This window comes from Chitinophaga sp. CCNWYY40, from assembly GCF_037483205.1.
Lineage (GTDB): Bacteria > Bacteroidota > Bacteroidia > Chitinophagales > Chitinophagaceae > Chitinophaga > Chitinophaga ginsengisegetis.
Map to the genome: position 1 here is coordinate 1 of NZ_JBBHLF010000005.1, position 57,671 is coordinate 57,671.

Consider the following 57,671-nt stretch of genomic DNA (forward strand, 5'->3'; position numbering starts at 1 on the left):
TGTAGAATTCTTTCTTTACAGATTAACTAAACTCTATGCCTAAATTTACACAATCCCCCAACTTTTCAACTTGATCCAAGATTTACTATTCGCAGAGAGTGCGGGAGTTATCTAAAAAGATAAAACCCGCTATTAAAGCGGGTTTTATAATCAGTCGGGGCGGCAGGATTCGAACCTGCGACCTCCTGCTCCCAAAGCAGGCGCGATACCGGGCTACGCTACGCCCCGTCTCCGATGCTGTGTAGCGGGATGCAAATGTAGGAAATAAATATCCACAAAAACAAATCCTTCTGAAAAAAAACAGCAGGAATCTTTATTTATTGACCGGTGTGCCGGAAAGTATATCCCTTACCGTTAGTCCGGGTAACAAACGGAAAACGGGGATACTGATGCCGTATTTATCGCACAGTTGTTTAATGCTCCGGTCGATGAGTTCTGCACTGTACCTTGAGGAGAAATGCCCCAGGATCAGCTGTTTAACGCGGATACGGCTTACCATATCCATTACCTCTTCCAGCTTACTGTGCTTATTTTTGTGGGCTACTATCTTCATATCTCCCTCGCTGGCTAAAAAAGTGGCTTCATGGATCAGGATATCAGATCCGTCCCAGCGTTCCAGGTCCTGCACAGGCGTATCGCCGGAATAACCCACCAGGTTGGTTCTTACCTCTATGGTGGTACTTTCTTTTCCCTGATCCATAATGATTTGCCGGATCGTTTCCGGTGGTAGCGCGGCGAGTTCAGGCTTCACTTTCTGTTTCACCTGCATTACCTTATAGCTCAGGCTCCGGATGATATGCTCACCGGTAGTCACATGTTCATTACGCACAGGAATAACCACTATATCGTCTTTCACCCATATTTCATCACCCGGCGCCACTGCCCGCCATTGGGTACCTGCAATATGAGGATCAAATCTTTTTGAAAATTCTTCCATCGCCGGAAAAGAACTGCTGTCCCTGGGATAACAGATCACCGGCAATCCTGCGCGCGCATTCAGCTGGTTCAGTTGCAACAGGCCGGTTAAATGATCCCTGTCTGCATGAGAAATGAATACATAATTAATCTTCCTGCTTTTTTGCAAAAGCGCTGCCGTTAATCCATCTCCTGCATCCATTAAAATACCCAGTTCTTCGAGGAAGTACCAGGTAGAAAACAAGGCAGTAGAGTAGCCTGATATTGTTAGCTTCATCAGCGGTTCTTAGTTATTCTATAAAGATAGATATATTTCACAGACTCACCACTGCTAAGCACAATAACAAATCTGATATGGTTAAAATAAACAAAACTGAATCTGTTTTATTTACATTTTATAGCTGAATTTTACGGTCTCAATATTTGTTCTATGATGCAGATAATTAACAGCACACCGGAAGATATCGATGTTATTTTTAATCTTTACGAAGCCGGCACGCAACTTCAAAAGAAAATAGCACAGAAACACTGGAAGGGGTTTGACCGGGCATTGATTGAAACAGATATCCGCGAAAAAAGATTGTGGAAAATACTGGAAGATGACCGGATTGCCTGCATCTTTTCTATTACGTTCCAGGATCCGTTTATCTGGAAAGAAAAGGATAAAGACCCGGCCATTTATATTCACCGTATCGCCACCCACCCGGATTTCAGAGGCAACGGCTATGTAAAGCATATTGTACAATGGGCCAGGGAATATGCAGTAAGTATCGGGAAAAACTATATCAGGATGGATACCGGCAGCGGCAATGATAAGCTGAATAACTATTATGTAAGCTGTGGCTTTAATTATCTGGGCATCGTAGCGCCGGTGGCAAGTAACGAATTACCTGCGCATTACAAAGAAGGCACCTCCAGCCTGTTTGAAATAATGCTGTAAATACGGTGGTCGGGGAAGGTAATAGCGTTTCAGCGTACGTGATGAGCTATGTGAATAATTTTATTTAATTTTAGGTTAGATAGATTTCCCCAATAGCTACATCAGACTGTCTCTTTCACTTTTAAATCCCCAAATATGAAACAGATAGCATACCACGTATTCGTAGTAATACTTCTTTCTGCGTTGACATTCAATATTGCCTTAGCCCGGCAAACCGATGAAGCAGTCATAAAGAGCCTGGATAACCTTGAGCGGGAAGCTGTATTAAAAGGCGATACCGCTGCGTTGTTCAATAAGTTCTGGTCGCCCAACATAGTGATAAATACACCGGCAAACAGGGTAGGAACTGTTGAGACTGCAAAGACCAGTTTAAGAGCCGGCAAACTCAATTATGCGTCCTTTGAAAGAGTTATTGAAAAAATAACTTTTACTGAAAACATCGCCATTGTAATGGGCTATGAAGTTATTAAACCCCAGGGAGCAAGCGATCATGCTGGTAAAACTGTTACAAGACGCTACACGAACATCTGGATGACAGGGAAAAATGGCTGGCAGATGGTAGCGCGACAGGCAACTATTATTAAAGTAGAGTAGCTGATTTATGATAGGTACAGACAAGAGCCTTACAGTAAACTGTAAGGCTCTTGTCTAAGTCGGGGCGTGCCACCGGCAGGATAATCAGGTTGTACAGAACTTTTTTTGTCTTTCATGTCATATCAAAGTTGATTCAGTGAAATTACTTTGATATCTTTCTACCTTAGTAATCAGGATTGTAAATAGAAATGTAAACTTGTAAATAAATTTCAATCTTATGCCTGACATCCGAAACCTCCTGTCCGGAAAACGCAGATACCTGTTCGGATTTATATTACTCTCGCTTATCACGGTAATTTTCGTGGCTTTCAGTATGAGCGGCGGTGACGACTTTGATATCGCCAGGAGGGAAGTTTTGCTCCGCAGGATCGGACATGAAGTACTCTTACAGTCGGGCGACAGTACATCAAGAGTGCTCCCGGTAAAAAAGATCGCTGAAAATGAATACCAGATCAGGTTTGAGAAGGATTTCACCTTTCGACCAGACTCCCTGGTGAATACTACCCGCCGCTTGTTGGCCAAAGACCCGCTCGCACGTGACTATGTTGTTAACGTTCTGAATTGTAGTAACTCCAGTGTAGCCTATGGCTACGCTATATCCAAAAACACAAAAGATGACATTATAGCATGCAGGGGCAGAGAGCAACCCAAAGCATGTTACATGATCAATGTTAAATTCAAACCGGCGGGTATAAATACTGCGAAGAATGTATATCTTCTGGGCAGCCTGCCATTTTTAGCATTTGCTGGTTTTGTTTTTTTGAGATCTGTTAAGCCTAAGCCACGGAGAGCCTTACCTAAGAGTCAGGATGCCAGGATATTTACTTTGGGCTCGGTGTTGTTCGATGCAGAGAAGCAGCAGCTGATAATAAATGAAAAGACAATAGAGCTAACCGGAACTGAAACCCGTGTACTGCTCATTTTCGCAATGTCTCCTAACGAGACTATAGAAAGAAGCCGGCTGCAAAAAGAGATATGGGAAGATGAAGGTGTTATTGTGGGGCGCAGTCTGGATATGTTCATATCAAAACTTAGAAAAAAACTGGAATTCGATCCGAATACCAAAATTGTTGTTATACGCGGCAAAGGGTATAAGCTTGAGATTAACACTTAAAAAGAATCTTCCCGCCCAAAACTGATCTTATTTAACAAAGTGATACATCTTACAAACAATTGAATACTTCACTGTTTAGAGTTTTCCTTAACCGTGAATTGCAAATAAAAAAGCCCTGCATCGGCGGTAACAGCGCACGGAGCATACATATTATGCAGGTTATGCAGGAGCCCGGGAAGGGATGCAGTTCTTGTATTTTCAGGGAATACTGGCGGGACAATTGTCCTGCCCGGAGCGGGATTTTTTTCCGATTTTGTAGCATTCCTATAAAAATAGAGAACATGAAAGTTTTGGTAACTGGCAGCGCCGGGCATCTTGGAGAGGCGCTGGTACGCACATTAAGACAACATTCTACTGAAGTAATCGGGTTGGATATCCAGCCGTCTGCATTTACTACTAATGTAGGCTCCATTACGGACCGCTCCTTCGTCAGAGATTGTATGAAAGGGGTAACCACCGTTTTACATGCAGCCACGCTGCATAAGCCCCATGTGGCCACGCATACTATGCAGCAATTCGTAGATACCAATATTACCGGCACACTTAACCTCCTGCAGGAAGCAGTGGCTGCTGGCGTGCAGCGTTTTGTTTTCACCAGCACGACCAGTGTTTTTGGGGATGCATTAGTGCCGCCTCCCGGAGCGCCTGCTGCCTGGATTACGGAGGAAGTGCAGCCACAGCCCAAGAATATTTACGGGGTCACCAAAAAAGCAGCGGAAGACCTTTGCCAGCTCTTCTACAGAAATTTCGGCCTGCCCTGCATAGTACTTCGCACTTCCCGTTTCTTTCCTGAAAAAGACGACGACAAACATATGCGGGAAACCTTTCAGGACGAGAACCTGAAGGCCAACGAGTTTCTGTTTCGCAGGGTAGAGTTGGAAGACGCGGTAAACGCACATTTGCTGGCGGCAGAAAAGGCTTCCTCCATCGGATGGGGCGTTTATATCATCAGCGCTACTACACCGTTCCGCCCGGCAGATCTGCATGACCTGCGCCGCAATGCGCCCGGGGTAGTACTGCGCACCGTACCAGCTTATGCAACAGCGTATAGCCATCGCGGATGGAAAATGCACCAAAGCATAGACCGGGTATATGTAAATGAGAAAGCGAGGAAAGACCTGGGTTGGGAACCTGCATATGATTTCGCTTACGTAGTAGCACGTATAAACACAGGAGGAAGTTTACGCAGCCCGCTTGCCCAATTAACCGGCTCAAAAGGATACCATGCAGAGAGCTTTACGGATGGCCCCTATCCTATCAGCTAATCAGTATCTTCTTTTTTTTCGCCAGCAATTTCATGCTCAATTTCTTCCTTTAAATAAAAGAAGTCCTTAACCTGTTCCTGCACAAAATGGAGGCTCATAATCGTATTAGTTATTGTAACAAGAACATTCCTTTTGAAATTGTTTACAAATAGCCAGAATTTCTTCAGGTGTCTTTTCAAAGTGATTTAACACGACTGTATATCTCTGGTTGGTAATTGGATCCAGGTTGTCTATATTATTACCGGTTATGATAAGATACTTATAGTTCGTTGTGATGGCTCCCCTGTCACCGCCATTATCTCGAATGTGGTACGTAAAGGATTCTATATCGAAGTTGGAGATGTTTTCCCATTTAAGTTTTACAATTGTTGGAAAAGTAAAGCTGCCTCCAGAAGCTACATCTTCTAAAATGCTTCTGCCATAGTATATGACCAGCTCATCTTTTGATAGTTCCATTTTTGATGGCACATCCCATAAATATTTCACTATTCCAATTAAAGGAATGATTAATGAGACTAGAAAAAGCATGGGTAGTAGTGGTGGTGAATCTGAAATTAGAGAAACCAACGCTCCTGTCAATAATATGGCAAAAATGATCAAATCTGCTACATATTTTCCCTTGCGTTCTGCGATGATTATTGTTTCCATACGTTGTTTATAGAAAGGGGAGTAGTTTTGGTAGTAAAACTGTTCTTTAGGTTCTAAGCCTTCAATTGTATTGATAAGATAAAATACGAATTATTCTTTGATGCTAAAAAATTTTGCTATCCATAACCCTGTTTATTGTGGCAAAATTTTCATTGCCAGGTACAAAGAAGAGGAACCCCGTGTCTTTGTACTTGTGGTGGATTTTGCATTATGTTTAAGGAGCCGTGCTGCAACGTCCACCGATTCTCCTACATAATATTGCTTTGTTGTTTCGCTTTGAAGTATGTAAACATAGTGGGGCATATACAAACAATTAAAAAGCCTCACAGTATACTGTGAGGCTTTTAGTTTTCTAAGTCGGGGCGGCAGGATTCGAACCTGCGACCTCCTGCTCCCAAAGCAGGCGCGATACCGGGCTACGCTACGCCCCGAAATCCCTTCTTAGTCCGCTTCTTCAGCATCAACGGTTGCCCTTGTGGCCATACCTTTGCTTCAATTGCGGAGTGCAAATGTAGGAAAATGTTTAACATAAAAACAAATTTTTTTTAGCAAAAAAATGAAAATCTCTCAAAACGCCCCACCACACTACATTACACTACGCCTATTGCGATTCCTAAAAGATTATATTCAGCAGGTTAATGGAGATAGATTTCGCCGCAGCGACTTTACTTTCTGGAAAAACATGAGGCTATTCTTTACACAAACCGCATTTGTAACGGTAGGCGGCTCTTATACCGTGCTGCCTTATGTAGCGCAATACAGCGTTACCAAACTGCACTGGCTCAGTAAATTGCAGATGATCGATGGATTTGCACTGGCGGAAACAACACCCGGCCCGCTCATCATCGTATTATCATTTGTGGGTTTTATGGCCGGTTATAACCATTTTGGCGGCTCTTTATGGATGGGTGCAGCCGGACTACTCGCTACCACTTATTTTACCTTTTTGCCCTGTTTCCTGATGATTTTCGCCGGCGCCCCGCTGATTGAGAAAACGCACGGCATCGAAATCATCGAAGGCATTCCTGGGTTAATTACCGCCGCAGAGTGGGAGTGATACTGAACCTTACTTTATATCTCGGGAAAGTCACATCTTTCCCGGGTGGCGTTTTATTCAGCCATCCGGATATCCTGGCGCCGGTATGGATATCCGTTTCGCTGGTGTTCATGTTGAAGTTCAGGATGAATATCTTATACCTGATCGGGTTAAGCGTGTTGTACGGATTGCTTCATTATTTGTTATACCCTTTAGGGTATAATTTGGGGAATGAAGTGATTTTTATACCCTAAAGGGTATAAATTATAAATATTTGAAGTTAGTATACCATGCTTTATTTTGTAAATTCAGGTAATCATCTTCAAACTGCAAAAATGGAAACAGCAAAGAAACCCGTGATCACCTCAGGCGCCCACCAGGGACAAAGCCTTTCTGTGGCTGGCGGCAACTACCGCATACTTATATCCGGGAAAGAAACGGATAGTGAGTTCGCCACCATCGAAATGCTGGTGCCACCGGGCGGTGGCCCTGGTCCTCATGCCCATGCCGGTTTCCAGGAATCTTTTTATGTAGTGGAAGGTGAGGTGGAAGTGCAGTCGGAAGACGGTATCTATACCGCAGGGCAAGGCGCATATATTGTAATCCCCAAGGGTGGTATTGTGCATGGTTTCAAGAACAAGTCCGGCAACATGGCGAAGTTGCTGTGCGTAGTAGTCCCTTCCGGCCTTGAAGAAATGTTCCTGGAACTTGGAGTACCCGTTGCCGAAGGCGAGTTTTTGCCACCACCGGTAATAGACGATGCTATGAAGAAAAAAATGCAAGATCTTGCTGAAAAGTATGGACAAAAGATGTATCCGCCCGATTACTTTACCAAATCTGCGAAGGAGTAATTACCCGCAACTTGATAACTTCGGAGCGCTTTTTCAGGGGGCATAGTGTATAGGGAGTGTATGGGAAGTGTATCATGAGTGTATGGTGAGTGTATGGTGAGTGTATGGGAACAGTATAGGGACTGTATAGGGACTGTATGGGGACTATATAGGGAATACGACACATAGACGAGTCCTAAGTATCTGAGAAGTATCCGGGAAGTATCCAAGAAGTATTATCTCAACACGTAGTATTTCCTATTATATACCAGTTAATTCCAATCTGTTAGCAATGAGCACCGCCTCTATCGCTTGCGTTTCCATAACTCATCCAACACCAATGCCGCTATATCTCCGGTTATTTTCGTTGGAGAATTACAATCGCAGTTACTCATTCCTATCACATAAATATCTTCCCCGGGGATATAGATTGCCATTGTTTTAAATCCAAATATACTACCACCATGCTCTCTGTCTGGCATACCTTTTATCTCTCTGAGGTGCCAGCCATATCCATAGGTAAATTCTTCTCCATTATCTAATTTATACCTGGTAAATGCTTTTTTTGTTTCTTCCGCATTGAGCAGCAGATGTTGGTTTAAAGCATTCTGCCACTTCAGCATATCACCGGTGGTTGACATCAACGAACCCGATGAAAAAGGAACACTAAAACTGATCATCGTTTTATTTACATACCCGTATGCTTTCTTATGGTATCCGTAGGCTCTTTTCGGGATAACTTGTTTGTCGCTGCAATAGTAAGATTGACTCATTCCTACCTTATCAAAAATATATTTTTGGATAAAATCTTTATATGTCTCTCCCGAAACCAATTCTATAATATATCCCAACAACACGTAACCCGAATTATTGTATTCAAACTTCTCGCCCGGTGCAAAATCTGCCGGTTCATTTTTAAAAAAGCCAACCATCATTTCAGGACTCATATCCTTTTGCGCAATCGTTGAAAGAGATTTCATGCTGGTAAAATCTTTGATCCCTGAAGTATGCGTCAGCAAATGATGTATCGTTATTTTATTTCCTGCAGGGTAATCTGTTATGTATTTGGAGATGGGATCCTTTACATTTAATTTACCCTGCTCTTCCAGCATTAGTATAGCTATAGCAGTAAATTGCTTTGTCATGGAGCCTAACTGGAATACATTTTCAGGAGTCAGGTTCACATCCGACTCCAGGTTAGCTTTGCCTACCGCTTTCTGATAAATTGCTTTCCCGTTTTGAGCAACCATGAATACACCACCAGGACCATCTTTATCATTGAACAGGGTTAGGATCAAACTATCCATCTTCGCGTCAAGGCTTTGTGCAGCAACAATACCTGGTGAAGTACAGATTATCAGCGATAGTAACAATAGGGCATACTTTATTCTAATCATCTTATTGAAGGAGTTTTGCTAAGTATTTGCTGGATCGATGTGTCCGGGATTTCCTTAAAATTACGCGAATGAGTCAGATGGTCTATGCAAATGTTACGTAAGCGGAAGTATTTGGGATGAAAAGGCATTAACATCATCCGGACCTTATTAAAAAAAACACACGCATTAGCATAAGTTTCGTTGAGATTTTCCGCGGGCAGGAAAAAAAATTAAGTAAGATAGATAGCGGCCGTCAACTACCCCCGGATCAGAAAAAATAATGGAAAATATAACAGGCATTGCCTGTATTGCAAAGGGGGTTTGACTGGTTACTTTCTTAAATAATTTGCTGAACGACACCGGTGAAATAGACCTTGCCGCATCCCGGCCATAGTCCATAATAATCCGATCTCAAAACAAAAAAGGCCTCCAGATTATCCATCTGAAGACCTTTAATATTTTGCTAAACGTTGCCGCTTTTTTGCGGGCTGCAAGGAACAGTTTTCAAACCTTTTCTGTGGATGATTTAGATAAAAACATTAGTCCAACTGTGACTGAATATCCGTTCAAATCCCGCGACGTAATTTCAATTTTAAGAAAGATACTGATTTTCTATTTCCTGTTCTGAAAAGCCCGTGTGCACTTAAAGCTTAATAAAATTCTGACTGCTTAACGGCCAATTAAACTGCTGTAATCTGCCACCGGCTGCAAGCGTGCCGAGGTCGATGGGCGCAAAGCCGATTTCACTGACAATTCCGCTCACGATGGCCTTCGCATCTTTATCATCGCCGGAAATAAAAAGAACCCTCTTTCCGTTTCCAACAAACGGATCTGCGGCAAGTATTTTGGCAGAGAGGGTATTCATCGCTTTAACGACCTTCGCGCCCGGTAAATAATTTTGCACAACTTCAGTTGATGCCAGGCCGCCATCCTCAATTCCGGCACCGGATTCCAGACGATTGGTGGCGTCGATCACGATCTTTCCGTTCCAGTCCGTGAGTTCAGTAAGATCCTTGACCTTAATCCAGGGTACTGCTACCAGGATAATATCCGCTGCGGCAGCTTCAGCTGCTGTTACAGCTTTTGCGCCGGGTCCCAGTTGTGAGACAATATCGGTAAGGGTTTCAGGTCCCTTACTGTTACTGATCAGGACCTGAAAATCATTGGCCAAAAATCGGGTAGCTGCTGCTTTGCCGATATGCCCTGCTCCAAGGATACCTATTAGTTTCATAGTTTTATTCTTAATAAAAGTATTATATGATATTGAGTTTCATTTTGGGGGATTACGATTTTAAAAACCGTACATACCACCCGACACGGAAATTTGCTCACCGGTGATCCAGGCTGCATCATCTGAAGCCAGAAATACTGCTGCTTTCGCAATATCGGCGGGCTGGCCTCTACGACCAAGCGGTGTTTTTTCAACAAACATCTTTTCATACTCACTGCCGGCAGTGACGCCCGCGCTGGCTGCGCCTTCCGTGTCCGTAGCGCCCGGCAAAATAGAATTGATACGAACGTTTTTAATACCTAACTCCTTAGATAAAGCAATCGTGAAGGCATCCAGTGCCGCTTTAGTTGAAGAGTATAATGAGGCATTTTGAAGAGGGTATTTACTTGCACCCGAACTGATATTGATGATGTTTCCGCCCTTATCGCCGAAAAGTTTCAGCGCTGCCTGAATTGTTAATATAGGCCCTAATACATTTACATTGAAACTTTTACGAAATTCGTCTGCTGAAATTTGTTCAATAGGCGCATACCCCTGATATACCGCGTTATTTACTAAAATATCCAGCGTGCCGAAAGCATGCTCAGTTTCTTTAAACAACCTGATCACATCTGCTTCGTTCGATACATCGGCCTTTACCGCAATGGCGCTGCCACCATTATCGGTTATCGCTTTAACCACTTTGTCCGCTCCTTCTTTACTGGAAGCATAATTTACAACAACCTTTGCGCCTGCCGCAGCAAAATGTTTGGCAATAGCTGCACCTATTCCTTTGGAAGCACCGGTAACTACCGCTACCTTGTTTTCTAATTTACTCATGATTTCTATTATTAATTATATTCAAGTCCTACGGTTTTTCCGTTCTGAATTACACTCCAAAATTGGTGCATCTTAACGAACTGCCAGCTGACACAGATCATTAAATACACACGATAAATGTCAGGTTGAAGTGATGACTTAAATCAAGAAAATATGGTAACTGCTTATAAAACACCCATTTAATGCAGTGATTAGAGATCAAAATGCGCAAATAACGAATTGGACTCTCTGGCAGAAGCAGGAGACAATTACCTTTGCAAATCCAGACATTGATCAGTCGGATGCATTTATATCAGGTGGGAGAGAATATGCCCGGGCGATTCATTTTAGCAGGCCTGTTTGTAATGATAGCGAAGCCTGAAATTGCCAAAGGGTCTACTTTAAAGCGTTTTTCTTTATCCTGCTTAAAGTTTCAGAAGATAAACCAAGATAAGAAGCAATCATATTTTGCGGAAACCGCTGCAGAAAATGAGGATAATTGCTGACCAATTCCTCGTAACGTTCTTCAGCCGAATAGTTAATAGCCTGCATTCTTTTCTGGGCTGCAATGGTGTTGTTTTGACTGATTATGTTCGACATCGCTGAAAAGGCAGGAATCTTCTTAAGAAACTCTTCAATTTCCGCGTTGGTTGATTGCAGTATCTCCAATTCCTCCAGTGCCTCAATATTAAAGCGGCTTGGCGTTAATAGATAAAAGCTTTCAAAATCAGTCAGCCACCAATTTTCCACGGACAATTTCAGTATATGTTCATGTCCTTTTTCATCTACCGTAAAGGTCCTGGCGGACCCTTTTACAATAAACCCAATATACTTGCATACGTCCCCTTCCTGTAAAAAATATTGCCGCTTTCGGAGTTTCCTGGCTTTGAAATGTGTCGTCAATAAATCCTTATCATCTTCTGATAGAAGTTGGCCTGATATTTTTTGAATGTAATCGAAAAACGCTTCAAAATTGGACATCATTTCAAGTCTAAAATTATGCGTAATTTACTCAAGCTTCTGCTAAAAGACTAAAATATATTTTATGCCTTCCCGGCATACCTCCTTAAATGCTTGCGGAACTTGTAGACTGATATTGAGCGCCTTCATTATTATTACCAGCAATAGCCTATGAATTGGAAAATTACTTCCAGGAAGCTAGTAAAGATCGGGGTAAACAATTAAAGCGCCAGAAGGATTGAGAATATTGAAGAGAGGTATTACGTAATGAGCGAAATGACGGGTGAAACCTTCAAAAAATTCCAGTCTCGGTTTCAGGAAGAGAGGCATCAGATAGTTACCAATCTTCATAATTGTTCTCTCAGCATTTCGAACATCAAAGAAAGCATATTTGAAATAGTTCATTTACTACAAAATTCAATACAGTATGGACTTGCAGTAATAGACGAAAATGAAAATGCGACAAGCCATCTTAGTGATAACTTGTCGCATTCTGCGGAGAGTAGGCTACAGATTTCGAACCGATTTGCGGCTGATTTAGGTAAGATTAAGGAGTTTTTGAAGAAATATGACATTGGGATATCTAACAAGGCTTAAATTGTTAGGGTAATTAATGGATTGATAGTCAGCGAATAAGGTTGCTTAATCCTAGTTTGGTATTAATTTGTCGATACGGAGTTTAATGTCGGCAATGTGTGGAATATTAGCTTTACACAAAGTGCTTCAATAAAGAACCTCACAATGAGGAAGTAACAATAGACTCTAAAGCCTATTTTCGTACAATCGATAATATAAACAGAGTTTATATTAAATCGAGGTATATCAATTGGGGTTCTACCAACATTTTTTTGATGGAAAATTCGATAGACAGACTCTAGGTAGGGCTTCCTTTCAGTGTGACTAGAATATGCCCACTAGGTCATTGATATCAAAAGTCGAATAAAATCATTATCTTGAAATCATGTGATAAATCTTTATAACAAAAGGTTAAATTTGTCTATTTATTTTTATTAAATGATGTCTAAATATAGCTAATTCTCATGGAAAAGTATAGTTCCTTTATAGAGTCACTAAAGGAAGTATTGAAATTTGATATCAGCTCTCCTTCTTCCGAATGGAGGGAAACGGCATTTCACTGTGTAGATGGATTAGCTGGTTCAGAGTTAAGAAGGCTGGTTCCCCTTCAAACGAGAAAAGAGAACGGTGCATTTTTTACTGACAGCAAGCTTGCAACTCAAGTATTAAATGCTTTACAGCCTGAATTTGATGCCAATTCCTTCGTTTATGATCCGGCATGCGGAGCTGGGAATTTGCTCATAGCAGCAGCAGAATTTATAATTGAATCGGGAATCTCATTGAAGCTGAAGAAACAATTGCTTGGTACTGATATTCATCAAGAATTTGTTGATGCATCTCGGCTTCGTCTTAAAATAAGGGAAGTGCTGCTAACTTGTGAGCCACAAGTTAATAATAAGAAAGACGTCGAATACAAAATTTCACTTAGAAATGGATTAGAATTTAATAACTACTATAAATTAGCAACACACATTTTTGTAAACCCTCCATTCAATAAAATAGTTTATAATGGAGAGCTTAACTGGGCAGGAGGTAGTGTTTCAAACGCAGCATTATTTATAGATAAAATAATAGAAAATACAAATCCTGGAGTTTGCATAATTGCCATTTTACCCGATGTTCTCCGAAGTGGATCGCGCTATGCGAAATGGAGAAAAATGGTCAATGAAACATGTGAAATACAAAAAATAGAACTACTCGGTAAATTTGATGATTTTGCAGATGTTGATGTTTTCGCTATAAAAATGCTCAAAAGGGGAAAAAGAGCCACAAATGGTTTTGAGGAATTCCTTCCTGGTAATGACGCTCCTCAAAAAACGGTCGCGAGTATGTTTAATATATGTGTTGGACGAGTTGTAGACTATAGAGACCCAAAGAAAGGACCACTTTTAGGTTACGTTGTAAGTAAGGGGTTAAGAGGATGGGGAGAGGAAAATTGCATTACATTCAAGAGAAAACATTTAGGTTTAGCATTCATCAGCCCGTTTGTTGTAATAAAAAGAACTTCAAGACTCGGTGACTCTCATCGAGCAATAGCAACAATTATAAATGACTCAAATCCAGTATTTGTGGACAATCATTTAATAGTTCTACAGCCTAAGTCTGGAAAATTAGCTGATTGTAGGAAAATTCTTAAAACTCTTAAAAGCGATAAGACTGACGAGTGGATTAACAACCAAATTCGATGCAGGCACCTAACTGTTAAGGTTGTTTCGAATATTCCAATAATCCCCTAAATTCTAAAGTTACTTTTCACATAAAAATGCTAAAATGTATGGCTAGAAATATTGCGCCACAAGACGTAACATGGTTTCTTGATTTAAACACGAGAGGTAGGCTAGATTTATCTCCTCCATATCAACGAAGGAGTGTTTGGACAACTAAAGAAAGGAAATATTTCCTAGACACAGTTTTTAATGGATATCCTTGCCCGCCTGTTTTTCTGTATAAATCCATTTCGGATGAAGGAATTTCGACTTTCCATGTGGTTGATGGTAAGCAACGTTTAGAAACTATTATTAATTTTTCCGAAAATAAGCTGATAATCCCAAATGAATACTTTGATACTAATCTGGCGGGGAAAAAATGGAGACAACTCACAACAGAGCAAAAGAAGATTTTCTGGAATTATCAGTTTGCGGTAGAAATGCTTGATGTTGTTGATGCTGCAACGGTAAAAGAAATATTCGGTAGATATAATCGGACTTCGAAGAATTTGGAACCTCAGGAATTAAGACATGCCAAATATGATGGTTGGTTTATAACTAAAGCTGAAGAAGAGGCAAAGAAAAGCGAATGGACAAAATTAGGGATTTCCACTACGGCACGTGCAAGAAGGATGAAGGATGTACAGTTGATGGCCGAATTGATGATCCAAATTTTAAACAATGGAACTCCAATCGGATTTGATCACGACTCAATAGAAGAGTATTTTGCAAAATATGAGTCCCCAAGCGAAGATTTACCAGAATTTTCCGAAGAAGAATTCTCTCAACGATTTGAGTACATTAAAGAGAGCATTTTAGAATTTGAACGTTTGAATCAATCTATTACAAAATTTGCTAAGTCTTCTACTCACTTTTTTACTTTATGGAGTGTTTTAGTTAGCAATAATTCTTTATTGTCTAATATTAACATTCTGGCAAATCGATATAGTGAGTTTATGGGCAGAGTAACAGAAATCTTAAAATCGCCAAATCCAGAAAGCTTACTACAAGGAGAGAATTCAGATTTATACGAGGCCCCTTTTAAATATGCTCAAGACTCAAGAGGAGCAAATACAGAAGAACCACAAAGGAAATCTCGTCATGATATTTTATTGAACTATCTATCACAAGCATGATATGAAAATATCCAGTTCACTTCGAAGTTTATACAAACAGCAATTGGAGGTGAATTCCCAACTTGAAGAAAGGGTTAAGGAATTTATTACCAATAATAAACACGATAATTGGTTTTATAAGGGTAGGATTAAGCAGGAAGAGAGCTTTGCCCAAAAAATGACAACTGGAAGATTTAAACCGGAAGGTTTGGAAGATTTTTTTGCATGTACTTTAGTTGTTGAAAATAAAAAATCGATATCTGCTGCGGTAAGTTTAATTGAAAAACACTGTGATATTGTATATCAAAGACCTGAAAGCTCATCTCAAACTAGCAAATTTCCTGATGCATTTATGTTTGATGATTTAAGATTATATGTGCGGCTCAAGAGCCCTGATTCTAATCCTGAAAAACCATGGAATAAAGTAATTTTTGAAGTGCAAATTAAAACTTTCCTGCAACACGCATGGTCAATAGCTACACATGATTTAATATACAAAGGTGACTCTATCAGCTGGGGAAAGGCTAGACTTGCTTATCAAATTAAGGCAATGCTAGAGCATGCAGAAATATCAATTGAACAAGTAGATGCCATATCTCATTCATCGGATTTGGCAACAATAGATCCGAAAACTCAATCTTGGAAAGACATATTAAATTGGCTCTTGGAAACCTGGCCAAAAGAATTGTTGCCACAAAATATTGTAGGCTTGGTTCAAATTATTTATGATATGATCTATTTTCTTAGAATAAGTATTGAAGACATTAAATCTGCGGTTGAAAAGGATACTTCACTTGGATTGGGTGCTAAAACGATGAATTTATCCCCGTATGAAATCATAGTAAAATCAATTTCTAAACACCACAGTACTCAATTTCTTGCTTTTTTGAATGACACAAATCCAAAAAGGAAAGGAAAAATATTTATAACACCTGAAATGGACTTGCATGAACAGATTAAGAACGCAAATCAACATAGGATAGTATATTCTAGTTTCGGAAACCATGCGCAAGATTCATGAACTATACTAAACTAAATCGAGGTCTACCAATTTGGCAAGATTCTGCTAACATTTTTTGGTAGAAAGCTTAATGGGCAAATTCTGTGGCTGACTTTTTTTTCGATTAATTTTCTAGACTACCCCTCTCATAGTATCAGATTTTGGCTGAGTGATATGCCTTTTTCGTATAAGGATGATCATCATTTTTACCTTACAGTAGGCATTCTTTCAAGAAGAAAGCTAAAGTATAAAGGACTACCGATCCAGAGGAATGCTACCTTCAATTTTCTGGATAGTATGGCTATGAAGAATAGGAACCAACATGTTGATAATGGGTTTAAGCAATTATTTATCATCGCCAGGTTGATTTTTCTTTACTGTCTGTTTTTGCAGATTAACATGTTTAAATAAAATATGGGCGTATCGTCTTAAGGACAATATAGTTTCTTCTGCCTGTTCATCAGGCAAATCCAATCCTGAAAGTTCCCTTAATTTCTCAGGCGTAAGTGGCTCGTGTTTCGGGTCCAAGAGTTTAGCTTTTTTAGGAGTAGGCATGTCCCTGTTTTTAGAAGCACAGATTACATATTAACAAGGGGATTTCGAACCAGGTAACAATTTGATAATTAACCTGTAATAGAGAAAGGGATATAAATGAGCAAAATACTTCGAACTAAAAAGCCTTCAAATCCAAAGACTTGAAGGCTTTTAAATTTCTGCGGAGAGAGAGGGATTCGAACCCTCGATACAGTTTAACCCGTATGACGGTTTAGCAAACCGTTCCTTTCGGCCACTCAGGCATCTCTCCATTATTTCCCTGAAGGGGTTGCAAAAATAGGAAAAGTTTTATATTCTCCAAAAGCAAATTCACTTTTTTACAAAAAAACTTGCCTCCTACTCCAAAAAATCGCCCGAAACCCAATACCCGTAAGGGTGGACATAAAAAAGCCGTGCAGTTGCTGCACGGCTTTTTAAAATAGGTTATCAGGGCTAAGGCGGGCTTACATGGCCGCCAGTTGTACTTTCTGTTGTAATTCAATTACACTGTCACGGAAGTTGTTATCAGTATCCATCAGGTCCTTTACTGTCTGACAGCTGTGGATAACGGTGGTATGATCCCGTCCACCAAAATGTTCACCGATTGTTTTCAGGGAGTTTTTAGTAAATGATTTTGCAAGATACATGGTGATTTGCCGGGCCTGTACAATTTCACGCTTACGTGTTTTTTGCAACAGCTTATCATAAGGCACATCAAAATATTCGCATACCATTTTCTGGATACTCTCGATCGTAATTTCTTTGGAAGATGTTTTTACGAAAGACTTCAATACGCGCTTCGCCAGTTCCAGGTCTATTTCCTTACGGTTCAGCGATGATTGTGCCAGCAGGGAAATTAATGCGCCTTCCAGTTCACGTACGTTTGTCTGGATGTTATAGGCTACATACTTCACTACTTCTTTCGGCATTTCCAATCCATCGTTCCGCATCTTCATCTCCAGGATTTCCATCCGGGTTTCAAAATCGGGAATCTGGATATCAGCGCTTAGTCCCCAGCGGAAGCGGCTCAGTAATCTTTCCTGTACCCCGTCCAGATCTTTAGGCGCCTTATCAGACGTTAAGATCAGCTGCTTGCCGGATTGATGCAGGTGGTTAAAGATAGCGAAGAAGGCGTCCTGTGTTTTCTCTGCGCGGGCAAAGAACTGGATATCATCTACAATCAACACATCTATCAACTGGTAGAAGTGGATAAAGTCGTTGATGATATTGTTTTTGGAATGATCTATAAACTGGTTAATGAATTTCTCTGCACTTACATATAACACCGCTTTGTTAGGATGTATACGTTTTACATCATTGCCTACTGCCTGCGCAAGATGCGTTTTTCCCAAACCTACTCCACCATATATTACCAGCGGGTTAAAAGAGGTGCCACCGGGCTTTTCAGCCACTGTTTTACCTGCACGTCTTGCTACACGGTTACTGTCTCCTTCTACATACGCATCAAACGTATAATTTGGATTTAGCTGCGAGTCAATCTGTACCCTTTTTATACCCGGAATAACAAAGGGATTCTTAACCGGGTTGTGAATCGTTAAAGGAAAATCTACTTCATTGTCTTTCTGAGGTTTGGTAAACTGCGTGGGCATGTTTACTGTTCTGGGATGCTGATGTGGCGTACCGTTCTCTACTACAATGCGATACTCCAACCGGGCTTCTTTACCTAATTCTCTCTTGATGGTTTTTCCTAACAATCCCACATAGTGCTCCTCAAGGTATTCATAAAAGAATTGGCTGGGGACCTGGATGGTTAAAACATTGTTTTCAAGTTTAATGGGTTTAATAGGTTCAAACCATGTCTTAAACGGCTGCCATTCTACTATATCCCTAATTATATTAAGACACTTTTCCCAAACTTGTTCGCAAGTTTTATTCATTGAGATAAAAAAAATTAGTTGTTTCTTAATTAAGGATGCTTAGTTCTCGAATTCGAAATTCCCCAACGCAGGAAGTTGAAAAATTTTCAGACAGGACGACGAATATCTGTAGAAAATGTTGAAAAAAAAAATTTATCTACCCTTGTTTATATTCTCCTGATTACAGAGTACCAAAACTCCTTTTTCCACTACTGCTGTGGCTTTACAGCCCAGACGTGACAAGGTTTTCACTACTATAAACCCCATTGATTAACAGCACCTTTATCTTCTTCATTCTCCTTTTTATCATAAATATGGATATATAATTGATAAAATAATATTGTATCCTTTCTCTCAAAAAAAAACGTTCACTGATAAGTCATGAGATATTCACACTTTTTCGGGAGAGGGTGCAAAACTATGTTAGTATCTCCATTTAAAAAAATGTATTAGGGGATAGTAATTATGAAAGTATTTATTTATATCCGCGCGCACCGGATTAATAAAAAATATTTGTCCGCACTAAGCCGAATACCTTATCTTTGACCCTTCTGAATTTAAAATAATTTTTCTATGAGTTTTGAAATTACCGGAAAGCTGATTGTGAAGTACAACACGGTACAACGTAGCGAAACTTTTAAGACAAGAGAGTTCGTTATTGAGAAGTCCGACGACATCAATGGCCGTGTTATCAACAACTATATAAAGTTTCAGTCGGTGCAAGACCGCACTGGTATTGTTGACCGGTTCAATGAAGGTGAAAACGTTAAAGTTTATTTCAATATCAAAGGCACCAGATGGGAAAAAGATGGTAAAGTAAATTACATCACCAACCTGGATGCATGGCGTATGGAATCTGTTATGGCAGCACCTGCTCCGGGCACAGATCCACAGCCTAACTACAATACTCCTCAGATGCCTGCAGGCGGCGGAGATGGCGGCGACGACCTGCCTTTCTAAGCTGAAAGTATAAAACAAAAGCTATTGAAGCGAAGATAGAAGCGGATAACATCCCCTTGTATCTTCGCTTTACTCGTTTTATACATTACCCCGTATTCACTATCTTTGCAGCAGTTTTAGGATAAACACCTAACCGCTAATATGATACAACAAATATCTCTCAAATTACTGCCGGCCGATGCCGCCTCTCATACACATATCATACAGCACGCCGCTGCCTCACTAAGTGTAAAGCCTGCCGACATTACCGGGTTCAATCTGCTCAAACGCTCTATAGACGCACGTTCCAAACAGGTGTTCTTTGTCCTCACTATACAGGTGTTCATCAATGAACCCTTCGAAGAAAAACAACACACCCATCCGGTATATCCTTCCCTGCCAGCCAATGCACCACGCGTACTCATTGCAGGCGCAGGACCCGCCGGCCTCTTCGCCGCATTGCGACTCATAGAAGCAGGCGTAAAACCAGTTATACTGGAACGCGGTAAAGATGTACGCGCACGACGACGCGACCTCGCCGCCCTCAATAAAACAGGTATCGTAAACCCCGACTCCAACTACTGCTTCGGCGAAGGCGGCGCCGGTACCTACTCCGATGGCAAACTATACACCCGCTCCAATAAACGCGGCGATATTAACCGCATCCTCAACATATTCGTTCACTTCGGCGCAGAAGATAAAATTATGATCGATGCGCACCCGCACATCGGTACCAATAAACTCCCGCATATCATCACCGCTATGCGTGAACAAATTATCAACAGCGGCGGAGAAGTACACTTCGAACAAAAAGTAACCGCCATACAAATCAGCAACGGCGCGGTTACCGGCGTACAAACCGCCACCGGCCAGCTCTTTGAAGGCAAACAACTCATTCTCGCTACAGGCCACTCCGCCCGCGATATATTTATCATGCTCCACCAGCAAAACATTTTGCTGGAAGCCAAACCCTTTGCCCTCGGTGTACGCGTGGAACACCCGCAGGAACTGATCGACAATGCGCAGTACCATTGCCAGGTACGCGGCGAATATCTCCCACCAGCCAGCTACAGCCTTGTAGAACAGGTAGAAGGCCGCGGCGTATTCTCCTTCTGTATGTGCCCCGGTGGCATTATCGCCCCCGCAGCTACTGATCCAGGCGAACTGGTGGTGAATGGCTGGTCGCCTTCCAAACGCAACAACCCCTTCGCTAATTCAGGCATGGTGGTAACGGTAGATGAATCCGACTTCGCACCGTTTGCCCATCACGGCCCGCTCGCAGCCATGTACTTTCAACAGGCTGTTGAAAAACAGGCGTATCACGCCGGCGGCGGCAACTTCGTGGCGCCCGCACAACGCATGACCGACTTTGTCAATAAAAAAGTTTCTGCCTCCCTGCCTGAATGCTCCTATGTGCCGGGCCTCAACAGCACCGATCTGCGCAGCGTATTACCTAAAGTAGTACACCAGCGCCTCGCCGGCGCCTTTAAAGCCTTTGGCCGCAAAATGAAAGGATACTACACTGAAAACGCAGTGCTGGTTGCCACAGAGTCACGCACCTCTTCACCGGTACGCATTCCACGCAACAATGATACACTGGAACATCCGCAGGTAGCTGGTCTTTATCCCTGCGCAGAAGGCGCGGGATATGCCGGAGGAATCGTTTCCGCTGCAATGGACGGGGAGCGCGTGGCCGCCATCATCGCCGCAAAGTTATCATAGAGATATTATGATTATTTATTGGGGATTAATCACTAATTTTTCACCATGAACCTACTCGAAGTTAAACACCTGAAAAAGCATTATGATACCCACAAGGCGGTAGATGATGTTAGCTTTGATATACAGCAGGGCAGCATCTTCGGCTTACTGGGTCCAAACGGCGCCGGTAAAACAACCCTGCTCCGTATGATTACCGGCATCTTCTACCCGGATGAAGGCCAGATCTTTTTCAACGGACAAAAATTTGACCCCGAAAACGATGTGCAGTATATCGGCTATATGCCGGAAGAAAGAGGTCTCTATAAAAAAATGAAGGTAGGTGAACAAACCCTTTATCTTGCCCAGCTCAAAGGTCTCTCCCGGAAAGATGCCGTACAGAAGATCAAATACTGGTTCGATAAATTCGACATCAACTCCTGGTACAATAAACGCGTTGATGAACTCAGTAAAGGCATGCAGCAGAAAGTGCAGTTCATCTCCACCGTGCTGCATCAGCCCCGGCTGCTGATCCTCGATGAACCCTTCTCCGGCCTGGACCCTATCAACTCCAACCTCATCAAACAGGAAATATTCAACCTCAGCCAGCAAGGTACCACCATCATCTTTTCTACCCACCGCATGGAACAGGTAGAAGAAATATGCGATCATATCATGCTGATCAACAAAGGTCATAAAATACTGGATGGCAGCGTAAAACAGATCCAGCAGGACTTTAAACAGGGTCTCTTTAAAGTGGGCCTGGGCACCATGCCCAATCCTGCACAAATGGCTACTTATCACTTTAACATTGTGCAAACACATGATAAGGCGTTTACCGTAAAAATGAATGAAGACAGCAGCACCAACGATATTCTGCTGCATTTCATCCGCCAGGACATTCCTGTTACATATTTTGAAGAAATCCTTCCTTCTATCAACGAGGTATTTATCACCCAGGTACAGCAAACCGAAAACAGCAACGCCCCCGTAGCTGCTTTACCGCTGGCCTGATTAACCTGCTATTTATGGAGAAAATCTGGCTCATTATAAAAAGGGAATTCTTTACCCGCGTACGTAAAAAATCATTCCTCATCACCACACTACTGGTGCCACTGGCCTTTGCCGCCATGATCATTGTGCCTATCCTCTTATCTACTTCTTCCAGCGAACATAAACTCATTGCAGTAGTAGATAAAAGCGGGTTGTTTGAAAATAAGTTCCCCGATTCCAAAGGCGTATATTTCAAATACGTGCAAAACCAGCCTGTCGACAGTCTCAAGCTGCATTACAGTGAACTCGGATATGAAGGAGTCCTGTATATCCCCGATTTCGATATCAACAGACCTTCCGGCTTTGAATTTTATAGCAGCGGCCAGGCAAGCATCACCATAGAAAACAGTATCAACAAGGATATCAACAGCATCATCGAAAAGAAACGCATGGAGCTGCAGGGCATTGAACCTTCCAAAATGGATGAAATCAGGTCTGATGTGGAGGTAACCTTTAAAAACGGGAAGGATGAAAAGAAAGGCAGCTCCTGGGTGTCTTATGGTGTAGGTTATGCCAGTGGATTCATTATCTACTTTGTGCTGTTACTGTTTGGTACCTCTGTTATGAGAGGCGTGATGGAAGAAAAAGTGAGCCGCATTGCAGAAGTGATGATCTCCAGCGTGAAACCTTTCCAGCTCATGATGGGCAAAATTGTAGGTATAGCCGCAGTAGGCCTTCTGCAGTTTTTTATATGGGGCATATTCATTACAGCCATCTATTCCCTGATACCGCTGTTCTTTTCTCCCGAAAGCATGCAGGCAGCTGCTGCACAGGGCAACCCGGCCCAAACAGCCGAAATGGTTCACCGGATGAGAGAAGTAATTGGCAGTATCAACTGGGGTTTACTGGTGCCGTGCTTTGTATTATATTTCCTGGGAGGCTATCTCTTCTACTCCGCCTTGTATGCTGCCATTGGCAGTTTGGTGAATGAAGATGCTTCCGACGTACAACAGCTCACCATTCCTGTAACGGTGCCCATCATCATTGGTATCATGATCATGATGAAAGCGGTACAGGACCCTGGTAGTCCGCTTGCTGTATGGGGCAGTATTATCCCGTTCACATCGCCAATGGTGATGATGGCCCGGCTACCCTATGGAGTTCCCGGCACCGTGCCTTACTGGCAACTGGGATTGTCGTTTGCTTGTTTGATTGGTGGCTTTTTAGGCACTACCTGGTTAGCCGGCAGAATATACCGCACAGGTATCCTGATGTATGGAAAGAAAATTACGCTGAAAGAAGCAATGAAGTGGGTAGTAAGAAAACCATAAAAATTTTGTGAGATGGTTACCGGGGCGGTTGCTCCGGTAACCAATCAGATATCGAGGCTATTTAAATGACGGATGGTTTCCCTGAACTCCGTCCATATTTCTGCTAATACAGTTGCTGCGGGCTTTATATCGTGTATCAGCGCACTTACCTGGCCTATTTCCAGTTCTCCTTCTTCGAGGTTCCCTTCAAACATGCCTGATTTGGCGCGGGCGCGTCCCAGCAAGGTTTTCAGCGCATTCACATCTGCACCGCTATCTTCTGCCTGCTGTACCGCCTGGTAAAAATTATTTTTGATGAGGCGTACCGGCGTCAGCTTCTTTAAACTTAACATGGTATCGCCTTCTCTGGCATTTACCACTGCCTGTTTAAAATTTATATGGGAAGATGCTTCGGGCGTGGCTACAAAACGGCTGCCTACCTGTACGCCGGATGCTCCTAAAGCAAAAGCTGCTGCCATTGCTTTCCCGGAGCCTATGCCTCCGGCTGCAATAACCGGTATTTTCACCTGTTCGCATACCGCCGGGATCAGCACCATTGTGGTGGTTTCTTCGCGGCCGTTATGCCCGCCTGCTTCAAATCCTTCTGCTACCACCGCATCCACGCCGGCGGCTTCGCTTTTTAATGCAAAGGCTGCACTGGATACCACGTGCACTACTTTAATGCCTGCCGCTTTCAGTACCGGTGTCCATGTTTTAGGATTCCCGGCAGAAGTGAATACAATTTGTACCCCTTCTTCCAGGATAATATTTATCAGCTGGTCAATATCCGGGTATAACAACGGTATGTTCACACCAAAAGGCTTATCAGTAGCCTGCTTGCACTTTTGAATATGTTCCCGCAATACGGCAGGATACATGCTTCCTGCGCCAATAAGGCCCAGGCCACCGGCATTACTAACTGCACTGGCTAAACGCCATCCGCTCGCCCAGATCATACCAGCCTGGATAACAGGATATTGAATATTGAATAAGGAAGTGATACGGTTGTTCATAAGCGAATATACTATAGCTTGATGCTGCCGGTATTATCCCAGGTCTATTTCTGTATTGTCGCCTATATTCAGGCTCTGGCTCAATCCGCGGATATTGGCGTCGCTGCCTATCAGGGAAGATTTCAATACTACTTCATACAGGTTACTGAAAGAACCGATAATGGAATCCTTTACAATAGAGTAGTTGATCACCGTATTATCACCAATGGCCACATTAGGGCCGATAATAGCGTTTTTAATATTACAGCCTTCCCCTATGCTTACCGGTGGGATGATGATCGTATTTTCATATGGCAATACGGGATTACTGGCCAGTTTATACTTCTTCAGGAGGATGGCGTTTGTTTCCAGCAACGTGTCTTTCCGGCCACAATCGAACCAGTTGGATACTTTGTAGCCGTTAAACTGCACGCCGTGCTCAATCATACATTCCAATGCATCCGTGAGCTGGAACTCATCATGCGATTTTATCCTGTTGTCGATATTGCTCTGGAGGCAGTCGTACAGCTGCTGCGTTTCCTTGATCTTGTAAAGTCCTACCAGTGCGAGGTTCGACTTAGGGATCTGTGGTTTCTCCACTACGCGGGTAATTTTGCCCTGTTCATCCAGTTCGGCTACACCGAAGTTACGCGGGTCGTCTACTTTCTTCAGGCCCAGCATAGAATAGGGAGAGGCGATCACTTCTTTGAAATCACACTCGCAGATGGTATCGCCCAGTACAATCAGTATTTCATCATTACCTACCACATCGCGGGTAAGGGATAAAGCATGACCGGTACCTTCGCGGCTGTTTTGCTGCACAAAGTGGCAGGTAAGCTGCGGATACTTCTTTTCTACGTAATGCTGGATCTTTTCACCAAGATAACCTACCACAAAAACAAATTCTGTGATACCCGCATCCACCAACTGATCAATAATGATACTGAGAATGGTTCTGCCGGCTAAAGGTATTAATGCTTTAGGCTGTGTATATGTATGTGGACGAAGCTTGGTGCCTGCCCCTGCCACTGGTATTATTGCCTTCATTTAGTGTTGTAGTTAGGATTAGCTATTGCTGCTCGAATGCGGCGAAATTAACATAAAAAGCGGAAAGCATAAAGCAGAAGCCTTTACGCTTGCAATTGATCCGGCTTTAATTTATTTTTGCACCAAATTTAAGGCAACATGCAAAGAGACCAGCAAATATTTGATTTAATCGGCCAGGAGTTGGAGCGTCAGCGCCACGGCATTGAGTTGATCGCATCTGAAAACTTTACCAGCTTACAGGTAATGCAGGCAATGGGACATGTGATGACGAATAAATATGCCGAAGGCTATCCTGGCAGAAGATATTATGCAGGCTGTGAAATTGTGGACCAGAGCGAACAACTGGCTATCGACAGGGCAAAACAAATATTTGGCGCCGCTTATGTGAACGTACAACCTCACTCCGGTGCGCAGGCCAATGCTGCTGTTATGCTGGCGATTCTGCAACCGGGCGATAAAATCCTCGGACTGGACCTGAGCATGGGAGGCCACCTTACCCACGGTTCTTCCGTAAACTACTCCGGAAAGCTCTACCAACCTCATTTCTACGGTGTTAACAAAGAAACAGGACTGGTAGAATATGATAAAATGGAAGAAATTGCCAACCGCGAAAAACCAAAACTGATTGTTTGCGGTGCTTCTGCTTACAGCCGCGACTGGGATTACAAACGTATCCGCGAAATAGCTGACCAGGTAGGCGCTTTTGTACTGGCTGATATTGCACACCCGGCTGGTTTGATTGCCAAAGGCTTACTGAACTCTCCGTTTGCCCATTGCCATTTCGTAACCACTACCACTCATAAAACCCTCCGTGGCCCCCGCGGCGGTATGATTATGATGGGCGCAGATTTCGAAAATCCATTCGGTCTGAAAACACCAAAAGGCGAAACCCGCCTGATGAGCTCTCTCATTGACACTGCTGTATTCCCTGGTATCCAGGGCGGTCCGCTGGAACACGTTATTGCCGCTAAAGCCGTTTCCTTCTTCGAGATCCTGTCTGACGACTACACCGTATACGCCAACCAGATCCTGAAAAATGCGCAGTCTATGGCTAAAAGCTTTGTAGGCAAAGGATATGAAATCATTTCCGGTGGTACGGACAATCACCTGATGCTGATTGACCTCCGCAATAAAAATATCTCCGGTAAAAAAGCCGAACAAACACTGGTAAAAGCCGATATCACCGTAAATAAAAACATGGTACCTTTCGACGATAAATCTGCCTTTGTTACTTCCGGTATCCGTGTGGGCGTTCCGGCTATCACTACCCGTGGTATGAACGAAGGCCACATGGGCCAGATCGTTGACTGGATCGATGCTTTGCTGCTGGATGCTGATAACGAAGGACTGATCCTCAAAGTAAGAGGCGAAGTAAATACCTTTATGCAGCAGTTCCCGCTGTATCCTGAGCTGTAGTTAAAACATACATCTTAATATATAAGAGAGAAAGCCTGAACCAGGGCTTTCTCTTTTTTTTTGCCTTTTATTTTGTAAATCAAAATATACCCTTATCTTTATAGTGTACTAGTTAAGTAGTACACTAAACCACAAGATATGATTAACATCCAATCCCTGACATTCAGCTACCGGAAAAACAAGCCCCTGTTTGAAAACTTACAGCTACGGCTGGAAGCAGGACATATTTATGGTTTGCTTGGAAAAAACGGTGCGGGCAAATCCACGCTCCTGAAACAAATGGCCGGCTTACTATTCCCCGACAGCGGCACCTGTGAGGTACTGGGCTACCCGTCTGCTAAAAGGCAACCCGCCTTCCTCCGGGAGATATTCCTTGTACCGGAAGAGTTCTATCTCCCGAAAGTAAGTGTGAAAAGATATGTAAACACCTACGCCCCTTTTTATCCCAACTTCGATGAAGCCGCGTTTTACAACTATCTCAAAGAATTTGAAATTCCAAAGGATCAGCAGTTAACGGAAATGTCGTACGGACAAAAGAAGAAAGTACTGATCAGTTTTGCCCTGGCCGCCAACACCAAAGCGCTGATCATGGACGAACCTACCAACGGCCTGGACATCCCCTCCAAAAGCCAGTTCCGTAAAGTGATTGCAGCCGCAGTGAGCGACGATAAATGTATTGTGATTTCCACACACCAGGTGCGTGACCTGGATAACCTCATCGACAGTATCGTGATCATTGATGACCACAAAATTATTTTCCGGGAAGATGTACAAACGGTGACGGATAAACTGAGTTTCAAAACCGTGAGCAGGATCGAGGAAACTACCGGTGTTCTCTTCGCCGACAGTAACCTGCGCGGGCACACCGTCATTACCCGCAACGCAGGCCAGGAACAAAGCAAAATAGATATGGAGCTGCTGTTTAATGCCATCCTCACCAATCATAAACCCATCCAGGAAATATTCAACTGATTAACACATGCAACCAAATAATGTATTCAATGTTCGTCGTATGCAGTTATACCTGCAAAAACACTTTACCGATCATTACCGCTTCTACGGAATGGGCATGCTGGTCATATTCGGGCTAATGACCGGCATCGCGGTTTTAATGATACTGGTAGCCCGCGAACCCTTCCGCCGCATGAGTGAGCTGGTTCCTTTCTATTATATCGGGTTGTTCCTGGGTGGTTTGCTCTTCACCAGCAGGGCTTTCAATGAACTGGGTAGTAAAGAAAAAGGAGTGGATTTCCTGATGTTGCCAGCCTCCCAGTTTGAGAAATTCATCACCCTGTTCCTCATCAGCAGTATAGGCTACCTGTTATTTTACCACATCAGCAGCTATCTCAGCTTTAAAATTATTGAAGGCGCACAATTAACAGCCCTCAATCAAAAAATCGAAAGAAACTACGATTTCCTGGACAACCCGAAAGAAAAGGTATACGTCTATTACGGCTACGTCATCCTGCAGGCAGCATTTTTACTTGGCGCCACCTATTTCCATAAGTACAGTTTTATCAAAACAATGTTATCCGTTTTCATATTTGGTTTTGCATTATGGCTTATTAACTGCATTATTGTTACCCTCATCTTCGGGTTCGGACAGGAGTTCTGGAAAAGATCGGTGCCATTCCTGCTGGTCGCCAAACAGGAAGTCGGGCCCTCTTCCTGGCATAGTACGGTATACCTGATCCCGGAATGGTTGCGAAACACTTACCTCTTTACAATAAAATTTGTGATAGCACCTGTACTCTGGACCATTGCCTATTTCCGGTTGAAGGATCAAGAAATTTAAAAACTTAGCGAAATGGAATTCAAAGATACACAGGCAATATATATACAGATCGCGGACTATATCTGCGAACAGATATTGCTTACCAAATGGCAGCCGGAAGAACGTATTCCTTCTGTAAGGGAACTGGCGGTTTCGCTGGAAGTAAATCCCAACACAGTAATGCGCACCTGCGAGCTCCTGCAGCAACAGGAAATTATTCAGAATAAAAGAGGGATCGGCTACTTTATCAGCGGAGACGCCGTGAAGAAAATAAAGCAATTCAAAAAAGATACTTTTATCCGCAATGAATTACCAAGTTTCTTCCGCAGCATGTACCTGCTGGATATGGACCTCGATGAACTGAAACCTCATTTTGAGAAATTCAAAAAATCAAACTTCAATTAACATGACAACCAGCAATAAATTACTATTAGGTTTTTCAGGCGTACTGGTGTTACTCATGCTGTTTTCTGCCATTTTACTAAAAGCCAACTACAATAAAGGCATCACCAATACAGAGAACCACCAACCACAGCAGGACCCGGACTATGCAAAAGTTACCCTGCCTGCCTTCAAAGCGCTGGTGCTGAAAAACACTGCTGCAATTAATGAAAAACACGAGGCCACTATCTATGTCCGTGAATCGCCGGAATATCACCTCGAATTCTATAAGAACGCTACTTACAATATGTCGGGCGACACCCTTATAGTGGAGATCAGCAAGTCACGTGACATCACGCTATACGCTCCGGCCATGAGCTATATCGACAACAGAAGTGATTACGGCATCAGCCTCTCGGATATTAAATCGCCCAGCCTGGAAATTAACGCAGGCAACGATGTACGGACCTTTATGATCAGTACAAAAATTAATTCTTTTGCCTATACGGGTGGGAAAAACAATACGCTTGAAGTAAATGAAGATAATATACTGGACTCTGTGAAAGTAACGATGGATAAACGTGGTTCACTCTACTTTTATGCGCCGTATCAGTCAGGGGAATTCAGGGTAGATAGTTTAGACAACCTGAATATAACCGGCAAGTCGTTACAAAGTTTAAAACGGATTAACTAATGATTAGCAATAAATTCTATCAATGCATAAACCTGTTTTCTAACCGGTTTTAAATTACATAACAAGTTTTTGTGTTAAAAATGAACGTCCCGATTTTCATCGGGACGTTGCTGTTATATCTTTTTAAAACTGCGTAGCCAGGTAGGCCATCGTTCCAATGCCTATCTCTATTGCATGTTCATCTACATCAAAAGTAGGGGTATGCACACCGGAAGTAATTCCACGGGCCACATTGCCGGTACCCAACCGGAAGAAACAGGCAGGTACTACCTGGGAGTAAAACGCAAAATCTTCTGCGCCCATCCTGATTTCTGTATCACCTACTGCTTCCGCGCCCAGGTAATCGGTAGCAAAGCCGCGGGCTTTGGTGGTCACTTCTTCATTATTATATAAAGTAGGATAACCCACTAATATTTCAATATCAATGCCGGCGCCCATCGCTTCGGCAATACCTATTGCCTGTTTGCGGATCAGCTCGTGCGCTTTAAACCGCCAGGTTTCATCCATTGCCCTGAAAGTACCCATCAGCTTCACTTCGCTGGGGATCACGTTGGTAGTGAATCCGCCATTGAAAGCACAGATAGATAATACAGAAGGAGAAAAAGGATTGTTGTTACGGGAGATGATCTGCTGTAAGCTTACCACCAGTTGAGATGCTACCAGGATAGTATCTACTGTAAGATGTGGCTGCGCGGCATGGCCGCCTTTTCCTTTGATGGTAATATAAATTTCATCGGCACTGGCCATATACTTACCGGCATGAAATCCCAGCTTGCCGGCTTCCATAGAGGGATGCACATGCAATCCCAGGATAGCATCCGGGCGGGGATTTTCAAGGGCGCCTTCTTCAATCATGATGCTGGCGCCGCCGGGGTGTTTTTCCTCACCTGGCTGGAACAGCACTTTGATGGTGCCTTCAAACTGATCTTTTAATTCATTTAATATTTTAGTAGCGCCCAGTACCACGGAAGTATGTACATCATGTCCGCAGGCATGCATTACGCCTACGTTGGTAGATTTATAGGGCACGTCGTTGGCTTCAGTGATCGGCAGTGCGTCCATATCTGCACGCAATGCGATGGTTTTGGAGGCCGGGTTCTTTCCTTCTATCAGCGCAATGATGCCGGTGCCGGCAATACCTGCTTTGAAGGGAACGCCGAAGGCGTTTAACTGCTGTTGGATATAAGCAGTGGTTTCAAATTCCTGGAAGGATAGTTCCGGGTGGGAATGGAGATGTCTCCTGATGGCAGTAAATTCAGGAGCATATGCCTTTGCCAGCTCTTTAATACGGTTCTTCATTCGATAGTTCTTTATCCAGTGACACGTTAATAATGGCAGGTACTACAAATACACCACCTGCAAACAGGTCGGATAATTTGTCCCGTAATTCAGCTGCTTCTTCACGGGTTTTAAAATCGCCTACGCGCACTTTAAAATAGGGGGCCTGGTAATCGAGATAAGTGCGGTAGTCGCCAAAAAGCTGCATCACTTTTGCTTTGGCTTCATTGGCATCACCGCGTTTGTTAGTAGAAATTACCTGTACCCGGAAACCGGACTGGTTGCGGATGGCCAGGGTATTAATGTAGATCTGTTTTTTAATCAGCACGTCCAAACGACTATCTTTCACCACTCTCACATTTCCGTTGCCGGCGATTGCATTGTCCTGCGCCATGGCCACACCACTCCCCAACAGACAGCATACCAGGATGAATAACTTTTGCATGAATACGGTATAATTAACTATGAATAATCGTTACTGAGCTTCCTTGCTTTCTTTTACAATGTTCACGCTGGCACTGGCCCCGATCCGGGTAGCGCCGGCATCTATCAGCTCTTTCGCAAAAGCAAAGGTACGAATACCTCCGGAAGCTTTTATTTGTATGTTGGCCGGCAAATTAGCACGCATCAGCTTTACGGCTTCCACGGTAGCGCCTCTTTCTGCATATCCCGTGGATGTTTTCATGAAATCCACGCCATACTTCGCATACAGCTGACAACACTGCACAATTTCTTCTTCCAATAATATGCCACTTTCAATGATAATCTTAATCACCTTCTTCTTCTCCCGCACCAGGTACATGATATTGGCGATCTCTTTTTCGAGATATTCCCAGTCTTTGTTTTTGATAGCGGAGATATTGATCACCACGTCCAGTTCATCGGCGCCGTCTACAATAGCCAGTACCGTTTCCGCTACTTTGGCTTCAATAGCGGAATAGCCGAAAGGAAAGCCGATAACGGTGGCAATTTTGGTATTGGTGGCGCCCAGGAATTGTTTGGCCAGCTTCACATATAACGGGGGCACACAGGCCGCTGCAAAATCGTATTCCACGCACTGCATGCACAACTGTTTAACATCTTCCAGCGTGGTGGTGGGCTTCAATACGGTATGGTCTATATAGCGGTTAATCTCCATTATTCATTTACTTGATTACAGGGCGAAATTAATGCAAAACGGATTACGTTGCCGTAATCCGTTCTGATATCATTTCCAGGTTGGTTCGCTTAAGCGTTCTTACCGTGGCATTGTTTGTATTTTTTACCGCTACCACAGGGGCAAAGATCATTACGACCTATTTGTGGTCCCTGGTGGCGGATTGGCTCTGCTTTTACTTCTTCAGCCATTTGAACTTCCGGGCCGGCGCTCTGGTGACTACCGTTTTCCGCCAGTTCCTCATGAGAAGCACGCATGCGGCTCATATCGGTTTTTTCTTCACGGCCTTCACGGATTTCCGGAGCAGCTTCCTGTTCCTGGTTGCTTACGGGGATACCGCATTTGGTCAGGAAGGAAACGATATCGCGGCTGGTTTCACCGTCCATTGCCTTGAACAGGTTGAATGCCTCAAATTTATAGATCAGTAACGGATCTTTCTGTTCGTATACCGCGCTCTGTACAGACTGTTTCAGATCATCCATTGCACGCAGGTGCTCTTTCCATGATTCATCGATCAAAGCCAGGGTGATGCTGCGTTCCAGGGCATTCATGGTTTCATGACCCTTGGTTTCCACTACCTTCTGCAGGTTAGCCAGTACGTTGATACCTTTTTTACCATCGGTAAATGGTATAGAGATATTTTCGATCTGATGGCCCTGTTCCTGGTAAATACGTTCTATTACCGGTAAGGTGTTGCTGATCAAATCATTTACCTTACGTGTATAGTTATCTTTTCCTTCGAAATACAGCTTGTTGGCCAGGTTAGGAATATCTGTCTTGGCCAGTTCTTCACTGGTAATTTTTGTATCGATGGAGAAGTTCATGATAGCATCCATCTTGAAAGCTTCATAATCTCCGCTGGCTTTATGGGTAGACACCATATTTTCCGCTACATCATAGAAGGCGTTGTCGATATCTATTGCCAGGCGTTCGCCAAACAGGGCGTGATTACGTTTTGCGTAGATCACTGTACGCTGTTTATTCATCACATCATCATACTCCAGCAAACGCTTACGGATACCGAAGTTATTCTCTTCCACTTTCTTCTGCGCCCTTTCAATGGAACGGGTAATCATGCTGTGCTGGATCACTTCTCCTTCCTTATAACCCATACGGTCCATAAGGCCGGCAATACGTTCTGAACCAAACATGCGCATCAGGTCATCTTCCAGGGAAACGAAGAACTGTGAAGTTCCCGGATCACCCTGACGACCGGCACGACCACGCAGCTGGCGGTCAACACGACGGCTTTCATGTCTTTCTGTACCAATGATCGCCAACCCGCCGGCTTCTTTCACGCCGGGTCCGAGTTTGATATCCGTACCACGACCCGCCATGTTGGTAGCGATGGTCACGGCTCCGGGCAAACCTGCTTCCGCAACGATTTGTGCTTCACGGGCGTGCTGTTTCGCATTCAGTACATTATGCGGCACTTTTTCGAAGGTGAGCATTTTGCTCAGCAACTCAGACACTTCCACGGAGGTAGTACCTACCAGTACGGGGCGTCCTTTTGCCTGCAACTGCTTGATTTCTTCGATAACTGCTTTGTATTTGTCTCTCTTTGTTTTGTATACAAGATCTTCCGCATCTACACGGGAAATAGGAACGTTGGTAGGAATAGTTACCACATCCAGTTTGTAGATTTCCCAGAGCTCACCGGCTTCTGTGGAGGCTGTACCGGTCATACCGGCCAGCTTATGATACATACGGAAGAAGTTCTGCAGGGTGATAGTGGCAAATGTTTGGGTGGCAGCTTCCACTTTTACATTTTCCTTTGCTTCAATAGCCTGGTGCAATCCATCTGAGTAACGGCGGCCATCAAGGATACGACCGGTTTGCTCATCCACGATCTTCACTTTACCATCCATTACCACGTACTCTACATCTTTATCAAATAAAGTGTATGCTTTCAGCAACTGCTGTACGGAGTGGATACGGTCTGACTTAGCGGCAAAGTCCTGCAGTAATACATCTTTACGTTGCAGTTTTTCTTCGGGCGTCAGCGACAGCTTTTCAATTTCGGCCAGTTCAGTTCCTACATCCGGGAGGATAAAGAAGTTCGCATCTTCTCCGCCCTGGGTGATCAGGTGAATACCTTTATCGGTGAGATCTACACTGTTTTGTTTTTCTTCAATAGCGAAGAACAGCCCTTCATCTACTTTTGGCATTTCGCGTTGCTGATCTGCCAGGTAGTAGTTTTCCGCTTTCTGCAATAATACCCTGTTACCGGGTTCGCTGAGATATTTGATCAGTGCACTGCTCTTTGGCAAGCCTCTCCAGGCGCGCATCAGGGCCAGTCCACCGGTTTTTGGATCATCTTTACCTTCTGCAATAAGTTTCTTTGCTTCCTGCAGGTATTGGTTGGTTGCTTTCTTCTGCATTTCCACCAGGTATTCGATACGTGGTTTTAATGCGTGGAATTCCTGTTCTTCACCGCGGGGGATAGGGCCGGAAATGATCAACGGGGTACGGGCATCATCCACCAGTACGCTATCCACCTCATCCACCATTGCGTAATGGTGTTTACGTTGTACCATTTCATCCGGGTTGTGTACCATGTTATCACGGAGGTAGTCAAAACCGAATTCATTGTTGGTACCGTAGGTAATGTCCGCCAGGTAAGCGTTACGGCGGTCTGGTGTATTGGGTTGATGTTTATCGATACAGTCTACTGTAATATCGAGGAATTCGAAAAGAGGTCCGTTCCACTCAGAGTCACGACGAGCCAGGTAATCATTCACCGTTACGATGTGTACGCCTTGTCCTGCCAGTGCATTGAGATAAGCGGGAAGGGTAGATACCAGGGTTTTACCTTCACCCGTAGCCATTTCGGCAATTTTACCCTGATGCAGTACGGTACCACCGATCAGCTGAACATCATAGTGTACCATGTTCCAGGTAACCATGCTGCCGGCTGCACTCCAGCTGTTTTTCCAGATGGCCTTATCACCATCAATGGTCACGTAATCCTTTCTCACAGCGAGCTGGCGATCGAGGTTGGTAGCAGTTGCAGTCAGTGTGGTATTATTGGTAAAACGGCGGGCTGTTTCTTTTACTACGGCAAAAGCGGCGGGCAGCAATTCTTTCAGCACTACTTCCAGTTGCTTGTCGCGGTCTTTTTTAAGAATATCTATTTCCTGGTATATCGTGTCTTTTGCGGTTACATCTTCCTCTTCATCTGCGCCGGCCTGTTTTTCCGCTATTTCTTTATCAATAGTGGCGAGATGCTCAGCGATGCGTGCGCGGAATTCCTGCGTTTTGTGGCGCAGCTCATCGATAGGCAGGGATTGCAGTTTTTCGTACTCCTCATTAATCTGCTGCACCACCGGAGAGATGGATTTAATATCCCTTTCTGATTTATTCCCTCCAAATAGCTTTGATAAAAAACCTAACATGTTAAATGTTTAATTACGAATTACGATTTCTATTTATTGTAACCTGATCCCATCCAGGCAGCGTGTATCAGTTGATAGATTCCTGCTTCACCAGCCTGTGGCACAAAGGCTGCGGGCTTCGTCAGTTGGATAGACGGCATCCAGATTACTCAAATATTGTGCTTGTTAAAGACAAACTGTCAAGGTGTCAGTTTTACAGCCCGCCCCGGCAAGGCCTGTAAAAGTAGGAATAAATTCGGTGATTCAAGGGGGATTTTGAAGGGATTTTCCATTTTGCCGCAATCAATTAACATATCCTTGATATTTGCGGTGAAAGTTACTGGTGTAGCCACTCCCGCAAGAAAACCCGGGATCCTTTTTTACTGACCCGTCCCGGTCTTTTTCAGGTATTTGTAAATACTATACCGAGCTAATTCCCGGAAATTATACAGCAAACGCCAGTGGATAATGACAACCCGGAAGGTGGCGCCACGCGGCAAAACACTGCCGCCTGAAAGCAGGGAACCCGCCACCCGCCGGGTTATTTGTTTAGGAGGCATTGCCCAAATTGGCAGTACCACTGCTGCAAGGGTTCCGGTTTCCATCTGCCAAAATACCAGTACCAGTCATGGTGCGGGGGAAGATCCGGCATAAAAAACGGCGGGAGGCGTCTGTCTTTCGTCAACGCCTGTACGTAGTTACTGCCGTTGGTGTGGTGAAATATGCTGTGCATGGAGCATACGAAGGGAAAACATCTGCCCTTACTTTTATAAGTAACACATTAAATCCCTGTAACCTCCACCCCGGAAGCATTCCGGCACTTCTTCCCCGGCAAACCGCTTATCATAAAATACGACCAGATGTAAGCCCGGCTTCCCGCCGGGATTGCTGGCCGGTGCTTGAAAAGAAAATTTTCAAAAAAAATGCCCGTCGTCCATATAAAAAGATGGAAATATGAAAATACTTTTTATAAATTTAAAGGTTTAATAGCCGTTTTAACTTATTTACACAAACATCCACGTTTATGGCAAATGCAATTCAGCCGCAAAAATTGTTCGTAGCAAGCTGTATGGCGCTACTGGTAACATCATTATCTTTTGGCATCCGTGCCGGAATATTAAGCCGCTTAGGCGTTGAGTTCCATCTGGATACCAAACAACTGAGCATCATTGCGGGAACTGCTTTCTGGGGATTCCCGCTGGCAGTAATTATAGGAGGATTCATTGTAGATGCCATAGGCATGAAACGGTTGCTGTTGGCAGCTTTTATCCTGCACCTGCTGGGTATTGTGCTGACGGTATTTGCGAACGGTTTTTGGTCGCTGTTCATTTCCACCCTGTTTATCGGTATGGCCAACGGTACCGTGGAAGCGGCGTGTAATCCACTGGTGGCCACTATTTTCCCGGCCAACAAAACTACCAAGCTGAATCACTTTCACCTGTGGTTCCCCGGCGGTATCGTAGTAGGTACCCTGCTGGTGTTTTTACTTACCAAAATTGGCCTCATCTGGCAGCTGCAGGTAGCCACTATGGTGATCCCTACCCTGATCTATGGTTATCTTTTTATGAAGCTCGACTTCCCCGTTACGGAAAGGGTGGCAGCCGGCGTTTCTTCTGCACAGATGTACAAATCTGTATTAAGCCCCCTGTTCATCGTGATGTTTATCCTGATGTTTGGCACCGCCATCACAGAGCTTTTCACCGGACAGTGGATTGAAGTATTGCTGAAAAATGTAACCGAAAACTCCATTCTTATACTGGCGTTAACAGCGGGTGTACAGGTGCTGGGAAGAGGTATCGCCGGCCCGGTGGTACATAAAATTTCTCCTACCGGCGTTTTACTTATTTCTGCGATTTTATCCGCTTTGGGCTTATATTTACTTTCCCATGTATCAGGCAATATGGTATTTGTGGCAGCCTTTATCTTTGGTATGGGCGTTACTTATTTCTGGCCAACCATGCTGGGTTTTGTATCAGAAAACATTCCCGAATCAGGTGCGCTGGGTATGAACCTGATGGGCGGCGCCGGTATGTTCGCCGTATCTGTATACATGTATTTTATGGGTGGTTTCTACGATAGCATCATCGTAAAACAACTGCCTGCCGGAGCATCCCTGGATGCGTACCGCTCCGCTGCACCCGGCTCTGCTGAAGCTACCGCTTTCAGCCAGGCCACCGCAGTAGCCGGCCCGGAAATTATTAACGCTACCCTGGTAATACCCGTTATCCTGATTGTGGCTTTCACAGGACTTTTCTTTTACATGCGCAGCCGCAAAAAAGTAGAAAAAGCACACGTTCAAATAGTATAAATTATAAAACGATAATTGTAAATATGACACGGAAACTTAGAATGGGAATGATAGGAGGCGGTAAGGATGCCTTCATTGGTGCAATTCACCGTATTGCAGCTAATATGGACGGACTGATTGAGCTGACTGCGGGCGCCCTCAGCATTAATAATGACGTCGCGGTAGAATCAGGTAAAATGTTGTTCCTCGACCCGGAACGTACTTACCTCGATTTTAAAACCATGCTGGAAAATGAAGCAAAAATGCCGGCAGATAAACGGCTGGACTTCGTAACCATCGTTACGCCAAACTTCGCCCATTTTGAACCTGCCATGATGGCGCTGGACCTGGGTTTCAACGTAGTTATCGAAAAACCGATCACGTTTTCCCTCGACGAAGCCAAACAATTAAAAGCAAAAGTAGAAGCCACCGGTTTAACACTTTTACTCACACATACCTACACCGGCTACCCCATGGTGAAACAAGCCAGGCAGATGGTGAAAGACGGCGCACTGGGCAAAATCCGTAAAGTATGGGTGGAATACCCACAGGGATGGCTCAGCAAACTGAGTGAAAGAGAAGGCAATGCGCAGGCAGCCTGGAGAACAGATCCTAAAAAATCAGGCAAAAGCGGCTGTATGGGCGACATCGGTACCCACGCAGCTAACCTGGCAGAATATATCAGCGGCGCCAAAATTGAAAAATTATGCGCTGATCTTAACATCATGGTGCCAGGCCGCGCACTGGACGATGACGGCGCTGTACTGCTCCGCTTCGACAATGGCGCTGCCGGCGTATTAATGGCATCGCAGGTGGCAGCCGGCGAGGAAAACGCCCTGAAGATCCGTGTATACGGCGAAAAAGGCGGCCTCGAATGGGCACAGCATGAACCCAATACCCTCCTCGTAAAATGGCTGGATAAACCCACCGAAATTTACCGCGCGGGTGGTGGATACAACTTCCAGTCGTCCTACATGACCCACAATACCCGCACTCCAGGCGGCCATCCGGAAGGATACCTGGAAGCATTCGGTAACCTGTACCGCAACTTCGCGCAAACTTTATCTGCTAAAATCGATGGTGTTCAGCCATCCCCGGAATCACTGGATTTCCCGGGTACAGAAGAAGGCGTACGTGGTATGGCGTTCATCGATAACGTAGTACGCTCTTCACAAAGCGATGCTAAATGGACTAACTTCGAGATATAGTATTCATCACCAGATTGAGCATATGAAAACGATAAAAGGACCTGGTATTTTTCTGGCGCAGTTCATGGGAGATGAAGCGCCTTTCAATAATCTGAAATCCATCTGCGAATGGGCCGCCTCCATTGGTTTCAAAGGAGTACAGATCCCCACCTGGGAAACACGCCTGATAGACCTGCAAAAGGCTGCCGAAAGCAAAACCTATGCAGATGAAATCAAAGGCATCGTAAATGCAGCCGGACTGGAAATCACTGAACTCAGCACACACCTGCAGGGACAGTTGGTAGCAGTTAACCCGGCTTTTACGGAGATGTTCGACGGCTTCGCACCTGCACAATATCACAATAATATCCAGGCGCGCACAGAGTGGGCGGTAAACCAGCTGAAATATGCTGCGAAAGCCAGCCGTAACCTGGGCCTCACTGCCCACGCTACATTCAGCGGCGCCCTGTTATGGGCCCCGGCTATGTATCCGTGGCCACAGCGTCCAGCCGGACTGGTGGAAACAGGTTTTGCCGAACTGGCGAAACGCTGGCTCCCGATCCTCAATGAATTTGATGCCAACGGCGTAGACGTTTGCTATGAAATTCACCCGGGAGAAGACCTGCACGACGGTATCACCTTTGAACGCTTCCTGGAAGCCACCGGTAACCATACCCGCGCTAACCTCCTGTACGATCCCAGCCACCTGTTGCTGCAATGCCTCGATTATCTTGAGTATATCGATATTTACCACGAAAGGATCAAAGCCTTTCACGTAAAAGATGCCGAATTCAATGCCACCGGCCGCTCCGGCGTTTACGGCGGATACCAGGCATGGATCGACCGCCCGGGCCGTTTCCGCTCTCTGGGCGATGGCCAGGTCGACTTTAAATCCATCTTCAGTAAAATGGCGCAATACGATTTTGCCGGCTGGGCCGTTATGGAATGGGAATGTTGTATTAAACATCCGGAAGATGGCGCTAAAGAAGGCGCCCCCTTCATCAAGGATCATATTATCCGTGTTACTGAAAAGGCATTTGATGACTTTGCAGGAGGCGGTACCGATGATGCTTTCAATAAAAGAATATTAGGCTTGTAATATAATAGCCAACCAATCCACCGATCGTTAGTAAACAATAACCAAATAAAAAAAAATCAACAAATGAGAAAGAGATATCTGGCGCCGCTCGTATTAAGTGTATTATTCTTTGCAGCTTGCGGAGGTGGTGAGAAAAAAGCAGAAAACGCTGACAGCGTTAGCACTCATGAAAGCCCAGCAGCAGATAATTCAATGGTTTCGCCAAGCGCTAACAAACCAGCAAGCAAAGGCGAAACACTGATGGCTGAAAGCGATTGTAAAACATGTCATAAAGAAGAAATGAAAGTGGTAGGACCTGCCCTGAAAGACATTGCAGGCAAATATCCTAACACCCCGGAAAATGTGGAAAAACTGGCGGAGAAAGTCATCAAAGGCGGTTCCGGTAACTGGGGCGAAGTAGCTATGTTACCACATCCACAGATTTCAAAAGAAGATGCCAAAGAAATGGTAAGCTATATCTTATCTATTGGCAAATAATTGATTTATCATAAACTCAATCATCCGGAATGAAAAAATTAATCATGGGTGCACTGATGGTAGCTGCCGTTCTCGGTACCACCGCAGTAAAAGCCCAGAAATTAAATACCCTGTCGGCAAAGGAAAAGAAGCAAGGATGGGTACTCCTGTTCGATGGTACTTCTACCAAAGGCTGGCATACTTACCTGAAATCCACTGCCAGTCCTGCATGGGGCGTAACAGATGGTGCGATCGGTCTGAACCAGGAAGCTAAAAAGAATGGCGCACCCGGCGGAGATCTCGTTACCGATGCGGAATACGAAAACTATGAGCTGAGTTACGAATGGAAAATTTCTCCGGGCGGCAACAGCGGTCTTATCTTCAGCGTTCATGAAGATCCGTCTTTAAGCCAAACTTACCTCTCCGGTCCTGAAATGCAGGTGATTGATGATGCGGGCCATCCCGATGGTAAAAACCCAAAACACAATGCGGGTGAATTATACGATCTCATCAAAGCTTCTACCAGACCAGCCAAACCTGTTGGTGAGTGGAATTCCGCCAAATTAACGAAGAAAGATGGTCACCTGACCCTCTGGCTCAATGGCGTGAAAACTGCAGAAACTACAATGGGCACGCCTGAATGGTATGCCCTGGTAGCAAAAAGCAAATTCCACGACTGGAAAGAGTTCGGCAAGTATGCGAAAGGTCATATCGCCCTGCAGGATCACGGCGATGATGTATGGTACCGCAATATCAAAATAAGAGTTCTTTAATTTCCGGATAGCGTAAAAGCATTAAGCAAAAAGCTACTGAAGCGGAGATGGCGCTCGCTTATCTCAATACTTCAGTAGCTTTTTGCTTTTTACTTTTCCGAATTTTTAATTTCCATTCCCACGTAAAATAAGATGAAAGCACTAACCGCGTTTATTACACTCTTGCTCCTCGCCGGCACTATTTCAGTGCAGGCAAAGCATAAACACAAGGCCAAAAGGGTACTCGTGTTCTCAAAAACAAAAGGCTTCCGCCACGATTGCATTCCCGCTGCCAAAATAGCGATCATGCAACTCGGAAAGGAAAATGGCTTTGAAGTAGATACTACGGAAGATGCCAGCGCCTTTACTACTGATAATCTGAAAAAATATGCAGCCGTAATTTTCAGCTGCACCACCGGCGATGTACTCGACAACGCCCAACAGGAGGCTTTTCAGAACTATATCCACAAAGGCGGTGCATGGATGGGTATCCACGCAGCTACAGATACGGAATACGACTGGCCGTGGTATAACAAACTCGCCGGCGCATGGTTCCTGAGTCATCCGAGTCAGCAAACAGCTACCCTCAAAGTAGTGGACCATAATCATCCGGCTACAAAAGATTTACCGGACGAATGGATCCGCAAAGACGAATGGTACAATTTCAAAGACCTCAATCCCGATGTACATGTGCTCATCAAAATTGATGAATCCAGCTATACCGGCGGCAAAAACGGCGATAACCATCCTATGTGCTGGTATCACGACTTTGAAGGAGGCCGCGCCTTTTATACCGAAATGGGACATGTGAAAGAAGCTTACCAGGATCCTGTATATCTGAAACATTTACTGGGTGGCATTGAATACGCCATCGGTAACTGGAAACCCAAAAAATAATCCGTTATAATGAAACGTACTCTCAGAATTTTTCTGCTGCTGGCACTTGTTGTTGTTGGCCTCGCAGCCTGTAAAAAATCGCGCCCCGGTAAACCCAGAGTGCTGGTATTTACCAAAACCGGCGGGTTCCGCCACAGCTCTATCCCTGTTGGTATTAAAGCCATTCAGAAACTGGGACTGGAAAACGGATTTGATGTAGACACTACAGAAAATGCCGCTAAATTTAATGAAGATACCCTGGCGCAATATGCAGCTGTTATCTTCCTGAACACTACCGGTGATGTACTCGATAACTACCAGGAAGCCGATTTCGAAAGATATATCCAGGCAGGTGGCGGTTATGTGGGTGTACATGCCGCAGCTGACACCGAATACGAATGGGGCTGGTATAACCACCTCGCCGGTGCATGGTTCCAGAGCCATCCTCCGGGCGTTCACAAAGCTATAATTGATGTAATAGAAAAATCTTTTCCCGCTACAGAAGGACTTCCCGAAAAATGGGAACATACCGATGAGTGGTATAATTATAAAGATGTGGATACCACCACTACGGTACTGCTGAAACTGGACGAGAAATCATACCAGGGCGGTACTATGAAAGGCAATCATCCCATCAGCTGGTATCATGATTACGATGGCGGCCGCGCTTTTTATACCGGCCTTGGTCATACAGAAGAATCTTATACCGACAGTCTTTTCCTGAAACACCTCGCCGGCGGTATCAAATATGCTATCGGTAAAAACCAGGTGCTCGACTACAGCGCAGCTAAAACCCTGCGTGTACCGGAAGAAGACCGCTTCACTAAAAATGTGCTCGTATCCGGTGAGTTCTTTGAACCAACGGAAATGGCTATACTCCCTAACCTGGACATCCTGGTGGCGCAACGCCGCGGAGAGCTGATGCTTTACAACGCAGCAGAAAAGAAACTCTCACAGGTAGGTTTCCTCAAAGTATATCATCATACCGATGTACCAAAGGTAAATGCAGAAGAAGGTTTCCTCGGCCTTGCCGCAGACCCCGACTTTAAAAACAATCACTACATCTACGCGATGTATTCACCGGTAGATACTTCCGTAAACCGTTTGTCACGTTTCAAATTTGAAAACAACAAACTGGATATGTCTTCCGAAAAAGTAATTCTGCAATTCTACTCCCAACGCGATATCTGCTGCCATACCGGTGGTTCCATTGCTTTCGGACCAGGCGGATTGCTGTACTTATCCACCGGCGACAACACTACTCCGTTTGATGAACCGGGACAAAAATATGTGAGCAAAGGTTATGGTCCTACTGATGACCGTCCCGGTCACCTGCAGTATGATGACCGCCGCGGATCAGCCAACACCAACGACCTGCGCGGAAAGATCATCCGCATCAAGGTTGAAGCTGATGGCTCCTACACTATTCCGGATGGTAACCTGTTCCCGAAAGGCACCAAAGGCACCCGTCCTGAAATTTATGCAATGGGTACACGTAATCCTTACCGGATGTCGGTAGACCAGAAAACAGGATATGTATATTGGGGAGAAGTAGGGCCGGATGCCAACAACGACGACTCCCTGCGGGGGCCAAGAGGATACGATGAAATAAACCAGGCGAAAAAGCCCGGGTTCTTCGGTTACCCGATGTTTATTGCCAATAATAAACCATACCGTCAATACAATTACGAAACAGGTGAAAGCGGTCCTTATTTCGATCCGCTGAAACCAATCAATGATTCCCGCAACAACACCGGTTTGAAAGAGTTGCCACCGGCTACTCCCGCCTTCATCTGGTATCCGTATGCGAAATCAGACGAGTTCCCGATTGTAGGCAGCGGTGGCCGTAACGCAGAAGCGGGCCCGATTTACCACAGCGAATTTTATCCGAAAGAAACCCGTTTCCCGGATTACTATAACGATAAACTGTTTATCTACGACTGGATCCGTGGATGGGTAATGGCCGTAACAATGGACAAAAACGGTAACTTCTCCAAAATGGAAAAGTTTATACCCAACACCAAACTGAATGCTCCCATCGATATGGAAATGGGTCCTGACGGCCGTTTGTATATCCTCGAATATGGTAACGGATGGTTTAGCAAAAACGCAGATGCAGGGCTTTCCCGCATTGACTTCAATGGCGGCAACCGCGCGCCTGTAGCCAATATCCACGCTACGCGCACTACCGGCGGCTTACCATTTAAAGTGAAATTAACCGCAGAAGGATCTAAAGATCCTGACGGCGATAAACTCACTTATCTCTGGAATTTTGGCAATGGCACAAAGAAAGAAACCACTGAACCTACGGTAGAATATACCTACAGCGCGGCCGGCGAATACCCTGTATTTGTGGAAGTGGCAGATGATAAAGGCGCCAAAACAAAGAGTAAATCCATTGATCTGTACGCCGGTAATGAAACGCCTGATGTAAAGATCAATATCACCGGTAACCAGATGTTCTACTTCCCGGGCAAACCCGTGCAGTATACAGTTAATATCTCCGATAAGGAAGATGGCAACTCTGCAGATGGTAAACTGGATGCCAATAACATTTTTGTGAAAGCAGATTATGTTGAAGGACGTGATAAAGCAGCGCAACCACAGGGCCACCAGATTATTACCGGCGCTATTGCAGGTAAAAATATCATGGAAGTATCTGATTGTAAAACCTGCCACAAGCCGGATGAAAAATCTATCGGACCTTCCTTCAAACAAATAACAGAAAAGTACAAAGACGATCCTGCTGCTCCTGAAATGCTCGCTAAAAAGATCATCAACGGCGGTGGCGGCGTATGGGGTGAAACCGCTATGTCGGCGCATCCGGGCATTTCTCAGGGTGAAGCCAAACAGCTGGTGGAATATATTTATTCTATCGGTGGCAATGCACCTAAAGTGCCTTCACTGCCTGTAAACGGCAGCATCAACCCAACACTGGGTGGTGAAGCAAAAGACAACGGCGTGTTGTACCTCCTGGCCAGCTATACTGATAAAGGTGGTCCTGGTATTAAACCTATCACCGGAACTGCGGCTGCAGAACTGCTCAGCCCAAAACTGGCAGCAGCAGATTTCAGCAAAGCTGATGGCATGGCAGTATTCGCTGTAAATGGTACAAAGTTCCTCATCCCTTCCAACACAGCAGGATGGGCCACTTATAACAACCTGGATCTGACCGGCGTAAGCGGCATAGAACTCGCTTATATGGTACAGGAAACACCACAATCCGGCTATATAGTGGAAGCCTTCCTGGATGATGCCAACGGCACCCGCCTGGGTGAAGTAACCATTGGTCCGGGTGCACAGCCAAAAGCTCCGAACAAGGTAAACTTCAACTTTACCCCGGTAGCAGACGGCAAGAAACACAACCTGTATTTCCGCTACAAAGCAATTGATGCGGCACAAAAAGTACAGTTGGGTATCGTGTCATTTACCCTGCATCCATAATAATTAATTCTTTATAAAAAAGAAAAGGGGAGCTCTGTAAAAAGAGTTCCCCTTTCTTTTTATAAAATAAATTCACTTATGCACAGCATAATTCCTGATGGTAAACTGCTCTTCAAACCCCATGTCCAGGTAAATACCTTTCCCCATTTGCGACGCCTGTAATGTAGCATAGCCCGCATTCAAGGCTATGGATTCATTTAATACAAATGCCATAATTTCATTGGCGAATCCTTTTCTTCTCGCCGCAGGAATCACGCCCACTCCGTGTATACCGGCAATACCATCCTGAAGATGCAGGATAGCAGTGCCGACCGGCTGCCCGTCCAGTAAAGCAAGGTAATAACGGAGACAGCTATACGTAGCCTCCAGGATTTTCTGATCAATACTGTATCCAAATGCCTGTGGATAAATTCCCGCCCATAACGCTGCATCAGCAGGGGTATTCACCGCGCGGAACAACAGCCTGTTCTCAGTGTGGAACGGCCGTTCCAGTTTTAACGACATTCCTGCCTGTTCAGAACCTTTTACCCCTCCATGCGCGATAATAATTTCTTCCCCGGTAGTATTCCAATAAGGAATTACCATTTTGCCGGAAGGAATACTATCCAGTGCAGTTTGTATTACTTCTTCCGTAATATCTCCGTTAAACCATAATTTATTGGGCCATTCCAAACCGGGCACACTGCACCAGCTGAAAGCAGGCCCTTCTACACAGGCGTTGAAAGGCGTGCTGGCTGTACGCCACACATCAACCAGGTTGTTGATATTTGCTTTAACAATATGATCCATTTTGTTGTTTATTACAACCAAGATAGGAATATGCCGGCATAAAAAAAGGCTGCTTCCGTAATCGGAAACAGCCAGTTGTCTGATTGGGCATTCTTGTTATTTCTTTGGTTTGGCGCTCATATAAAAAGTGATGGTGCCGCCATTCATAATATCTGCATGTGTGATATACAACCGGTTCAATGGCGCACCATTGAGCAGTACCTTTTGCACATACACATTTTTATCGCTTTGATTTTTCACATCTACCACAAAGGTTTTACCGTTTTCCAGCTGCAGCGTTGCCTTATCAATAGCCGGACTGCCCAGCGAATACTGGTCGGAACCAGGACAAACCGGGTAAAAGCCCAGCGTGGTGAAAATGTACCAGGCACTCATTTGTCCGCAGTCGTCGTTACCACCAAGACCATCAGGACCGGGGTGGTACATCTTTTTCAGGATCATGCGTACACGTTCCTGCGTTTTCCACGGATAGCCGGTCCAGTTATACAGGTAGGCCACATGATGCGAAGGCTCGTTACCATGCACGTAGTTACCGATAATACCATCGCGGGTGATATCTTCTGTTTCAGCAAAAAATTTATCGGGCAATTCCATAGTAAACAGTGAATCGAGGTGAGTGGTAAATTGTTTCTTACCGCCCATCATGGCAATCATTTCATCAGGATAATGAGGCACGTATAAACTATAGTTCCAGGCATTCCCTTCAATAAAGCCCTGGTCGTGTGTTTGCAGCGCATCAAAGTTAGCTTTGAAGGTACCGTCGTTCAGTTTGGGACGCATGAAACCTGTATTGGAATCGTATACATTCTTATAGTTCAGCGAACGTTTAATAAACTCCTCATAAAGATCTGTTCTTCCCAACTTCTTTGCCACCTGTGCAATACACCAGTCGTCGTATGCATATTCAAGTGTTTTCGAAACAGAGGAACCATTTTTATCTTCCGGTATATAGCCCCTGTCGATGTAGTATTCCAGCCCGTCGTAGGTACGGTGCCGTGCAGTGGTTACGCACGCATCCAGTGCTTTGTTTACATCAAAGGGCGCATTGCCTTTCATGATGGCATCCGCAATAACGGATACGCTGTGATAGCCGATCATGCACCAGTTTTCATTGGCATAGTGCGACCAGATAGGCAACATATGTTGCGCGCTTTGTTCGTAGTGGTTCAGCATCGACTGGATCATATCAGCGTTGCGTTTCGGCTGGATCACATTAAACAGCGGGTGCAATGCGCGGTAAGTATCCCAGAGGGAGAAAGTAGTATAATTCGTATATCCGTTGGCGGTATGAATGTTCATATCCAGTCCGCGGTAGGCGCCATCCACATCCATGTAGGTAGTTGGATTAATGAACGCGTGGTACATGGCGGTGTAGAAGTTTTCCTTCTCTTCGCGGCTTTTTGATTCAATGTGAATTTTGTTCAGCTCTTTAGTCCACAGTGCCTGTCCGTCGCGTTTTACCTGGTCGAAATCCCAACCTGGAATTTCTGCGCGCAGGTTTTTCAGGGCGCCTTCGGTGCTCACCGGCGATAAGGCAAATTTAATTTTGATCTTTTCGCCGGGTGCTGTTTTAAAATCGAAATAAGCACGGATCTGTTTGCCTGCCATTTCGGGGAAGTTCTTCGACTGGTCAAACTTTCTCCAGAAGCCTTTGTACACGTCTTTCGCATAGTTCTGATGCCCGTATTGTACAAATGGTTTGGAGAAGGTCATTGCAAAATATTCTATTCTCGTACGTGCCCAACCGTTAGTTTGGCGAAACCCGGTGATCAGGGTATCATTTTCTACCCGGATGAAGGTCCACACGTTTTTGTTGTCGTAGTTGTAAATGCCGGACATCATATCAAGAATGATGTGCGCCTGGTTTGTACCGGGAAAAGTATACTGGTGAAATCCCACGCGGTTGGAGGCGGTGAGTTCTGCGAGGATGTTATCATCTTCCAGTTTCACTTTATAATAAGCGGGTTCCGCTACTTCAGTGCTATGGGAGAATGTGGATCTGTAGCCACTTTCAGGATGATCTGCCGTACCGGGATTTAATTGCAGGGCGCCTACGGTAGGCATGATTAAAAAATCGCCCAGATCGGAGTGGCCGGTACCGCTGAAGTGGGTATGGCTGAAGCCAACGATCGTTTTATCTTCATACTGGTAACCCGCGCAATACTTATATACATCGGGGTTATACTTCCCGTTCATTTCATAAGGAATAGTATCGGTTTCAGGACTAAGCTGCACCATACCAAAAGGTACGGTGGCGCCAGGATAGGTGTGTCCCATCCGTTGTGTGCCGGTAATCGGCTTCACATATTGTATTACGTTTTCCTGTGCCATTGTGCACAGGGACGGAAAGAAGAGTAAAGGTAAAAGTAGTTTTCTCATGGCGGCTGATTTTATCGGATGTTGTCTTACTCAGGATTAAACTGATTAAACTGATTTCGCTGAAATCTTTTAAATCTTTTTTATAGAATTTTTAAAAATCTTTTAAAATCAAAAGAAAAATATCAGTTTAATCCTGAGTAAGACAACCTCCGCGTAAGAAATTTGATACATCCCGAAGAGTCGGGATGAAATATTTCAGTGAACAATGAAAATCGTTTACAGGTAGTATGTGTTATTTATTCGCTGTTGCTGAAAAGGAATATGGATAAGCCGCAGGCTCGGTTCCTCTTGATTTCTCAGGAGTAGCGCCCATTTTGAATTCCAGGGTACCGCCTTTCTGCAGGTCCTGGTGGCTGATCCAGTTCTTTGAATAAGGCTGTCCGTTTAAGGATGCCTTTTGCACATACAGGTTCGTGTCGCTGTTGCCCGGCGCGTTGATCACCATTTTCTTACCATCTTCGAAAGTCATGGTGAGTTTGGAGAAGAGTGGTGTACCCAGTACATATTGTTGGGTACCCGGACAAACAGGATAGAAGCCCATTGCAGAGAACACGTACCAGGCGCTGGTTTGACCGTTGTCTTCATCGCCACAATATCCATCCGGAGTGGCTTTGTACAAACGGCTCATTACCTGGCGGATCCAGTATTGTGTTTTCCAGGGCTGGCCTGCATAGTTATACAGATAGATCATGTGCTGAATGGGCTGGTTGCCGTGAGCATACTGTCCCATGTTCATGATCTGCATTTCGCGTATTTCGTGGATAACGGTGCCGTAATAGCTTTCATCAAATACCGGTGGCATGTTGAAAACAGAATCCAGCATCTTGGCAAACATGTCGCGGCCACCCATCAGTTTGGCCAACCCTTGCACATCGTGGAATACAGACCAGGTATAGTGCCAGCTGTTTCCTTCTGTAAAGGCGTCGCCCCATTTGAATGGATTGAACGGCGTCTGGAATTTACCATCCTTGTTTTTTCCACGCATCAGTTTTGTTTCCGGATCAAAGAGATTGCGGTAGTTCTGGGAGCGTTTTTCAAAAAGATCGATTTCGCTTTTCGGACGGTTCAGTGCTTTTGCCAGCTGGTAAATGGTGAAGTCGTCGTATGCGTATTCCAGGGTACGCGCGGCGTTTTCATTTACTTCCACATCGTAAGGCACATAGCCGAGGGTGTTGTAATACTTAACACCCAGGCGGCCTACAGAGCTGAGCGGACCTTCGTTTTCCGTATTCTTCAGAATAGCTTTGTAGAGGTTATTGATATCATATCCGCGGATACCTTTTAAATAGGCGTCGGCGATCAGTGATGCGGAGTTGGAACCTACCATACAGTCGCGGTGACCGGGGCTTGCCCACTCAGGTAACCAGCCGCTTTCATTGTAAGCGTTGGATAATCCTTCCATGATATGTGAGCTGAGTGTAGGATACATCAGGGTGAAGAAAGGATGTACCGCGCGGAAGGTATCCCAGAACCCGTTATCGGTGAACATGTAGCCTGGTAATACCTGGCCATTGAACGGGCTGTAGTGTACTATTTCGTTCTTTGCATTAATCTCATAGAACTTGCGCGGGAAGAGCATGGTGCGGTACAGGGAAGAGTAGAAAGTACTTACCTGGTCGCTGGTACCGCCTTCTATGGCCAGTCTGCCGAGTTCTTTATTCCAGCTGTCCTTTGCTTTCTTACACGTAGCGTCAAAGTTGTCCTGGCCAATTTCGCGTTGCAGGTTTAATTCTGCCTGTTCAAAGCTGATAAAAGAGGAGGCGGTTTTAATGCCTACCTTTTCGCCTTTCTTTGTTTTAAAACCAACCACGGCGCCGGTATGATCTGCCTGCAGTTCCAGCTGACCTTTCACCAGTACAGAGTCGTGCCAGATATCGGCTACGGTAAATGGTTTATCAAATTTGATAACAAAGTAGTTTTTGAAGTTGGATGGTACGCCGCCGCTGTTTTTGGTGGTATACCCGATAATCTTCTTTTCGTCCGGTAATATTTTAATATAGGAACCTTTATCGAATGCGTCTACCACGATAAAAGCGCTGTCGGTGGCCGGGTAGGTAAACCGCAGCTGGGCGGCTCTTTCCGTGGGCGTAATTTCTGTGGTAACGTCCGGATCGGCGAGGTATACGCTGTAATAATATGGTTTGGCTACTTCTGATTTATGAGAAAACCAGCTGGCGCGTTTGTTCTGGTCAAACTTCACGGTACCGGTAACGGGCATAATGGCAAACTGGCCATAGTCGTTGATCCACGGTGAAGGTTGGTGCGTTTGCTTGAATCCCCTGATTTTATCAGCGGTGTATTGATACGCCCAGCCATTCCCCATCGTATTGGTTTGTGGCATCCAGAAGTTCATACCCCAGGGCAGGGCAATGGCAGGATAGGTGTTCCCGTTTGATAAGCTCACTTTGGAATCAGTGCCCATCAGGGTATTTACCCATTCCGCCGGCTCAGCAACTTTATTTACCGTTTGGCTGTGTGCACCATGCAGGCATAATAAAGCGGCTGCTAACAGTCCAACTTTTTTCATGAATTAGATATTATATACAACAAAAATGATCCTTTTGGTCAATGTCACACTCCGGGGTGTGAAGATACCGTGAAATTTTTACAAAATCGATTTAGCACAGGCATAGAAAAAAAAGATTCAGCGAATCCTTTCCTCTTAAACTACAATAGCCAATTCTAAAAGTATAAATATTTTTCCAGCATTTGCAAGTATTTAACGCTTTTTTTACAAGTGGTAGCGGCGGTTAAGCCGATCCCCTCAGGATAAACTTTCCGGGTAATTCCACTGCCGTTTTTTTCATGGGCCCGCTGTTTTTATCCAGCTGATGCATAAGCAGGTCTATGGCCGTTTTGGCGATACCTTCTATTGGCTGCTCTATCACAGATATACCGGGAGGATATAAACGGAAGATGTCGTGATCATCGAAACACAGTACGGCGATATCGTCGGGCATCTTCAATCCCATCCTGGCAATCACTTCCAGCCCCAGGATGCCCAGGTAGTTGGTAGAGAAAAAGATGGCATCCAGTTCAGGATTGGCTTCTATGAAAGCCTGCAGCTCATTCAGAGAGTCTTCCCGCTGCCGGTGGTATTGCAGCTGCAGGATGTATTTTTTCTTTACGGGGATCTTATGTTCCTTCAGTGCGGTGGTATAGCCCCGCAGGCGTTCTTCTATCTGTATCAGCTTCACATCTACCATCACAAAACCTATTTTAGTGAAGCCCTTGCTGATCAGGTGTTTCATCCCCTGCTGCACACCGTCGAAGTTATTGATCAGTACATAGGGCGTTTTGATAGACGGGAAATAGCTGTCCATCAGCACTACCGGCTTATGCTGCTGTACCAGTTGCTGGATTTCCTTCTCCATACCCGGCGCCGGTGTAATCAGGTAACCGTCTACCATTTGCCGGCCAAGCATGCGTATTAACTCCCCGCCTTTCTGGGCATTGTTTTCAGTGCTGCAATACACTACATTATATCCTTTGCGCTCTGCTTCCGTTTCAATTGTTTTGGCAAGACTGGCAAAAAAACTTCCGGAAATACTTTCCACGATCAGGCCCAGGGTTTTGGATTGCCCGGTACGGAGATTAACCGCCATACGGTGAGGCTCGTATCCCGATTTTTCCGCCACCTGCATAATCCTGGTGGCCACTTCGTCGCGGATACGCATTTGCTTTCCCTTTCCGTTTAAAACGAAAGAGACCGTGGAAGGCGCTACTCCGGCCATTTTTGCAACATCCTTAAGGGTTAATCGCTTCATGTATAGTGATTGGTTTTGGCATATATGAAAATGGAATTACCTGAACATTTCCACACATCCACATATTTTTATTACATATTACAGGGTATGTTCCCCTCTGACAGATACGCATCGAAACGGAAATTACAAAAATACCTGTAATTACTACCAGAGAAGAAAAAAATGGTTATCTTCAGTTACCCTATACGGCATAATATATCTTCCGGGGGAGCGTTATAATAATTCACCGGCTCCAGGCCAACATTATTACAACTGTAGTAAAATACACTGAGCGTATGAAACAACTTTCTCAACTTACTGACCCAGTTTACGTAAAGCCAACACATGAAACCGCACTTGACCGTCTTTTTAAAAGCTGGATCAGGGATGAGCGTGACCTTCCCTTTGTGTACCTGACACTGAAAATTACTTTCACTCTCTGGCCGCTGGCTATACTCATGTATATTCCCGGATTAAACAACTGGGTTTGGTGGGGCGCTGCTATTGCTTACCAGTTCCTGAATAACATTACCTTCAAAGGGCCTTTTGGTCTGATGCTCCACTGTACCAGTCACCGTGTATTTTTTGAAAAGAAGTACCAGTTCTGGAATAATTACCTGCCCTGGGCGATCGGTCCCTTATTCGGACAAACACCGGAATCATACTATTCCCATCATATCGGTATGCATCATCCGGAAAACAATATGCCGGACGACGACAGCTGCACAATGATATACCAGCGCGATTCCTTCCGCGGATTCCTCGCATACCTCGGAAACTTTGTTACGCTGGGAGTATATGACACCGCCCGCTATCATCTCCGTAAAAAAAGAAATAAGTTAATGGTAAAACTCGTAAGGGGTGAAGTGCTTTTCATTGCCGCCTGCGTAGGATTATCCTTTATTAACTTCCCTGCCACCTTCGTGGTATTTATATTGCCCTTCCTCATTTCCCGCGTAATTATGATGGTAGGCAACTGGGCCCAGCATGCATTTATTGACCCGGAAGAGCCGGAAAATTCTTACAAAAACAGCATCACCTGTATCAATACAAAATATAATCACAAGTGCTGGAACGATGGCTATCATATCAGTCACCACGTAAAACCCAGCATGCACTGGACAGAGCATCCTGTATACTTCACCAAAACACTGGGCGATTATATCAGCAATGACGCCATTGTATTTGATGGCATCCATTTCCTGCACGTATGGGCCTTCCTGATGGGCAAACGTTACGACCTGCTGGCCAAACACTTTGTAAATATCGGCGACCGCTTCCAGACAGATGCTGAAGTCATCTGCTTCCTGAAACAGCGTACCCGGAAAATTACCACCCTGCCGGTACCGGCAGTAGTAGCTGCTGCCTGATAATATATTACCGTTTATTTGCGGAGAGTTTCCTTTTACGAGGTTACAATTTCCTTGCATTCGCACATTTTTAAGATAAAAATGTCCGGAAAAAAGTAAGGAGACTGTCAGATCCTGCGCGCTCATACGTATAAAACCGCATCCACACCGGCTTTCATCGTAAATTCCAAAAAGTTATATTATATTATCTTAATGAATATGCTTAATCATAACAATAAGTAACTAAATTTGCGCTCTAACTTTTTTTATTAAAGTAAAAAATATGCGTACTGTTACACTGAAAAGGGTTGTGGTTACCGGCTTGGGAGCATTAACACCTATCGGGAATGATGTAAATACTTTTTGGAACAATATGAAGGCAGGCGTTAGTGGCGCCGGCCCCATCACTAAATTTGACACCACAGAGTTTAAAACAAAATTCGCCTGTGAAGTCAAAGGTTTTGATGTGGAAAAATATATGGAAAAGAAGGAAGCCCGTAAAATGGATTGCTTCACCCAGTACGCTATGGCGGCTGCACAGGAAGCAGTACAGGATGCCGGTCTCGATAGTGCCAACATCGACAAAACTAAAATTGGTGTAATCTGGGCATCCGGCAATGGCGGAATGCTTACGTTCGAAGAACAGATCGTTGAATTTACACAGGCCAACTTTGTCCCTAAATTCAACCCTTTCTTTATTCCTAAATTGATATGTGATATTGCAGCAGGCCAGATAGCTATGAAATATGGTTTCATGGGCATCAACTTCTGTACAGTTTCTGCATGCGCTTCCTCTACCAGCGCCCTGGTAGATGCTTTCAACTACATCCGTCTCGGTAAAGCCAACGCAATTGTGGCAGGTGGTTCTGAAGCCCCTGTAACCCGCGCCGGTATTGCAGGATTCAATGCCCTCAAAGCATTATCTACCCGCAACGAAGATGCAGCACATGCTTCCCGCCCGTTCGATATAGAACGTGATGGGTTTGTAATGGGTGAAGGCGCAGGCGCTATCATCCTGGAAGAATATGAACACGCTATCGCCAGAGGTGCTACCATCTACGGAGAAATGATTGGCGGCGCCATGACCTGCGATGCCTACCACCTCACGGCTACCCACCCTGAAGGTATGGGCGCACGCTTAGGTATGGAACAGGCCCTGGAAGATGCCGAGATTGCCACTACCGATGTAGACTATATCAACTCACACACCACTTCCACTCCAGTAGGAGATCTCAGCGAATTAAAAGCCATTGTTGCCGCGTTTGGTGACCATGTGCAAAAACTCAATATCAGCGCTACCAAATCCATGACAGGTCACCTGCTCGGAGCTGCCGGCGCTATTGAAGCCATCGCTTGTATCAAAGCTACACAGGAAGATATCGTTCCTCCCACCATCAATACTTCCGTATTGGGTGAAGGAATCCCTACCAACCTGAACCTCACTCTCGGTAAGGCACAGCAGCGTACTGTAAATGTAGCCATGAGCAATACCTTCGGTTTTGGTGGTCATAATGCGATTGTAATATTTAAAAAATATAAAGCCTAAGCGAAAAGAATCGCCTTCGGCGATTGTATTTCCAGGATTAGACATGACTGTTCCGGGGAGATAGAAGCGAATCCGCTTTTATCTCCCCGGATTATTTATATCAAATGGTGGATAAATCAGCGTAATCACGATTAATCCCAAAATCCTGCTCCAGGACAATTTACCAGCGCCGAAGGCGCTTCTTCCCTCACTTCGCTAAAATTCTTAGCAATACAAAACCGAAAATTCGCAATTATGCCGTAGCTTAGTAGTTTAATATTATGGCAAAGAAAAAAGAGAATGTACCCGATACTACCGTGGCGCAAGCCCCGGCAGATGAACAAATAGCCATTTTTGGCGCCCGGGAGCATAACCTGAAAAACCTGGATCTGCAGTTGCCCAAAAATAAACTGGTAGTGATCACCGGCATCAGCGGCAGTGGTAAATCATCACTGGCATTTGATACCATCTATGCAGAAGGACAACGCCGTTACATGGAAAGCTTTTCCGCTTATGCCCGCCAGTTTATCGGCGATATGGAAAGGCCCGATGTGGATAAAATCACCGGACTTTCTCCCGTTATTTCTATAGAACAGAAAACGACCAATAAAAATCCACGGTCTACTGTTGGTACCATCACGGAGATCTACGATTTCCTCCGCCTGCTCTACGCACGCGCCGGAACCGCCTACTCCTACAATACCAACAAACCCATGACCCGCTTCTCAGAAGAGGAAATACTGGCGCATCTTTTCAAACATTATAAGAACAAAAAGCTGGCTATCCTCGCCCCGCTCGTACGCGGACGAAAAGGCCACTACCGGGAACTGTTTGAACAGGTACGCAAACAAGGCTACCTCAAAGTGCGGATCGACGGGGAAATAGAAGACCTGAAAGAAAGAATGCAGGTGGACCGCTACAAGATCCACGACATCGAACTTGTGATAGACCGTATCCAGGTGCAGGAAGATGCCCGCACCCGGATCAGCCAGAGCGTACAAAAAGCGCTCACGATGGGAAAAGGATTACTGTTTATTATGGACCACGACACCAATAAAGTGAGCCAGTACAGTAAGCAACTGATGTGCGAGGAAACCGGCCTTTCCTACGAAGAGCCCAGTCCAAACACCTTCTCCTTTAACTCCCCCTACGGCGCCTGCCCGCGCTGTAAAGGTCTTGGCACTATCTACCAGATAGATATGGACGAAGTAATCCCAGATTACAACATCTCCATCACCGACGGCGGATTAAAACCATTGGGCGAAGCACGTGATACCTTTACCTTTAAACAGGTACAACAACTCGCCAAAAAGTATAAATTTTCCTTAACAGCCCCTATTTCCAGCATTCCGCAAAAAGCCCTCAACGTATTGTTGTTTGGTGATGAAAACGGCAAACTGGAAGTAGACCTGGAATTTGGAGAAAGCAACGGCAGCACCGAATACGCCACTGAATACGAAGGCGTAGTAAATATGGTTCGCCGTTATTTCAACGACACCTCCTCCGATCATGTACGCAGCTGGGCAGAAGGCTTCATGAAACTGAGCACCTGCCCCGAATGTAACGGCGCCCGCCTCAAAAAGGAAAGCCTGTTTTTCAAGATCGATGAAAAAAATATCTCCGAACTCGGTAACATGGACCTGGATAAGCTCCTGGCCTGGTTTGGAAATATTGAAAACCGTCTTGAGAAAAAACAAAATGCCATCGCCAAGGATATTCTGAAAGAAATCCGCGAAAGACTTGGGTTCCTGCTGAACGTAGGATTAAACTACCTCACCCTGAACCGTCCCACCCGGAGCCTCAGTGGCGGCGAATCACAGCGTATCCGCCTCGCCACGCAGATAGGATCCCAACTCATGGGCATCACCTATATCCTGGATGAACCCAGTATTGGTTTACATCAGCGCGATAACATGCAGTTGATAGATGCCCTCCGCAACCTGAAAGACATGGGCAATACCGTCATTGTAGTGGAACACGACAAAGACATCATGCTCCACGCCGATCACCTGGTAGACATCGGCCCCGGCGCAGGTGTGCATGGCGGCCAGATCATTGCACAGGGCACGCCCAAACAAATCCTTAAACTCAATACCCCCACCGCCGGATACCTGAATGGCAATACCTCCCCGGAAATACCCGAACAACGCCGCAAAGGCAACGGTAATTTCCTGGAACTGAAAGGCGCGTCCGGCAACAACCTGAAGAATGTAAA

The 57,671-nt window shown here is 44.7% G+C and carries 49 protein-coding genes and 3 tRNA genes (1 of these 52 running past the window's edge); 30 read left to right on the forward strand and 22 right to left on the reverse strand.

Annotated elements, in window-relative coordinates; genetic code table 11:
• Positions 1–154 precede the first annotated feature (154 nt).
• Positions 155–228: transfer RNA gene (locus V7S65_RS18950), tRNA-Pro, on the reverse strand.
• Positions 229–313: 85 nt separating this feature from the next.
• Positions 314–1,192 (reverse strand): MBL fold metallo-hydrolase, encoded by an 879-nt coding sequence (locus tag V7S65_RS18955; protein WP_336387912.1) that lies wholly within the window; start codon positions 1,190–1,192, stop codon positions 314–316.
• Positions 1,193–1,345: 153 nt separating this feature from the next.
• Here V7S65_RS18955 and V7S65_RS18960 point away from each other — a divergent pair, with 153 nt between their 5' ends.
• The 4 genes from V7S65_RS18960 (at position 1,346) to V7S65_RS18975 (ending at position 4,828) form a co-directional block, all read left to right on the forward strand.
• Positions 1,346–1,855 carry a GNAT family N-acetyltransferase gene (locus V7S65_RS18960; protein WP_336387911.1) on the forward strand — a complete coding sequence of 170 codons (510 nt, stop codon included), beginning with the start codon at positions 1,346–1,348 and terminating at the stop codon, positions 1,853–1,855.
• 135 nt (positions 1,856–1,990) lie between these two features.
• The gene (locus V7S65_RS18965) at positions 1,991–2,449 is read left to right on the forward strand and encodes a nuclear transport factor 2 family protein (protein ID WP_336387910.1); all 459 of its coding nucleotides are present in this window, start codon (positions 1,991–1,993) and stop codon (positions 2,447–2,449) included.
• A gap of 217 nt (positions 2,450–2,666) precedes the next feature.
• Positions 2,667–3,563 carry a winged helix-turn-helix domain-containing protein gene (locus V7S65_RS18970; RefSeq protein WP_336387909.1) on the forward strand — a complete coding sequence of 299 codons (897 nt, stop codon included), beginning with the start codon at positions 2,667–2,669 and terminating at the stop codon, positions 3,561–3,563.
• A gap of 281 nt (positions 3,564–3,844) precedes the next feature.
• The gene (locus V7S65_RS18975; RefSeq protein WP_111576925.1) at positions 3,845–4,828 is read left to right on the forward strand and encodes an NAD-dependent epimerase/dehydratase family protein; all 984 of its coding nucleotides are present in this window, start codon (positions 3,845–3,847) and stop codon (positions 4,826–4,828) included.
• Between the two features lie 105 nt (positions 4,829–4,933).
• Here the strand turns inward: V7S65_RS18975 and V7S65_RS18980 are convergent, their stop codons facing one another.
• The 3 genes from V7S65_RS18980 to V7S65_RS18985 form a co-directional block, all read right to left on the reverse strand.
• The gene (locus V7S65_RS18980) at positions 4,934–5,476 is read right to left on the reverse strand and encodes a hypothetical protein (RefSeq protein ID WP_336387908.1); all 543 of its coding nucleotides are present in this window, start codon (positions 5,474–5,476) and stop codon (positions 4,934–4,936) included.
• A 132-nt stretch (positions 5,477–5,608) separates the two neighbouring features.
• Positions 5,609–5,779: a GIY-YIG nuclease family protein gene (locus tag V7S65_RS32250; RefSeq protein ID WP_407934864.1), complete on the reverse strand. Its 171-nt coding sequence runs from the start codon at positions 5,777–5,779 to the stop codon at positions 5,609–5,611.
• 54 nt (positions 5,780–5,833) lie between these two features.
• A tRNA-Pro gene (locus V7S65_RS18985) sits at positions 5,834–5,907 on the reverse strand.
• A 251-nt stretch (positions 5,908–6,158) separates the two neighbouring features.
• On the opposite strand from V7S65_RS18985, the gene V7S65_RS18990 reads away from it, so the two are divergent.
• Both V7S65_RS18990 and V7S65_RS18995 read left to right on the forward strand, forming a co-directional pair.
• Entirely contained in the window at positions 6,159–6,533 is a 375-nt protein-coding gene (locus tag V7S65_RS18990) for a chromate transporter (RefSeq protein ID WP_336387907.1), read from the forward strand.
• A 314-nt stretch (positions 6,534–6,847) separates the two neighbouring features.
• The gene (locus V7S65_RS18995) at positions 6,848–7,363 is read left to right on the forward strand and encodes a cupin domain-containing protein (protein ID WP_336387906.1); all 516 of its coding nucleotides are present in this window, start codon (positions 6,848–6,850) and stop codon (positions 7,361–7,363) included.
• A gap of 284 nt (positions 7,364–7,647) precedes the next feature.
• Here the strand turns inward: V7S65_RS18995 and V7S65_RS19000 are convergent, their stop codons facing one another.
• The 4 genes from V7S65_RS19000 to V7S65_RS19015 all read right to left on the reverse strand — a co-directional run bounded on the left by V7S65_RS19000 (position 7,648) and on the right by V7S65_RS19015 (position 11,731).
• The gene (locus V7S65_RS19000; RefSeq protein WP_336387905.1) at positions 7,648–8,739 is read right to left on the reverse strand and encodes a serine hydrolase domain-containing protein; all 1,092 of its coding nucleotides are present in this window, start codon (positions 8,737–8,739) and stop codon (positions 7,648–7,650) included.
• 622 nt (positions 8,740–9,361) lie between these two features.
• Positions 9,362–9,949: an NADPH-dependent F420 reductase gene (locus tag V7S65_RS19005; RefSeq protein WP_336387904.1), complete on the reverse strand. Its 588-nt coding sequence runs from the start codon at positions 9,947–9,949 to the stop codon at positions 9,362–9,364.
• A 60-nt stretch (positions 9,950–10,009) separates the two neighbouring features.
• Entirely contained in the window at positions 10,010–10,768 is a 759-nt protein-coding gene (locus V7S65_RS19010) for an SDR family NAD(P)-dependent oxidoreductase (protein WP_336387903.1), read from the reverse strand.
• Between the two features lie 375 nt (positions 10,769–11,143).
• Entirely contained in the window at positions 11,144–11,731 is a 588-nt protein-coding gene (locus V7S65_RS19015; RefSeq protein ID WP_336387902.1) for a Crp/Fnr family transcriptional regulator, read from the reverse strand.
• Positions 11,732–12,747: 1,016 nt separating this feature from the next.
• Here V7S65_RS19015 and V7S65_RS19020 point away from each other — a divergent pair.
• From V7S65_RS19020 to V7S65_RS19030, 3 genes are read left to right on the forward strand one after another with little or no spacing between them, the layout of a single operon-like run.
• Positions 12,748–14,019 carry an N-6 DNA methylase gene (locus V7S65_RS19020; RefSeq protein WP_336387901.1) on the forward strand — a complete coding sequence of 424 codons (1,272 nt, stop codon included), beginning with the start codon at positions 12,748–12,750 and terminating at the stop codon, positions 14,017–14,019.
• A 38-nt stretch (positions 14,020–14,057) separates the two neighbouring features.
• On the forward strand, positions 14,058–15,125 hold the full coding sequence (locus tag V7S65_RS19025) for a DUF262 domain-containing protein (RefSeq protein ID WP_336387900.1): 1,068 nt from the start codon (positions 14,058–14,060) through the stop codon (positions 15,123–15,125).
• Positions 15,126–15,174: 49 nt separating this feature from the next.
• Entirely contained in the window at positions 15,175–16,125 is a 951-nt protein-coding gene (locus V7S65_RS19030) for a hypothetical protein (RefSeq protein ID WP_336387899.1), read from the forward strand.
• 324 nt (positions 16,126–16,449) lie between these two features.
• Here V7S65_RS19030 and V7S65_RS19035 read toward each other — a convergent pair whose 3' ends face one another.
• The 3 genes from V7S65_RS19035 to dnaA form a co-directional block, all read right to left on the reverse strand.
• On the reverse strand, positions 16,450–16,659 hold the full coding sequence (locus V7S65_RS19035; RefSeq protein ID WP_336387898.1) for a hypothetical protein: 210 nt from the start codon (positions 16,657–16,659) through the stop codon (positions 16,450–16,452).
• Positions 16,660–16,820: 161 nt separating this feature from the next.
• Positions 16,821–16,909: transfer RNA gene (locus V7S65_RS19040), tRNA-Ser, on the reverse strand.
• A gap of 193 nt (positions 16,910–17,102) precedes the next feature.
• Complete coding sequence (dnaA, locus tag V7S65_RS19045) at positions 17,103–18,536, reverse strand: chromosomal replication initiator protein DnaA (protein WP_079469646.1); 1,434 nt, start codon at positions 18,534–18,536, stop codon at positions 17,103–17,105.
• A gap of 552 nt (positions 18,537–19,088) precedes the next feature.
• Between dnaA and V7S65_RS19050 the strand changes: the two genes are divergently transcribed.
• From V7S65_RS19050 to V7S65_RS19065, 4 genes are all read left to right on the forward strand, one after another.
• Positions 19,089–19,475, forward strand: coding sequence for a DUF3127 domain-containing protein (locus V7S65_RS19050; RefSeq protein WP_079469647.1), 387 nt, complete (start codon positions 19,089–19,091; stop codon positions 19,473–19,475).
• 141 nt (positions 19,476–19,616) lie between these two features.
• Positions 19,617–21,176: an NAD(P)/FAD-dependent oxidoreductase gene (locus tag V7S65_RS19055; RefSeq protein WP_336387897.1), complete on the forward strand. Its 1,560-nt coding sequence runs from the start codon at positions 19,617–19,619 to the stop codon at positions 21,174–21,176.
• A 45-nt stretch (positions 21,177–21,221) separates the two neighbouring features.
• The gene (locus tag V7S65_RS19060; RefSeq protein WP_079469649.1) at positions 21,222–22,166 is read left to right on the forward strand and encodes an ABC transporter ATP-binding protein; all 945 of its coding nucleotides are present in this window, start codon (positions 21,222–21,224) and stop codon (positions 22,164–22,166) included.
• A 14-nt stretch (positions 22,167–22,180) separates the two neighbouring features.
• A complete protein-coding gene (locus V7S65_RS19065) occupies positions 22,181–23,476 on the forward strand; it encodes an ABC transporter permease (protein WP_079469650.1) in 1,296 nt (431 codons plus the stop codon).
• Between the two features lie 44 nt (positions 23,477–23,520).
• On the opposite strand, the gene V7S65_RS19070 is transcribed toward V7S65_RS19065, so the two are convergent.
• Together V7S65_RS19070 and V7S65_RS19075 are read right to left on the reverse strand one after the other, a co-directional pair.
• Positions 23,521–24,468 carry an NAD(P)H-dependent flavin oxidoreductase gene (locus V7S65_RS19070; protein WP_079469651.1) on the reverse strand — a complete coding sequence of 316 codons (948 nt, stop codon included), beginning with the start codon at positions 24,466–24,468 and terminating at the stop codon, positions 23,521–23,523.
• A gap of 33 nt (positions 24,469–24,501) precedes the next feature.
• Positions 24,502–25,494, reverse strand: coding sequence for a sugar phosphate nucleotidyltransferase (locus V7S65_RS19075; RefSeq protein ID WP_079469652.1), 993 nt, complete (start codon positions 25,492–25,494; stop codon positions 24,502–24,504).
• 138 nt (positions 25,495–25,632) lie between these two features.
• On the opposite strand from V7S65_RS19075, the gene glyA reads away from it, so the two are divergent.
• From glyA to V7S65_RS19100, 5 genes are all read left to right on the forward strand, one after another.
• Positions 25,633–26,910: a serine hydroxymethyltransferase gene (gene glyA, locus V7S65_RS19080; RefSeq protein ID WP_079469653.1), complete on the forward strand. Its 1,278-nt coding sequence runs from the start codon at positions 25,633–25,635 to the stop codon at positions 26,908–26,910.
• Positions 26,911–27,048: 138 nt separating this feature from the next.
• Positions 27,049–27,882 (forward strand): ABC transporter ATP-binding protein, encoded by an 834-nt coding sequence (locus V7S65_RS19085; protein WP_079469654.1) that lies wholly within the window; start codon positions 27,049–27,051, stop codon positions 27,880–27,882.
• A gap of 7 nt (positions 27,883–27,889) precedes the next feature.
• Positions 27,890–28,705: a hypothetical protein gene (locus tag V7S65_RS19090; protein WP_336387896.1), complete on the forward strand. Its 816-nt coding sequence runs from the start codon at positions 27,890–27,892 to the stop codon at positions 28,703–28,705.
• 12 nt (positions 28,706–28,717) lie between these two features.
• Positions 28,718–29,089 carry a GntR family transcriptional regulator gene (locus V7S65_RS19095; RefSeq protein WP_111576942.1) on the forward strand — a complete coding sequence of 124 codons (372 nt, stop codon included), beginning with the start codon at positions 28,718–28,720 and terminating at the stop codon, positions 29,087–29,089.
• A gap of 1 nt (position 29,090) precedes the next feature.
• Positions 29,091–29,759 carry a hypothetical protein gene (locus V7S65_RS19100; RefSeq protein ID WP_336387895.1) on the forward strand — a complete coding sequence of 223 codons (669 nt, stop codon included), beginning with the start codon at positions 29,091–29,093 and terminating at the stop codon, positions 29,757–29,759.
• 123 nt (positions 29,760–29,882) lie between these two features.
• On the opposite strand, the gene V7S65_RS19105 is transcribed toward V7S65_RS19100, so the two are convergent.
• The 4 genes from V7S65_RS19105 to secA form a co-directional block, all read right to left on the reverse strand.
• A complete protein-coding gene (locus tag V7S65_RS19105; RefSeq protein WP_336387894.1) occupies positions 29,883–31,058 on the reverse strand; it encodes a M20 metallopeptidase family protein in 1,176 nt (391 codons plus the stop codon).
• On the reverse strand, positions 31,042–31,482 hold the full coding sequence (locus tag V7S65_RS19110; protein ID WP_079469659.1) for an SPOR domain-containing protein: 441 nt from the start codon (positions 31,480–31,482) through the stop codon (positions 31,042–31,044). The genes V7S65_RS19105 and V7S65_RS19110 overlap by 17 nt, the downstream gene beginning before the upstream one ends.
• Before the next feature lie 30 nt (positions 31,483–31,512).
• Positions 31,513–32,175, reverse strand: a complete 663-nt coding sequence (gene deoC, locus V7S65_RS19115) for a deoxyribose-phosphate aldolase (protein WP_079469660.1) — start codon at positions 32,173–32,175, stop codon at positions 31,513–31,515.
• 89 nt (positions 32,176–32,264) lie between these two features.
• Entirely contained in the window at positions 32,265–35,588 is a 3,324-nt protein-coding gene (secA, locus tag V7S65_RS19120; RefSeq protein ID WP_336387893.1) for a preprotein translocase subunit SecA, read from the reverse strand.
• Positions 35,589–36,035: 447 nt separating this feature from the next.
• Here secA and V7S65_RS19125 point away from each other — a divergent pair, with 447 nt between their 5' ends.
• The 9 genes from V7S65_RS19125 (at position 36,036) to V7S65_RS19165 (ending at position 45,668) form a co-directional block, all read left to right on the forward strand.
• The gene (locus V7S65_RS19125; protein WP_336387892.1) at positions 36,036–36,221 is read left to right on the forward strand and encodes a hypothetical protein; all 186 of its coding nucleotides are present in this window, start codon (positions 36,036–36,038) and stop codon (positions 36,219–36,221) included.
• Positions 36,196–36,525, forward strand: coding sequence for a hypothetical protein (locus V7S65_RS19130; protein WP_336387891.1), 330 nt, complete (start codon positions 36,196–36,198; stop codon positions 36,523–36,525). Before V7S65_RS19125 ends, V7S65_RS19130 begins: the two co-directional genes overlap by 26 nt.
• Positions 36,526–36,591: 66 nt before the next feature.
• A complete protein-coding gene (locus V7S65_RS19135; protein ID WP_079469664.1) occupies positions 36,592–37,875 on the forward strand; it encodes an MFS transporter in 1,284 nt (427 codons plus the stop codon).
• 23 nt (positions 37,876–37,898) lie between these two features.
• A complete protein-coding gene (locus tag V7S65_RS19140) occupies positions 37,899–39,062 on the forward strand; it encodes a Gfo/Idh/MocA family protein (protein WP_079469665.1) in 1,164 nt (387 codons plus the stop codon).
• Between the two features lie 22 nt (positions 39,063–39,084).
• Complete coding sequence (locus tag V7S65_RS19145) at positions 39,085–40,140, forward strand: sugar phosphate isomerase/epimerase family protein (protein WP_079469666.1); 1,056 nt, start codon at positions 39,085–39,087, stop codon at positions 40,138–40,140.
• Positions 40,141–40,203: 63 nt separating this feature from the next.
• Positions 40,204–40,617, forward strand: a complete 414-nt coding sequence (locus V7S65_RS19150; protein ID WP_079469667.1) for a c-type cytochrome — start codon at positions 40,204–40,206, stop codon at positions 40,615–40,617.
• Positions 40,618–40,646: 29 nt separating this feature from the next.
• Positions 40,647–41,369, forward strand: coding sequence for a 3-keto-disaccharide hydrolase (locus V7S65_RS19155; protein ID WP_336387890.1), 723 nt, complete (start codon positions 40,647–40,649; stop codon positions 41,367–41,369).
• Positions 41,370–41,501: 132 nt separating this feature from the next.
• Complete coding sequence (locus V7S65_RS19160; protein WP_079469669.1) at positions 41,502–42,245, forward strand: ThuA domain-containing protein; 744 nt, start codon at positions 41,502–41,504, stop codon at positions 42,243–42,245.
• Positions 42,246–42,254: 9 nt separating this feature from the next.
• The gene (locus V7S65_RS19165) at positions 42,255–45,668 is read left to right on the forward strand and encodes a ThuA domain-containing protein (RefSeq protein WP_336387889.1); all 3,414 of its coding nucleotides are present in this window, start codon (positions 42,255–42,257) and stop codon (positions 45,666–45,668) included.
• A gap of 72 nt (positions 45,669–45,740) precedes the next feature.
• Here the strand turns inward: V7S65_RS19165 and V7S65_RS19170 are convergent, their stop codons facing one another.
• The 4 genes from V7S65_RS19170 to V7S65_RS19185 form a co-directional block, all read right to left on the reverse strand.
• On the reverse strand, positions 45,741–46,457 hold the full coding sequence (locus tag V7S65_RS19170) for a GNAT family N-acetyltransferase (protein ID WP_336387888.1): 717 nt from the start codon (positions 46,455–46,457) through the stop codon (positions 45,741–45,743).
• A gap of 96 nt (positions 46,458–46,553) precedes the next feature.
• Entirely contained in the window at positions 46,554–48,836 is a 2,283-nt protein-coding gene (locus V7S65_RS19175) for a GH92 family glycosyl hydrolase (RefSeq protein ID WP_336387887.1), read from the reverse strand.
• A 232-nt stretch (positions 48,837–49,068) separates the two neighbouring features.
• Positions 49,069–51,363, reverse strand: a complete 2,295-nt coding sequence (locus V7S65_RS19180) for a GH92 family glycosyl hydrolase (protein WP_336387886.1) — start codon at positions 51,361–51,363, stop codon at positions 49,069–49,071.
• A gap of 223 nt (positions 51,364–51,586) precedes the next feature.
• On the reverse strand, positions 51,587–52,603 hold the full coding sequence (locus V7S65_RS19185; RefSeq protein ID WP_079469674.1) for a LacI family DNA-binding transcriptional regulator: 1,017 nt from the start codon (positions 52,601–52,603) through the stop codon (positions 51,587–51,589).
• Positions 52,604–52,878: 275 nt separating this feature from the next.
• Between V7S65_RS19185 and V7S65_RS19190 the strand changes: the two genes are divergently transcribed.
• The 3 genes from V7S65_RS19190 to uvrA form a co-directional block, all read left to right on the forward strand.
• Positions 52,879–53,952, forward strand: coding sequence for a fatty acid desaturase family protein (locus V7S65_RS19190; RefSeq protein ID WP_336387885.1), 1,074 nt, complete (start codon positions 52,879–52,881; stop codon positions 53,950–53,952).
• A 262-nt stretch (positions 53,953–54,214) separates the two neighbouring features.
• Positions 54,215–55,477, forward strand: coding sequence for a beta-ketoacyl-ACP synthase II (gene fabF / locus V7S65_RS19195; RefSeq protein ID WP_079469676.1), 1,263 nt, complete (start codon positions 54,215–54,217; stop codon positions 55,475–55,477).
• Between the two features lie 260 nt (positions 55,478–55,737).
• Positions 55,738–57,671, forward strand: partial view of an excinuclease ABC subunit UvrA gene (uvrA, locus tag V7S65_RS19200; RefSeq protein ID WP_336387884.1) — the 5' portion only. The gene runs 946 nt beyond the window's last position; only the first 1,934 of its 2,880 coding nucleotides appear in the window; it begins with the start codon at positions 55,738–55,740; its stop codon lies beyond the right edge, outside the window.

Coding starts and splice junctions, on each gene's coding strand:
- V7S65_RS18955 (WP_336387912.1), bottom strand. CDS start 1,192: ATGAAGCTAACAATATCAGGCTACTCTACTGCCTTGTTTTCTACCTGG.
- V7S65_RS18960 (WP_336387911.1), top strand. CDS start 1,346: ATGATGCAGATAATTAACAGCACACCGGAAGATATCGATGTTATTTTT.
- V7S65_RS18965 (WP_336387910.1), top strand. CDS start 1,991: ATGAAACAGATAGCATACCACGTATTCGTAGTAATACTTCTTTCTGCG.
- V7S65_RS18970 (WP_336387909.1), top strand. CDS start 2,667: ATGCCTGACATCCGAAACCTCCTGTCCGGAAAACGCAGATACCTGTTC.
- V7S65_RS18975 (WP_111576925.1), top strand. CDS start 3,845: ATGAAAGTTTTGGTAACTGGCAGCGCCGGGCATCTTGGAGAGGCGCTG.
- V7S65_RS18980 (WP_336387908.1), bottom strand. CDS start 5,476: ATGGAAACAATAATCATCGCAGAACGCAAGGGAAAATATGTAGCAGAT.
- V7S65_RS32250 (WP_407934864.1), bottom strand. CDS start 5,779: ATGCCCCACTATGTTTACATACTTCAAAGCGAAACAACAAAGCAATAT.
- V7S65_RS18990 (WP_336387907.1), top strand. CDS start 6,159: ATGAGGCTATTCTTTACACAAACCGCATTTGTAACGGTAGGCGGCTCT.
- V7S65_RS18995 (WP_336387906.1), top strand. CDS start 6,848: ATGGAAACAGCAAAGAAACCCGTGATCACCTCAGGCGCCCACCAGGGA.
- V7S65_RS19000 (WP_336387905.1), bottom strand. CDS start 8,739: ATGATTAGAATAAAGTATGCCCTATTGTTACTATCGCTGATAATCTGT.
- V7S65_RS19005 (WP_336387904.1), bottom strand. CDS start 9,949: ATGAAACTAATAGGTATCCTTGGAGCAGGGCATATCGGCAAAGCAGCA.
- V7S65_RS19010 (WP_336387903.1), bottom strand. CDS start 10,768: ATGAGTAAATTAGAAAACAAGGTAGCGGTAGTTACCGGTGCTTCCAAA.
- V7S65_RS19015 (WP_336387902.1), bottom strand. CDS start 11,731: ATGATGTCCAATTTTGAAGCGTTTTTCGATTACATTCAAAAAATATCA.
- V7S65_RS19020 (WP_336387901.1), top strand. CDS start 12,748: ATGGAAAAGTATAGTTCCTTTATAGAGTCACTAAAGGAAGTATTGAAA.
- V7S65_RS19025 (WP_336387900.1), top strand. CDS start 14,058: ATGGCTAGAAATATTGCGCCACAAGACGTAACATGGTTTCTTGATTTA.
- V7S65_RS19035 (WP_336387898.1), bottom strand. CDS start 16,659: ATGCCTACTCCTAAAAAAGCTAAACTCTTGGACCCGAAACACGAGCCA.
- dnaA (WP_079469646.1), bottom strand. CDS start 18,536: ATGAATAAAACTTGCGAACAAGTTTGGGAAAAGTGTCTTAATATAATT.
- V7S65_RS19050 (WP_079469647.1), top strand. CDS start 19,089: ATGAGTTTTGAAATTACCGGAAAGCTGATTGTGAAGTACAACACGGTA.
- V7S65_RS19055 (WP_336387897.1), top strand. CDS start 19,617: ATGATACAACAAATATCTCTCAAATTACTGCCGGCCGATGCCGCCTCT.
- V7S65_RS19060 (WP_079469649.1), top strand. CDS start 21,222: ATGAACCTACTCGAAGTTAAACACCTGAAAAAGCATTATGATACCCAC.
- V7S65_RS19065 (WP_079469650.1), top strand. CDS start 22,181: ATGGAGAAAATCTGGCTCATTATAAAAAGGGAATTCTTTACCCGCGTA.
- V7S65_RS19070 (WP_079469651.1), bottom strand. CDS start 24,468: ATGAACAACCGTATCACTTCCTTATTCAATATTCAATATCCTGTTATC.
- V7S65_RS19075 (WP_079469652.1), bottom strand. CDS start 25,494: ATGAAGGCAATAATACCAGTGGCAGGGGCAGGCACCAAGCTTCGTCCA.
- glyA (WP_079469653.1), top strand. CDS start 25,633: ATGCAAAGAGACCAGCAAATATTTGATTTAATCGGCCAGGAGTTGGAG.
- V7S65_RS19085 (WP_079469654.1), top strand. CDS start 27,049: ATGATTAACATCCAATCCCTGACATTCAGCTACCGGAAAAACAAGCCC.
- V7S65_RS19090 (WP_336387896.1), top strand. CDS start 27,890: ATGCAACCAAATAATGTATTCAATGTTCGTCGTATGCAGTTATACCTG.
- V7S65_RS19095 (WP_111576942.1), top strand. CDS start 28,718: ATGGAATTCAAAGATACACAGGCAATATATATACAGATCGCGGACTAT.
- V7S65_RS19100 (WP_336387895.1), top strand. CDS start 29,091: ATGACAACCAGCAATAAATTACTATTAGGTTTTTCAGGCGTACTGGTG.
- V7S65_RS19105 (WP_336387894.1), bottom strand. CDS start 31,058: ATGAAGAACCGTATTAAAGAGCTGGCAAAGGCATATGCTCCTGAATTT.
- V7S65_RS19110 (WP_079469659.1), bottom strand. CDS start 31,482: ATGCAAAAGTTATTCATCCTGGTATGCTGTCTGTTGGGGAGTGGTGTG.
- deoC (WP_079469660.1), bottom strand. CDS start 32,175: ATGGAGATTAACCGCTATATAGACCATACCGTATTGAAGCCCACCACC.
- secA (WP_336387893.1), bottom strand. CDS start 35,588: ATGTTAGGTTTTTTATCAAAGCTATTTGGAGGGAATAAATCAGAAAGG.
- V7S65_RS19125 (WP_336387892.1), top strand. CDS start 36,036: ATGACAACCCGGAAGGTGGCGCCACGCGGCAAAACACTGCCGCCTGAA.
- V7S65_RS19130 (WP_336387891.1), top strand. CDS start 36,196: ATGGTGCGGGGGAAGATCCGGCATAAAAAACGGCGGGAGGCGTCTGTC.
- V7S65_RS19135 (WP_079469664.1), top strand. CDS start 36,592: ATGGCAAATGCAATTCAGCCGCAAAAATTGTTCGTAGCAAGCTGTATG.
- V7S65_RS19140 (WP_079469665.1), top strand. CDS start 37,899: ATGACACGGAAACTTAGAATGGGAATGATAGGAGGCGGTAAGGATGCC.
- V7S65_RS19145 (WP_079469666.1), top strand. CDS start 39,085: ATGAAAACGATAAAAGGACCTGGTATTTTTCTGGCGCAGTTCATGGGA.
- V7S65_RS19150 (WP_079469667.1), top strand. CDS start 40,204: ATGAGAAAGAGATATCTGGCGCCGCTCGTATTAAGTGTATTATTCTTT.
- V7S65_RS19155 (WP_336387890.1), top strand. CDS start 40,647: ATGAAAAAATTAATCATGGGTGCACTGATGGTAGCTGCCGTTCTCGGT.
- V7S65_RS19160 (WP_079469669.1), top strand. CDS start 41,502: ATGAAAGCACTAACCGCGTTTATTACACTCTTGCTCCTCGCCGGCACT.
- V7S65_RS19165 (WP_336387889.1), top strand. CDS start 42,255: ATGAAACGTACTCTCAGAATTTTTCTGCTGCTGGCACTTGTTGTTGTT.
- V7S65_RS19170 (WP_336387888.1), bottom strand. CDS start 46,457: ATGGATCATATTGTTAAAGCAAATATCAACAACCTGGTTGATGTGTGG.
- V7S65_RS19175 (WP_336387887.1), bottom strand. CDS start 48,836: ATGAGAAAACTACTTTTACCTTTACTCTTCTTTCCGTCCCTGTGCACA.
- V7S65_RS19180 (WP_336387886.1), bottom strand. CDS start 51,363: ATGAAAAAAGTTGGACTGTTAGCAGCCGCTTTATTATGCCTGCATGGT.
- V7S65_RS19185 (WP_079469674.1), bottom strand. CDS start 52,603: ATGAAGCGATTAACCCTTAAGGATGTTGCAAAAATGGCCGGAGTAGCG.
- V7S65_RS19190 (WP_336387885.1), top strand. CDS start 52,879: ATGAAACAACTTTCTCAACTTACTGACCCAGTTTACGTAAAGCCAACA.
- fabF (WP_079469676.1), top strand. CDS start 54,215: ATGCGTACTGTTACACTGAAAAGGGTTGTGGTTACCGGCTTGGGAGCA.